The following is a 57,671-nucleotide window of genomic DNA, read 5'->3' as shown; positions in this document are numbered from 1 at the left end:
GCGAAGGTCGTCAAGACCAAGCCGGCTCACACCAAATCCCTGCCGCCTCGCCGTTTATTCGAAAGGATCGAACCATGATGTACGGGCAACGTTTCAAAGGTTGGCTTGCCGACTTCACGTTTATCGCCGGGCCGCTCGTTGTCGTCGGCCTTGTCGTGCTGGCGATATTTGTGAGGTGCGTATCGTGACCGACCACAACGAACTCATTGGAGAGAAGCAGGGATGACAGAAAAACTCCGCTTCACCCGAGCCCAAATTCGCAATGCTGCGATCATCGCCAAAGACGAGGGTGTTCAGATCGAACTCAAGCCCGACGGTTCCTTATCGATTGTGCCCACTATCCCCGTTGTCCACAGAGAGGAGCCGGTTGCTAAACGACCGGCCTTTCGCCTGTAATGGAGGATATGCCCCGCAAGCTCCCGCTTCACGTCACCAAGGAACGGACCAGGCACGACAAGATCGTGTTCTATTTTCGCCTGTTCAAGGGACCGCGCATCCGCCTTCCCGGTGATCCGGACTCGATCGAGTTCAAGGAAGCCTACAAACTTGCATTGTCGGGCAGACCTTCTATCGCACCATCCAAGCCGGAAACGCACACCCAGAGCATTCGCTGGTTGATTGAGCGATACAAGGAAAGCCGCGCGTGGGGAAAACTCACCGAATCCACCCGAGGTGATCGTGACGGCATCTTCACCAAGGTGATCGAGCAGTCGAAGAATGTTCAATTCCAGTTTATTGACCGGGCCGCCATCAATCAGGCCATGGACGATCGGCAGGAAACGCCCTTCGCTGCCAACAATTTCCTCAAAGCAATGCGCGGGCTGTTCGAGTGGGCAAAGGACAATAATCACGTCAAGGAAGATCCGACCATCGGAATTAAGTTCAACCGCGCGGACACCGAGGGGTTCAAGCCGTGGACGATCGAGGACTATGCGAAGTTCATCGGCCATTATCCTATCGGCACAAAGCCGCGCCTGGCGATCGAACTCCTGATCCATTCTGGCTTACGCCGGTCGGATATTGTTCTCGCCGGACGGCAGCATTTGCGCGGAAACGTGTTCGCCATGCAGACCAAAAAAACCAAGGCATGGATCACGGTCGAGTTTCCGCAATCGCTTCTCGCGATCATTCACGCCACCGAAACCGGCGACTTTCATTTCCTATCATGGGGAAAAGCCCGCAACCCATACAAAGCCAAGGGCTTCCAAAGCTGGTTTCGCAAGCAATGCGATGAAGCCGGCATCGACAAGGAACTGAGCGCCCATGGCGTGCGGAAGCTGGCAGCAACACTGTCGGCCGATGGCGGCGCCCAGGCTTGGGAGTTGATGGCTCAATTCGGCTGGACCAACGTAAAACAGGCTGAAATCTATACAAAAGGTGCGGACAGAAAAGCACTTGGCATTCGCTCATCACGCCGTATAGTAGACCAAATTGAGAACGCTATTCCCCGCACCGACAATCAGGTGCGGGAATTAGACGAAAAAGCCAAGTAAAATCAAAGGCGGTTTTCTCATCCGCCAGTCAAACAGGGAGTGACTTTTCCTTTTTGCCTGACGGTTAATTTGCCGGGCCTCTGCGTTCTGCGTTGCTTTGCTTTTTGACTTTGCTTTTGGCTCGTCCGCGCCTCTTCTCTTGTTGCGCCCTTTCTTCGGTTTTGCTGCACTTCCGCGGTTCTTTTTGTGGGGTTTTGTTGTCGTGCGTCTGGGTGTTCTTTCTCGGCGCTGCGCGTTGATCGTTTTGTTGGTTTGGTCTTTCCGTTTGCATGTCGTTGATGCTTGGGTGGATTGCTGCTTGCCGTGCGTGGATGGGATTCTTGTGGTTGATCGTGGTCTGGCTCGTTTTTTGCCTCGTGAGTCTGGTCTTCGTTGTGCTTCTTGCTGGCCGGGTGCTTGGGGATCAGCGCACTTGTGGTTGCTTTGTTGTCCTTTTGCTGGGGCTTATGCTGTGCTTGTTGCTGCTTTTCTCGATTTGCTGGTTGGTGGTGTTGGCGGGCCCGCTTTTCCGCGTGTCAGGCTTCGGATTTTGCGGTGGTGCCATGCTCCTCTTGTTGGTGGGGTTGTTTCTCCTGTTCACGGGGCGGGTGGTCTTGCCCGGGGGGCTTGCTGGGCTTGTTTCCGTGCCGGTTGGGAATGGCTTTCGGTGGTTGTTTTGGCTGGTCGTGGCGCGGTTGGTGGTTCTTGATTGTGTGTTTTGCCTTTGTAGTGTGCTTGCGGTTGTCGGTTTGGTGTCTTCTCTCGGAGTCCTGGTGGTGGGGGTTTTTATCGCCGTCGGCGTTGTGATGCTTGCGGCCGCTCCGCTGCTGTATTTCTTGAATCGTGCTCGGTGGTTCGTCTTGCTGTGTCTGGGTTTTCTGATGTTGATCTGTTTGTGTGTGCTCTTGGAAGGCTTCGGCTTCCGGTTTTGGCAGGGCTATTTCTAGTCTGGGTTCTGTTTCTGTGTGTTTGTCGTCGGGGGCCACTTTCTGGTAGGCCTCGGCGGTGTGCGCTTGGTGGCTTTGGTGGGTTTGTGCGCGGGGCTGGCCGGGGCGGTTCTTGGCCTTCTTTTCGGCGGACTTGTTTCGGAGGCGCGCCGTTCCTCTCTGCTCGCGGTCCTTGCCGATCGGGTCGCCTGCTGGGGCTTTTTGCCTCCTGGCGCGCCGGAGCTGATAGGCTGCTTGGTTGTTTTTTTCGCGCGCCCGGTTTTGTCGCTGTTGTCTTGCCGGGCTGTGGTCGCTTGTCTTGTTCTCGATTGTAGGTCGGCTGCGTTTTTTGTGTGGATGTGCAGGCTTTCTTGGTGGTGTGTGGTGCTGGGGGTTGGAGGCGTGTTTGATTTTGTTTGTGTTGCTCTTCGTCTGGCGCTGCTGTTTGGCCTTGTTTGGGGCGTCCCCCTCTCTTGGGCGCTCGTTCCTGGTTGGGCGCTGCTGTTGTTGGTCCCGGGCCCTGTTTTTCTCGTCCTGGCAGATTTTCTGTGGTGTTCGGTGCCGATGGGCGTGGTCCTGGACGCGCGTTGTTGGTTCGTGGGGTTGGTTCTTTGTGTGGGCGTTCTTGAGTTTGTCGTGTGTGGTTTCGGCGAGGCTGGTGCGGGTAGTCCGGTGCTCTATCGTGCTGCGGGGGGCCGGGTGGTCTTTTGCGGGTATTTCGATTTTCGTTGTCTTTGCGGGTTGATGGTTTGCGAGGTTGTCGGTTGTGGTGGTCTTTGTCCGCCTCTTTCGGGCTGTATCCTGTGTCGTATTTTTCTTGTTCCGGCAGGGTGCTGGGGGCTGCGCTTGGATTCGCTCGCTTTTTTGCTCGTTGCTCTGTCGGGCTTTGCTCTTTTGCGGGTGTGGCTTTGGCCGGGCCCGCCCGGCGCCTTCCTCTGAGGGTCTTCGCTTTCCGTAGGTTTTCTGGGCGCTTTTTGGCTGGACTTGCGTGGCTGGCTTTTTTTGCCGTTTGTCTGTTGTTGTTCTTCGTGTCGTTGTGTTTGCTTGCACGTTTTTGTTGGTTTTTGCTTGTTTTCGATTAGCGCGTGCCGCCGCCCTTGTTTTTTGTTTCGTTTGTGCTCTTTTGGCTGCGGGGCTGGTTGTTGGTGTTCTCTTTTAGCGTGGGTTTGGCCTTGTCTTGTTTTGTCTGTTTGTTCTGTTTGCTTCTATCGGTGTGCGTTGCCTCGTGTTGCGTGGCTATTCCCTCCGGGTTGCGGCTTGTCAGAGTATCTTTCTTTTGGCTTTGGGGGATGGTCTGTTGTGGTGTGTTGGCCAGGTTGTTGGTTTCTGGGCTGGTGGTTGTTGCCGTCTTGTGTTGGGTTTCGGTGGTGTCGTGTTTTGCCGTTTGGGGGGTCGCGTTGGTTTTTTTTGTTTGGGGCTTTGCCTCGTCGGGCTTGGCTGTGGGCTTTATGGTATTCTTCGGATAAGTGTTGGCATTGGTGGTCGCTTGCGTCGCATGTGGCTGGAATGCCTCCTGTTCTTCGTGCTGGGTGCCGCTGGCCTCTTCCTGGTTTTGTTGGTCTTGGGTTCTTTTGGTCGGCTTGCCGGCTTTGCTCGGCTCTCTTCTCGGCGTCTTTGTTGCGCTGGCGTCCCCTGGCCTTGTCAGGAATGCTTCGGGTTGCCGGGTCTTGGCCTTCAGCACATCTTCGTTTGTCGGCGCGTCTGCCTTCGCTGGCTTCGGTTCTTCTGTTTGTGCCTGGCTGTGGGGCCTGGCGAGGGTCGTCATGTTGCTCGTGTTGTCGGCGGTTTTCTTGGGGATGTCTGAGGTCCGCGTGTAGGTGGTGTCGGTCTTGAGGGTTTTGGGCTCTGCTGCTGGGTATGTCGTGCTCGGTCCTCTTGTGAGCTTCGCGGTTGCGGCGGGTTTTTGGGCTGTTTTGGTTGTTTCCATTCTCGTTTTGCTGGGTGTTTTTGTGGTGGTTTGGACGCATGGGGCTGTTGATGACTCCGGGTGTGTCGGTGGCGTTGTCACTCAGGTCGATCTCGCTGGCGGCTAGGTTGATGTCGTTGCCCGAGGGGGCTTCACCGTGGTAGGAGTTGGCGAGCCCGTCGTCGCCTGCAATGCCGTGGGTGGCGGTGGGTCGTCCGTGTATGGGTCCCTGGTTCGGGGTGGCGCTGCGGGGCGGGTCGGTGGGGGTCTTGGTGAGTCCGCGTGTTCGGGCGGTGTCGGGCTGGTGGTGGCGGCCGATTGGGTTGCTGAGGCCGGGGGGGAGGTCACTGTTGTTGGCCTGGGTGTCGATGTGGTTTTGGGGGCGGAGTCGGAGGGGCTGTCGGCATTCGTGTTCTATGTTGCGCCATACAATGGCTTGTGTGCCGCGGCTGATGGCTGCGATTCTCTGGATCATGTTTAGCGGTTGCTTGTTGCGTGGGTGCGTGGTTGGGTGGTTTGGTTTCATTACCTGGAGCTTTGAGTCGCGCTGTTCGGCGGTGAGGTCGCGGTGCTTTTGTGCTCTCAGCTCTGGGGCCGCTGTGGACGTGTCCTGGTTGTGGCTGGTGTTGCGCGGGAGGGCGCCGTGTTTGGTTTTGTGGATGACGCGGTCCTGCGGATGTCCAATCGTGGTCTGCCGGCTTTGGAGCTCGTCGAGGTGATTGGCGTGCGCGGGGCCCTGGCGGCTGGGTTGGGGTGTCGCATCTCTTGTGGGGCTGTTTCGCCTGATGCTGTTGCGCACTCCGATCTGGGTGTCGGCTTGTTCGAGGGCGTTCGGGCCACGCTTGGTGCGCTGCCTGCGGCTGTGGTCGGCGCACGGTGCGTTGACTTCATGGTCGGTGCTGGCGCTGTGCTTGGTGATGGTGCTGGTTCTTTTGATGCGGGTGATTGTGGTTGGGTTGGTGGTGTTGTTGCGCCGGTCGTTTTGGGTGGTGGTCCTCGTCTCGGGGCGCAGCCTCTTCTCGGGGCTCGTTATGTTGGGGTGGGTTCTGGGTCTTTTTCGGGCGCCTGGTGTCATTTGTTGCTGCCGGGGGGGTGGGTTTTTGGTGACGGTGTTGCGTCTCTGGCGACTGCTCTCGCGGCGGTTCGGGATCCTGTCCGGGGCCTGTCATTGTGGGTTTTTTTCGGTTTCTTGGTTTTGTGAGTTCGCTGCGGTCGCTGCTGGTTTTCGTGTCTCTCTCTTTGTATGGCTCTTCGGGCCGTCTACGATCGGTATGTTGTCGGCGTCCCCTGGGCCGTTGTTCACTCTTCAACTGTCCGGCGGCTGGCGTGTGGCTCTGTCGTCGTTGTCAGCCTTCGCGCGGGCCTGTCCTCTGTGCTTTTGGGCCTCTTTCCTTTTGTTCAGCCGTTGTTTGTCGGCGCGGTGCGCGTTTCGGGCGATGGCCAGGCGCTGTGGGATTTCGTCGGCGTGCTGGGTATGTTTGGTTTCTTTTTGACTGTTGTGGCGGGTTTGTCGTTCGCGTCGGGTTGTCGACCTTTGCGGCCTTTGCGCTTTGCTTTTCGAGTTTGCGGTTGCGCTTCCTCAGCGTGTTTTTGTTGGTGTTGTTCCGCGGGAGGCCATCGGTACTGGCGTCGTGGCGGGCGGTTGCGTTGAAATTCTGGACGTGCGGGTGTCGGTTCTTGCGGCGGTTGGGGTGGTGACAGGTCTGGCGGGGTGTGTGGATTGTTTCTTCTGGGTTCGCTGCCTTTGGGGCCTGTGCGCTTTCTTTTTCCTTTTGATTTGTGGTGTTATTTGGTTCTTTTTCCATGGGGCGTTTGGGGGCTTCTGTACATGGTGTATCCCCTTGCCCCCAGGGGTTGGTCTTGCTGTTTGCTGCTGTTGTTCTTGGATGTTTTTTGTTTCTGAGGTGGCCGCCCGAGCTGTTGCCGAGGGGGGCGTTGGTTTTGTTTGGGCTTTGTCGGGCGGAGTGGCGTTTCTGGGTTTACCGGATCCTTTGGGCGGTGTGCTGCGGCGGTTTCTGGGCCCGGCTTCTGGTGTCTGGGGCTTTCGTCCGTTTGTTTGCCTGGGGGTTGCTTGAGGGGCTCGATGGGTTGTCTGTCTTCGTTGTTTTTTCGCCTCTTCATGTGGCCATGGTTATTGTTGGGATGTCCGTCTTTGCCATTTGGGTGCTTTGGGGTCGGTTTTTGGGCTTCTCTGTTTTTGTGGTTGGTGTTTGTGTGCTGGTGTGGCGGCGTTCAAGTGGCTTCAGGGAGTCGTTGATCTCGATTGAGCTTCGCGGCTTTTGCTGCCACTTCTTGGGGGTTTACTGGCGTTGTGCTGTCAGTGTTTGTCGGCCTTCTGGCACTTTTTCCCGCTGGGTTTGTGGGTCTTGTGGCTTCGGGGTGGCTCTTTCGGCTTCGGCTTGTCGCGGCATCTGGGTTTCTTGACCAGTTCCGAGGTGACACGGTGCTCCAGCTGATGGGTTGCTGGGTTGGTATCGTTGTTTTGGTGGTTCCTTGCGGGGATGTGGTTGTGATTCTGCGCGCGGATCTGGGTTTGGCGCCGCCGCTGGGGGCTTTGGTTGCGATCGCGGCTCATGGCCTGCTTCTTGTCGTTCAGACCGTTGGCGACGCGGTGGTGGCGGATGACGTCATCGGGGGTTATGACCGTCTCCAGGTCGTTGCGGAGCTCGATCATGTCGTTGTTGCGGTTGCCTTTGCGTTGCAGCTCTTGGTCGCTGTCTGTGAGCCGCAGTTGGTGTTTGTGGTTGGCTATCTTGCTGTGGCGCTCTTTTTTTCTGTCGAGGTTTATGTCGATTGTTCTTTTCGAACGGCCGGCTTTTTTGGTGGTGTGGTTCCTGGTGGCGTGTTCGGGGCCCTTGTGGGTTGGGATGGGTTTTGCGTCTTGGGGGGTCTGTTTGCTGTTGGCGGGATCGTTGTCGGTTGCGAGCCTTGTTTGACTGTTCTCGTCGGTCATGGCCTGGTCATCTTCAAGGGGGTGGGCTTTCACGATGTCTGTCTTGGTAGGCTCCATTTGGATGTCTTTTCGTTCTTTCCGATTGTTTTTCGCACTATTCGGTTTGGTCTCGTTGCTGTGGGTCTCCATTTGCTTTGTGTCAATGCTCGAGCCGTTTGGTTGCATGCGTTTTCGTTGTGTCTTTCGTAAGTGAGAGCGTTTGCCTTCCAGGGTGTCAGGGCGAGCATGATTGTGATTTGCGTCTTTTTCCGTCGCCGGGTCCTTCGGCCTAGGTCGCGGGTTCGGGGTGGGTCGGAGCTCCGTAAGCGGCTGTTGCCGCGGCCGGGGCGGCGGGGTCGTGGAAGTGTTCGACGCCGCGCTTTTTCTTGTGGGTTGTGGTTTTCGCTGCTGTGTGGGCAGGGGGCTGTTCGGGCCCCTCGTGGTTGCGGTCTTGGCGTTTTATGTTTTCGTGTTGCGGTGCCTCTGTTCTGGGCGCTTTGGGTGCGCTTGCTGGGTGGGTGGTGTGCTGTATGGGCGCTTTCCGTGTCGTTGGGCGGCGGCGGGTTACGGCTTGGTGGCGGTTGGTTCGGCTGGGGACCTGTGCGTATGCGGTTGGGGGGACGTCGGCCGTGGTGCAGCTTGCGGCGTTATGGCTTTGTCTCGGCCGTTTCGTGGCGCATTTGGCTTGCTCGCGGGCTTCTTTTTCGGCGTTCCGGTGTTGGCGGCTTGCTGCCCGGTTGGTGCTGACCACTGTGTCGTCCTCTTGGTTTCTTGGCAGGCGGCTTCTTGGTTTGAGTTTTGCGTTGCGGTGGTGTCTGGGTTCCGCGACGGGGTCTTTCGAGCGGGCCTCGGTAAGTTTGGGGTGGTCCTCTGCGTCGATTGGCATGGTCTCCGGCAATCTGGTCGTGTTGGAGGCCCGGTGTAGGGGATTTGGAAGGGCGTTGGGCTCGGTGTATCTCTGGACGGAGTTGGCGGCTGGCGCCTTGTGGTTGTCGGTGGTGTTCTGTGGCGTTTCTGGTTTCGTCTGGCATCTTTCGGCCGCGGGGGGTTCTCTTTTGATCTCGTGTTCGGGGTTGGCGGCCTTCTTTCTGGTGGCTTTGGTGTGTATGGATTTGAGCTCCTCGGAACCGTCGGTCATTGTTTTGGTGGTCGGGCGGAGTGTGTATGTGCGGGTCGCGGTGGTGTCGGTGTGGTCGTTTGCGGTCAGCGTTTCGTCCGTGGTGCTGGGATCGGGGGTGGTGTTTTCTGTGCTTCCGGCTGAGGTTTCGGCGGGCGTCTTGCGGCTGGTTTTCTCGCGTGTGTCCTTTTGTATCGGGTTGCGGGCCGAGGTTCTTTCGGGTGGCGTTCTCCGGTCTTGTTTGGGCGTTGTGGTCGCCTTGGCTGCGGGGCCGACGCCTAGGTCATCGCCGGCTAGGTGGTGGCTGGTTTCGCCCTTGTCGGCTGTCGGGTGGCCTGCGGCGCGTGCGGTTTGTGTCGGTTCTTTGTTTCCGGTGACGGGGTTGTCTTTCCTGGTGATGTTGTTGGGCCTGTTGATGGGGGTTCTCGCGGTTTGGATCGTTTCGGCCTGGGTGGTCGATGTCCGGTGCGTGCTGATTGCTTGTTCCGTTGCGATCTTTTGGGTGCAGTCGTCTTCCTTCGTCTCCGCCGTCTTTTTGCTTCGTCTGTGTGTGTTGCTCGGGCGGCTGTTTTCGATTTTGGTCTTCTTTTGGTGATCTGTTGCCTGCTTCGCTTTCGCCATTCTTCTTTTTGTTGCTTGTTGGCATATCTTCCCGCTTTTCCTCTGCTGGTCACTTGGGGTGTTTATTGGGGGCGGTCTGTTCTTCATCGTTTTTGCTGCTTCCTTTCTTGTGTTCCCTCGTTCCTCGTGCTTGGTGTTTTCGGTGGTTTTCGGTCTCGTCGCTTTGCTCGCGCGGCCGGTCGGGCCGCGTTTCGGCGGTTGTTTGTGTCGTGGTTTGTGTTGGTAGTGGTTTTTGCTGTTGGCGGTGATCCGGGTTTTTCTGGTTGCCGTGGCCCTCTTTCGGGTTCTGGACTTTTTGAATGGCGCTGGGTGGTTGCTCCGGGATTTCGTTTGGTGGGGGCTTGGGTGCCTGTCAGTGTTGCTTGTTTCGCTCGATTCCGTTCTGGCGTGTGGGTCGCGGGGTGCGTGGCTGGCGTTGTCGACGATCTTGTTTTGCTGCCTCGTGGTCTTTGTGGTCGCGGTCATGTTCTTTTTCCTCTTCTTTACCGCGGCTTGGTCGATGGTCGCCTTTTTCTCGTTGGTGTCGGTGCCCTTTTCGTTCTGGTCTGCGTTGTTGTTCGTGTTCGGTATGGGGTTCTGTGGCTTGGCTTATCTTTCTCCGGTGTCTTTTGTCCGGGTTTGTTGGTCGGCTGCATTGGTGTTGGGGGCGGCGCTGTTTGTTTGGGTCTTTTTGCTGTTGCTGTCTGCACCTCTTTCGGTCTTGGTTTCGGGCCGGATGGATTCGCGTGTCTTGTTGGTGATCTGTTTGCTTGTGTTTGGCTGGGGCGCGTTGACGATGTCGCCTCTTTCGGCTTTCTGGGTTTTGTGCGCGTTTCTGCTTGCACAGTTGTTGCGGGGGTGCTCGGTGATGCTGTTTTTGGTTGGGATCGCCCTTGTGGTGCTGGTGGTTTTGCCAGTGTCGCGATTGCTTCGTGTTTTGTTCCTTTTGAAGCTGTCGCTTTCTTTCGGCGGTGCGGTCTGGCTTTCGTTTATCCTCCTGGTTTTTTGGGGTTGTGGGGCTTTGCCCTCTGCGCGGGTTTGGTCTCGCTTTCTTTGGGGTGCTGGTTCGGCGCAGGAACTTCTTTCGGGTATGGCCTGGTGGTTTTCGGCGCGGGGCCTCTTGTGCCCGTGAACGGCGCTGGGCTCGTTGTCGTGGCTGGTGCTTCACCAGGCGTTGGTCGTTTGGTTCATGGTTGTTTTTTTCTTCCTGGCGCTTCTCTTTGCCTGGCTTGCGGTCTTTGGCTTTCTCCTTCGCTCGCCCGGGGTACCTGGGCGTGGGGTCGGTTGCTGCTCGTGAGGGGCCTTGGTATTTGGTCGGCTCATATTTTGTTTAGGTTTGTCTCGGGCTTTGGTGGTCTGCTCAGCTGCTCTGGCTTCTTGGTCATCTGTGGTGTTCGTGTTGGTTGCTCGGCGACGAATGCCTTGGTTCTTTGCGGTGTCGTCGCTGCTGGTGCGTTCGTTTATCTGCTTTTCCTCGGTGTGTTCTGCCACTGGCCTGATAGCGCTTTCTCGTGGTTTCTTCGGTCTACAATTTCCCCTGCCGTCTCTCCTCCGGGTTTTCCCCCTTGATCGCTTCTTCCACCTGCTTGCTCTCGGTGTGGGCGGCTGTGCTGTTCGCGGGTACGACGATTTCGTTCTCCTCCGCCGCGGGTGCCCTGGTCGCCGCGGCCAGGCCGGCCGGCACGTTGGCTACGGTCTGTTTGCCGTGCGGTTGGTGGGGATGTGGTTGCGTCGTTGGTTGCTTCACGGCTGGGTCTGGTGTCGATGTGGACGTTCTCTCCGCGTCTGGGTGTTCGGTGGCTGCTGTCGGGGGTTTGCGGTCTCGCCTGTTCCGGGCGGGTCGGCCGGGTTGTTGCGTGCTCGGCGTGGGTTTTTCGTTCGGCTGGGACGTGGGGCCGTGTGTTTTGCGGCTGTCGTGCTCTTTGTGGTGTTGGGATTCTCTGCGTTGCGGGCTGCGGGGTGGGGCCGGCCTTTGGTTGGGCGTCTTTTGTTGTGTCGTTTGGCTGCGGTTTGCTGGCGATCTCGTCTGGCACGTGCCGCATGGTTGGGTTGGGGTTCTTCTGCCGGCGTGTGGCAGCGTCGTTGGTTTTGCTTGTGATCGTTGTGGGTCGCGTGAGGCTCTCCTCGGGGTCTCTGGTGCTGTCGGGTGGCCGGGTGGCGGGCTCGTGGCCGCGGGTGGCGCAGCCGGGCTGGTGTATTTTGGTTATCTCAACATGTGTGTGGCTTTCGTTCCGGTGCTGGTCCAGTCGGGGCCTCTCGGGCGGGGTGGACGGCCGCTGCTTCTCCGCTTGGGTTGCGATGGTTTTGCTGTTCGTGATCGCGTCGGGTTGGACGCTCGGGTTGCAGTCGTCGTTGCTTTGTCCGGGTTTGTGGTTGGCTTTTACGTGCGGTGCGTTCTCTCCTATGCCCCGCGCGGGGTTGGTTTCCTTTTCTGGATGGGTTGGCTCTCTTCTGCCGTAGGCCCGGTTGGCTGCTTCTGGGGCTGTTGTGCTGCGGTTGTTTTCTGGGTTCTGGTCGGGCAGCACAGTGTCGTTCAGGACCTTCTCGTTGGTCTTCCAGCCGGAGGGGCCTTGGCTGGGGGCTTCTTTGGGGGGCTCTTTTGACTTGCTGGCGCGGCTGTCGTCTTTCGGGGGTGTTGGTTCCTGGTTTTCTGTGGCCGGGTTGGGTAAGCCGCTTTTTGGGGTCCCGGTGGGTTTGTGCGTGGGGTTTTCTGCGTTGCGCCAGGCGTTGTGGTTGGTTTTTCTCGCGTGCTTTTTTTGACGGGATTTTTGGTTGATGGTGTGGTTATCTCTTTCCGTCGGGCTTGGTTTGCGCGGGGCTGTCTGGACGGGTCGGTTCGTGGCTTTTCCTATCGGTGTCTTCCGCTTCCCGTTGCGGCTGCCGAGGGCTGGGGGCTTTTGTTTTCTTGGGTTTTCTTGGTGCTTTTGGTTGTCTTCGCTGTTCTGTTCGTGGTTTTTGTGACGGTCTTTGTTGTCGCCGGCTCTTTCCCGGCTCTGCGCGGTTTTGTGACCTTTGTCTTTATGTTCCATGTGTTGTGGTTGTTGCTCCTTGACGCTTGCTTGGTCTTGTTCGTGATTTGTCTGTTCTCTGCTCTGCTTGGCGCGGTCGTTGGCTTGTCTGTCGTCGTTGCCGTGGTTTTGTGCGGTTTGCCTTTCTGGATGCGTTGGCCGTTGATGCGTTTGTTTGGGGTGGTATCGTTTTTTGCTGGTGTTCCGTTCTGCTACGTTTTCCTGTTTGCGTTGGGGCGCCTGGGGGTTGTTGCCTCTCTTTTTTTGCCCATGTTGGGGTTTTCGGTGTTTGCCCGCGGCTTCCACTTGTTGTGCTTCTGGGGCCTTTCTTTTACGTCTCTGTTTTTTGAGCTCCCTTTGATGGTCGTTATGGTCACGTGGGCGCTTTCCTGTTTTCGGGGGGTTTGGCGGTCCGGTGCGTTCGTTCTGGGCGCTCCTCGGAGCCGGTTTTGGCTGCTGGTTTTCTTTCCGGTTTTGTGGCGGTCATTTTTGTTCATTTTGTTGCTTCTGTTTTCTGTTTCGTTTGTCGCGGTTGCTTTGGTCTATGCTTTGGGTTGGTGTTCTCTGCGCATTGTGGCTGTCTTGCTTTCTGTTGCTTTTGGTGGCGACGTTTTGCAGGCCCGGTGGCTCGGGTCCGCTGTTGCCTTCTGGATTGTCGTGATCACTGTCGTTTTCACGTTGTTTTCTATGTTGATGGGTGTCTGCCTCGTCCGGTTGCTCGAGTGGTTCTTTGTCGCTTTTGTTGTTGGGTCGCTTTTGGTTTCGGGATCGTCTATTTTCCTTTGCTGTTGGTTGGCGTTGTTGCTTTTTCGCTGCGGTTGTGGGTTGTTCTTTGTTGTCTTGATGCGTCCTGTGTCGTCTTGTTGGCTGCGGGCTTTCATTCCCTCTTCGGTTCTTTCGTCTTTGTTGTCTTCTCGTGGCTGATTGTTGGCGTGGTTCTGGTCGTTCTTGCGGGGTGTTGGGTTTGGCTTCGATTATCGGGGTTGCGTGGGTTCCTGGGGTTGCTGGTGCTTTTGCGGTTGGTCGTTCTCTCGCTTGTTGTGGTCTTGGGTTCTGTTCGCGTTTATCTTCGCTCTTCGCTGTTGCCTGTGCGGGGCTCTTTGTTTGGGCCTTCCGTCGTGCTTTGCCTCTGCTATGCTGCTTTGTTGCTGCGTTTTCTGTACGGTGCTTTGGACGTGGGGCTTGGTGGCATCGTTGTTCGTTCTCTGAGGTGGGTCTGCTGGGGTCTTGGCGCTGGCCGGTTGCCCGTTCTTTCGAGCGTTCTGCTCGGGCGTGTGTTTGTTGTTTTGTTTTCTGTTGGATTCCTGATCTTCTCTGTTTTCTTCGGCGCGTTTACCATGGCGGCGCTGTTGGCTCGGCCCTGCTTTGGCCCGTTCCTTCCGTTGCTCTTTGTTTTCCTTGTTTATTGACCGGCGTTGCTGTCTGTTGTTGTCTTCGCCCTTTCCTGGGTCTGTATGGGCGTGATTCGGGTCTTTTCGCGCCTTATCGACTCTCTTGCTGGTTTGCGGCGATCGTTGGGGGTTTTAATCGTCTGTCTTTCCTTACCGTCTGTGTTTTGTGCTTGCTGTTCGGTGTGCCCACGGTCGTTCCTTATTTCGATGTTTATGTGGTGTTGGGTGCCTTGTTTTTGTTGGTCGGGCTGCGTGTGTTGGGCACGACTTTTGTGTTGTTGATGGTTGGGTTGTTCGCCTTGCTATTTTGGGGTATCCTTCGTATCTGCGGTCGTGTTGTGGTCGCGTTTTCGGTGATCGGTGGGAATGTCGTTGTGGTTTTTGGTGCCTATGCGCTTTTTCCTGCTGTTACCGTTGTGCTGGCTGTTGCTTTCGTTCTGAGGGTGGCCCAGAGTTTGCTGGCTGAGATCTTGGGGGGGGTGCTGTGGTTTGTGTCCTTTATGGGACTCTCTGCGTTGGGCGGGCGTTTCCGCTATCAGTTTTTTGTTGGATGGCGGCAGGTTTTCTGGCTGGGGCTGTTGCTTGCTGCTCTGCCGCATGTGGTGTTTTTCGCTTCCGCTGTGTTTTGCCTGGTTGTCTGGATCGGCGTGTCGTTGCGTGGGGCTTTGCGCGCGATCCATCGTATGCTGGGCGTGCTGCGGGTTTTCGTCTGGTTTGGTCCGGAGGCGTCGGTGTTTGTTTGGTGGCTTCTTGTTGTTCTGTCTTTGGGCCGTGCCGCGCTTTTGGGTGGTTCCTTCGCGGTTTTTCCTCCGCTGGCGTCACGGTTTGTTGGGTGGTTCTTTGGTACTGTTCATCGGCTTGGGGGGGTGGTTCGCGGCGTGCATCCCGGGCTGGTTGGGGTTTGCGTTCTTGCTTTCTCTCTTGGTCTTCGGCTCTACTGTCTTCAGTCGGGTGGCCGGTTTTCGCTTGCGGTGGTTTGCGAGGGGGTTCGCCTTGGCGCTGCCGCGGTTGCACGTGGGCTTCGGTTTGTTGGCGATGTTTTTCGCGTGCAGTTCTTCGGTTGGGTGATGCGTCTGCGTTCGTCGTTTTGGGCAGGGGTTTTCTGGTTTTTTGTTTTGCGTAATCGGTGTGTTTCGGGGTTTGATGCCGGCGCGTTTGTCGGGTTTTGTCTTGCAGCGCGGTATCTCCTGTTTTTCGGTTACTGCGTGTTGCAGTCCCTTTCCGTGGCATCTCTCGCTTGGGTTGGCTGGGGGCTCCCGCTTCCCGTTGTTTCCTTTTAGTCTCTGCTTTTCTCCCGCACTTGCGTTATTGCTGCTTTTGATTTTTGTTTTCTTTGTGGGTTTTCCTGGATTGCCGCCTGTTGTCGGGTCGACCGTTGCCATCTGGGCGTTGTGTTCCTTCTTCTTCTTGTTTATGTTTTGCTCCTTTTTTGGGGTTTGCAGTTTGTGCGGGAGTTTTTGTTCCTTACGCAGTTTCATGGCGTCCTTGGCTGCGTCGTCGGAGCTGCCGTTGGTGTCGCTCTCGTTGGTCAGTCGGCCGCTTCGCTCCTTGGCGGCGTGCCGGTTGGCGGGGAGGCCGTCGTGTGTTTCGCCGGCATTTGTGATGCGGTTGTGGGTGTCTTCGCTCTTGCGGTTCGGATGCGGTTGGGCGTGTTTTGCAGGGGGCTCTTTCTGCTTGTCCGTTGTGCGCGTGGGCGGTGCGTTCCTCGTGTGTTCGGGCGCGGTCTCATCCTTGCCGTCGTCAAGGTTCTTGGGGGTGTTTTTGTTTCCGCGTTGGTTGTCTTGGAGCGCAATGCCGTCGGCCATCGGGTGATAGCCCGGCGCGCAATAGGCTTCGAGGCAGTGGGCGAGCGCATCCATGCCCGTGCCTGCGGTGATGAATGCCGGCATGCCGACCGAAAGTTCAGGATCGGCAATCACGATCGCCGGCAGCATCTTCGGGTGGAAGATTACCTTCTTGGTGTGGCTTTCCTCATGGGTGATCACGCCGGCGCGGCCGACCTCAGACCCGGTTCCGGCCGTTGTCGGGACGGCGATGACCGGCGCTATCGCATCGCCATTCGCCCGCGTCCACCAGTCGTCGATGTCCTCGAAATCCCAGAGCGGCCGTGTCTGCCCGGCTTGAAAGGCGATCAGCTTGCCGAGGTCGAGCGCCGAACCGCCGCCAAAAGCGATGACGCCATCATGCTTGCCCTTCGTGAAGGCGGCGATACCCGCCGTCAGGTTCGATTCCACCGGATTGGGTTTCACATCCGAGAATACCCCATGGGGCACTTTGGCGTCGTCGAGGATTTTCAGCGTGCTCGATACGACCGGCAGTCTGGCGAGCCCTGGATCGGTGACGAACAGCGGATTTTTGATCCCCGTCACTTCCAGCACTTCCGGCAGTTCCTTGATGCGCCCCGCGCCGAAACGAACCGTCGTCGGATAATTCCACTTGGAAATGAGTTTGCTCATGTGATTTTTCTTTCGGATGGATGGGATCAGTATGTGAGATTACCCCCTCTGTCCTGCCGGACATCTCCCCTGTCGGAAGATGGGCGGTAGCCCAGAGGAGGGTAGATCATCATCAAAAGGCTTCGCGCAAATGATACGATTTCGGCCGGGTGAGATTGCCATAGCCGATCGCGGACATGGCACCGCCCTTGCCCGTCTCTTTGACCCCGGTCCAGACCAGCGCCGGATCGATATAGTCGCAGCGATTCATGAACACGGTGCCGGTTTCAATCCGATCGCCGATCTTGGCGGCGTGGTCGGTGTCGGTCGTCCACAGCGATGCCGTAAGGCCGTACTGGCTGTCGTTCATCAGCGCGAGCGCCTCCTCGTCATTGCGCACCTTCATGATGCCGACGATCGGGCCGAAACTCTCTTCTCGCATCACGCTCATCTGATGATCGACCCCCGTCAATACCTCGGGAGCGAGGTAGGGCGAACCTGCAATGTCCTTGGCGACACGCAGGTTGACATGAGCCTTGGCGCCCTTGCGCAGCGCCTCCGCCTTTTGCTCGCGCACAAGATCGGCAAAGCGCGTCTGCGCCATCGGTCCCATTGTCGTCTCTGCATCCAGCGGATTGCCGACCACATACTGCTTGGTCAGGTCGATGAAACCATCGACGAAGCGGTCATAGACGTTCTCATGCACATATATGCGCTCGATGCCGCAGCAGCATTGGCCCGAATTGAAGAACGCGCCATCGACGAGGTTAGCGACGGCATGGTCGAGATTGACGTCAGGCAACACGTAAGCCGGGTCCTTGCCTCCAAGTTCAAGGCCAAGTGTCATGAACGTCCCCGCTGCCGCCTTCTCGATGGCACGACCACCCGCCACCGACCCGGTGAAATTCACATGGTCGATACGGCCGGAACCCAGCAGCTTTTCGGTCTGGGCGTGGCCGAGGACGATGTTCTGGAAGACACCCGTGGGCAGCCCCGCCTTCTCGAAAGCCTGCGCGAAGCGCTCCCCGACGAGCAGCGTTTGGGCCGCGTGCTTAAGGATCACGGCATTGCCGGCCATCAGCGCGGGAATGATCGTGTTGACTGCAGTGAGGTACGGATAGTTCCACGGCGCAATGACCATGACGACGCCGAGCGGCACATGTTTGATGTAGCGGCGAAAGCCCGGCCTGTCGTTTTCGACGACGGGCGCAAGCGCCTGCTCGGCGATGCGGACCATATAGCGGGTACGCTCCTCGACGCCGCCCTTTTCACCGCCATAGCGCACGGGACGGCCCATTTGCCAGGCGATCTCCGGCACGATCTCGTCATTCATGGCGAGCAGCGCGTCAAGCGCCGCAAGACAGAGCCGTCCGCGCTCTTCGATACTCGTCTGCGCCCAATCCGTCTGCGCAAGTTTCGCTGCTTCCACCGCTGCATCCACGGCCTTGTCGGTAGCGATGGGGCGTTCCGCATAGACGGAACCGTCGATGGGGGTAATCAGTTTGACCGTGTCGGCCATGGGTTCAACCTCTAGTCTGGTTCTGGTGTTCCGTCTTCAATACCGTTCGAAGCCGCGATGCAACTCCCAGTCGGTCACGCGCCGATCATATTCGAACTGTTCCCAGCGCGCGGTGTGGACATAGTGCTCCACAACATCGTCGCCCAGCGCGGTTTTGAGCATCTTGGAACGGGCAAGCGTTTCGGTGGCGTCACGCAGCGTCTTCGGAATTTCCTTGAGACGAGCGCCGCCGTAGGCGTCACCCTTGAAGGGCGCGGCAAGCTCCAGTTTCTCGTCGATTCCCGCCAGCCCCGAGGCAATCAGTCCGGCGAAGGCGAGGTATGGATTGAGGTCTGCGCCGCCGATGCGGCATTCGATGCGGATGCCCTTGGTGCCTTCGCCGCAAAGACGGAAACCTGCCGTGCGATTGTCTAGGCTCCATACATTCTTCGTCGGCGCGAAGGTACCGGCCTGAAAGCGTTTGTAGGAGTTGATGTAGGGCGCGAGAAAATAGGTGAAATCATCGGCATATTTCAATTGGCCGGCCACCCATTGACGCATCAGTGCCGACATCGTGTGTTCGGCGTTCTTGTCGTAGAAGAGCGGGGTCTTGCCGTCGGCGCTCCATAGCGAATTGTGGACATGGCTCGAACTGCCGGCGAGAGAATAATCGTACTTTGCCATGAAAGTGATCGCCTTGCCCATCTGGGTGGCGATCTCCTTGCAGCCATTTTTCATAACGACGTGGCGGTCGGCCATTTCCAGCGCCTCGGCATATCGTACATTGATCTCTTCCTGGCCCGGGCCCCACTCTCCCTTGGAATTCTCGACCGGAATGCCGGCGTCGAACAGGCCATTGCGGATCGCCCGCATGACCACATCTTCCTTGGTCGTCATCTGGATAATATAATCCTGGATATAGGGCGAAGCCGTCGCCATGCCTTTCCAGTTCTTGGCCCGCGCCGTCTCATAGGTCTCGTCGAACAGATAGAATTCGAGTTCCGATGCAAAATAGGCGAGATAGCCGCGGTCCTTCAGTCGCGCGAGTTGGCGTTTCAGGATGCTGCGCGGCGAATGCGGCAGATCCGCGTGATGGTGATGGTCAAGAATATCGCAGAGAACGAGGGCGCATTTTTCGAGCCAGGGAATATGGCGGATAGTCGAAAGATCAGGCTTGATGACGAAATCGCCATAGCCCTGCTGCCAGCTCGCGGCCTTGTAGCCTGGCACCGGCTCCATATCGATGTCGTTGGCCAGGAGATAGTTGCAGCCATGCGTTTCGTCATGCGCCGACTCGACGAAATAGGAAGCGTGGAACCGCTTGCCGACGAGGCGGCCCTGCATGTCGACGAAACAGGCCAGCACCGTATCGATCTCGCCATTGGTCACGTGGCGCTTTAGTTCGTCGAAACTCCAATGTCCGGGCATAGTCTTTCCTTGTACGAGATAAATTCATCACGGGCAAAATAAGGGCGGCGACCAGCAAGCCCGGTCGCCGCCTTTGCGGTGGGTCAGCTTCGTTCGCCGACGGCCTGCTCGGCCGCCTTGATCGCAGCCTGACGTGCGGCAATGATTTCGCCGAGTGGCGGGCCTTGGAACCGGCGCTTTTCGAAGGCGAACCAGACGATTGCCGTCAGGATGAAGAAGCCTACCGTGATGTAGAGCGCCCAGTCATTCGGCGGCTGAATGCCGATGATGAAGATCAGGATCATCGAAATAACCGACAGGATCGCGAACAGCGTGAAGATGCCGCGTCCCATGTTCCATGGTCCCATCTTGTCCCATTTCGGCGTGCCCCAGGCGAGGAGGCCGAGAACGATCGGAACGGTGAACGACAGGAACAGGAAGATGACCGTGCACGAAACGACGATCGTATAGGCGGAGGTACCTGCAACGGAGACGATCGACGAGCCCCAGACGAACAGAACCGAAAGCACTGCGGCCGTCCAGATAGCGGCAACGGGCGTGCGGTAGGTCGGGCTGACCTTGGCGAGTGCGGCGGAGCCCGGCAGGCCCCCGTCACGCGAGAATGCGAAGATCATGCGCGACGCCGATGTCACCGTGGCGAGACCGCAAAGCAGCTGCGCCAGGAAGACGACGATATAGACGAATTCCTTAAGGCCGGTGCCGACGCGCTGGTCGAAAGCCCAGAAGAAAACGTTCCAGCCCTGTGCTGCGGCCTCGTCCATGTTCGGAATCATCAACACGAAAGCGGCAAGGAACAGGTAGCCGAAGATCGCCGACCAGACGACCGACATGACCATCGCGCGCGGCACGGAACTTGCGGCCTTCAATGTTTCTTCGGATGTATGCGCGGAGGCATCGTAGCCGGTGATCGTATAGATCGGCAGCAAGAGCCCGAGTGCGAACACCCATGCGTTCGATACCGACGGCCAGACGTTGCCACCCGCTTCGCCGGAATAGTTGTGGAACGAGAAGAGACGGCTGAAGTCCCAGGTCTCGGCGGAGAGAAGGCACACGACCGCAATAAGGATCGACCCGAAGAAGATCAGGTAGCCGGAGAAGTCGGTGAGTTTCGCCGTGAGCTTAATGCCGAGGTGGTTGATGAGCGCTTGGGCGCCGGTGATGATCACGAGAAAGATCATCTGCGTCGTCAGCGTGTTCTCAATGCCGAGCGCCGGGCCGAAGGCGCCGACGAAGAACGTCCAGGTGCCGACATTGATGGCGCCAAGAACGGTGATGAGACCAAGCAGATTGAGCCAGGCCGTTACCCAGCCGGTACCGCGATTGCCGAGGATCGAACCCCAATGGTAGAGACCGCCCGCTGTCGGATAGGCGGAGCTGATCTGCGACATGGCGACGGCAAAGGTCAGCGAGACGAAGCAGCCGACCAGCCAGCCGATACCGATGCCGATGCCGCCCGCGCCCGACGTGGCCTGGGCCAGCGAGTTGATACCGCCGGAAAGGATGCAGATGATCGAAAAGGAGACGGCAAAGTTGGAAAAGCGGCTGAGCCGCCGCTCCAGTTCCTGGGCGTAGCCCATGCTGTGAAGGACCTTTATGTCCTCCGATTTATCTGTGTCAGTATAGTCCTGCTGTGTCATCACGTTCCCCTATTATTCTGGTAAGTTGCAACGTCAGATACTCGCGAGCGCTACTCCGTAAGCTTGTCTATGCCGTCCCGGTTTTTGGTGAGCTCGCCGCTTGCGCAAGCGGCCGCTCCACAATCTCCCTGAGCAGCCTTGAGAGCGTTTCGCCCCAAGCCATTTCTTTTTGAGCGGTGGTGATGAGATCGTTACGGATCTCGATCATCACTGCCGGAAACCCGAGAGCGGACGCGTGCCGCTCCAAAGTGTAATAGACGCGATCCGCCGGCGAATAGGGCTCGTTGACCCCGACGCAAAATTGCGTCAGCGCCTCAAGGCCGGCAATGAGCGGTGCGGCGATCCTGTCGTCGGCATCGTGGATGATGCCGATGTCCCAGGGCCGCGGAATGCCCCGGTAGACCGGCGTAAACGAATGCACGGCGACATAGATCGGGTCGGGCAGACCCTTGGCGGCACGTGCACGCGCCAGATCCTCGATCGCTGAGTGATAGGGTCGATGCGAAATGCCAATTCGCCTTTGTTTCTCTTCCTCGCTCAATTCGGCATTGGCCGGAATTGCCGTTGATTCGCTCAGCGAAGGAATAAGATCGGGCGCATCCAGCGGGCGATTGCAATCGATGATCAACCTAGACACGCAGGATTCGACCAGCGGCGCATCGAGAAGGCTGCTCATCACCATGCTTACGCCGATGGCGCCGGGATCCCAGGCAATATGCCGCTTCAGGTCGATCGGCTTGAGTCCAAGCGTACCATAGCCTTCGGGAATGTGATTGGACGCGTGATCGCATAAAATGATGAACGGGCCGGCGCCATCCGTGTTAGACACGCGGACCACATCCTCGCTTTTTACCGTTGCCTGCGACATTCCCATTGCGGCTCTCTGGCAAGCTGTAATTTACGTTACATTTTGTATTTTTATTTCCACTCGCGTATGATTTGATACACAACGATAAAATTTGTCAAATCCGAATTTACGTTCCAGCGGATATTGGCGGCGAAGATGGGGAAGCACCGATGCAGACCAGCATTTCCGAGCTGATCGCCGAAAGAATCGACAATATGTCGACCTCGGAGCGCAAGGCAGCACAGACCCTTGTCGCCAACTATCCGTTGATCGGACTGCGAACGGTCGCAGAATTTTCGACTCAGGCGGGCGTGAGTTCACCCACAATACTTCGATTTGTCTCGCGCCTTGGCTTCCAGAGCTACCCGGAATTCCAGGGCGCGCTCCAGGAGGAGCTTGCTGCGCAGTTGCAGTCGCCCTGGAACCGCGCGGCAACCATCCAGGCGAGCAATAACAGCGCCGAATTTCCGTTGATGGAAGCCGCGATCGACAATATCCGCGAAACGTTCCAGCATCTTTCCGTGCAGCAGCTCGGCGATGTCGTCGAGGCGATCAGCCGCGCACGCGCCCGCGTCTACCTGCTTGGCGGGCGCTTTACCGATCCCATTGCCCGCTACATGGCGGCACACCTCAAAATAACGCGCCCGGGCGTAACGCATCTTACCGGCCAGGAAAGCCATTGGCGCGATCAGCTGATCGATATGGGCAAGAAGGACGTCCTCGTCATTTTTGACATTCGGCGCTATCAGGACAGCCTCATCCGCTTTGCTGAGAAGGCGCAGGCCCGGGGCGTGGAAATCGTGCTGATCACCGACCAGTGGCTTTCGCCGATTGCGCGCTTCGCACGGTACGTGATCGCCGGCCGCACCGCGGTCCCATCGCCATGGGATTCGTCCGCAACACTGTTTCTCGTCGCCGAGACCTTGATCGCCGAGGTGACGCGCAAGCTCGAAAAAAGCAGTGCCAACCGCATACGCGACATGGAGCAACTGCGCGACAAATGACAGGCGGGGCATTGCCCCCTCGCCCGATTGATATACAAATGCGGTTCCCGGCCAGGCAGGCCCGCCAGGCGCGTGCCTGCGCTGAAAAACATTATCGGATTGATCAAGGACAAATATCATGCAGCAAGCTGACATCGGATTGATCGGCCTTGGCGTCATGGGCGCCAACCTGGCGCTCAATATTGCCGAGAACGGTTATCGCGTCGCGGTCTTCAACCGGACGGTTGCAAAGACCCACCAGTTCTACGAGGACGCCGGCGACCTGAAGGACAAGATAGTTCCTTGCGAAACGCTCGAAGACCTTGCGAAGAACATCAGGGCGCCGCGTCCTATCATCCTGATGGTCAAGGCTGGCGAGGCCGTCGACGAGCAGATCGCTGCCCTTAAGCCGTTCCTCGCCAAGGACGACATCATCATCGACGCCGGCAATGCCAATTTCCATGACACGGTGCGCCGCCTGGCCGCGCTCGGCCCCAATGATCCGACCTTCGTCGGTATGGGTGTTTCTGGCGGCGAGGAAGGCGCGCGCCATGGTCCCTCGATCATGGTGGGCGGCACGCCCGAATCCTATGCTCGCATCGAGCCGGTGCTCACGGCCATATCGGCGAAGTACAAGGGCGAGTCCTGCTCGGCGCTGCTCGGGCCCGATGGCGCCGGTCATTTCGTCAAGACCATCCATAACGGTATCGAATATGCCGATATGCAGATGATCGCCGAGGTCTACGGCATACTGCGCGACGGCCTTGGCCTTGCGCCGGATGCCATCGGCAGGATTTTCGAGAAATGGAACGAAGGCCCGCTCAACTCGTACCTCATCGAGATCACGGCCAAGGTTCTTGCGGCCACCGACAAAGATACCGGCAAGCCCGCAGTCGATGTCATCCTCGACAGCGCCGGCCAGAAGGGCACGGGCCGCTGGGCCGCCATCGAGGCGCAGATGCTGGGCATCCCGGCAACGGCGATCGAAGCGGCGGTCGCGGCGCGTTCGATCTCCTCGCTGGTCGGTGAGCGCAAGCTGGCCGCGGACGCCTATGGCGATCTGCTTGCCGGTAGAAAGCTCGTCCATGATGCCGCGTTTATCGACGCGCTTGAAGACGGACTGCTTGCCGGAAAGATTGCGGCCTATGCACAGGGCTTCGAAGTTATGGCAGGCGCTTCGAAAGAGAATGGCTGGAACGTCCCGCTGGCGATAACTGCCCGTATCTGGCGCGCAGGATGCATCATCCGCTCGCAATTTCTTGACGAGATCGCTGCCGCGTTCGAAGGCAGCGATGGCAAGAACCTGCTCCTGGCGCCAGCCTTCGTCGAGCGCATGAAGACCGGGTCGGCATCCCTGCGCAAGGTAGTCGCGGAAGCGGCCCTCGCCGGTCTCCCGACACCTGCTTTGTCCGCCGCGCTCAACTATTTCGACGGCTACCGGCAGCAACGTGGCACGGCCAATGTCATTCAGGCGCAACGCGATTTCTTCGGGGCGCATGGTTTCAAGCGGCTCGATCAGGACGGTGACTTCCACGGCCCCTGGTCGGATGTCGATTGATTTTTGGCGTCGTCGCGCCGCCATTGTCTACGGGACGGCGACAATCCATCAAGCGGGAGCCGGGTTTAAGCACGCCCGGTTCGGCGACATATAGCAGGCATGTAACGCAACAAGAGGGCCGGTAAATACCGCGCCGGAGTGACGGATCATGTCAGTCAGCAGCTATCACCATCGCATTCACAAGGCAGCGGAACCGGGCAAGCCGCTGTTTTTCGTTTTCCACGGTACGGGCGGCGACGAGAACCAGTTCTTCGATTTCGGCCGCAGGCTGCTTCCTGAAGCAGGTATCGTCTCGCCGCGCGGCGACGTCTCCGAACATGGCGCCGCCCGGTTCTTCCGCCGCACGGGCGAAGGCGTCTACGATATGGACGATCTCGCCCGGCGCACCACGGCTATGGCCGATTTCATCCGTGCTCACAAATCTGAAGCCCAGCCTTCGAAGCTGATTGGCCTTGGCTATTCCAATGGCGCCAATATTCTCGCCTCGGCCCTGTTGGCGCAGCCCGATCTCTTCGATGCAGCGGTGCTGCTGCATCCGCTCATCCCGTGGCAACCGGCGCCGCAGCCGGCGCTCAAGGGCAAGCATGTGCTTATCACGGCGGGACAGCGCGACCCGATCTGTCCGCCCGCGCTGACGCAGGCGTTTGCGGATTACCTGACGGCGCAGGGCGTTGATACCGAGCTCGTCTGGCATCCGGGCGGCCACGAGATTCAGCAGAGCGAAGTCACCGCCATCGAGCGTTTCGTTAGGGAATTTGCCTGACAATGCCTGGCCCCCTCTGATGGAGGGGGCTCTCGTGGCTACATCGAAAAACGCAGGGAAACCGGCGCGGCCTGTGTTGCACGTGACGGCTTGCGGCCGCGCGGCGACAAGAGGCCATGTGCACCGGCAAGGTGGCCGGGCTTGAGTTCCAGCGCCAGGAACCGGCGGCGCTCGACTGGGCCAGGCATGGCAAGCAGCGCCGTCTTCTCGCCTTCAAAGCCAAAACGCTCATAATATTCCGGATCGCCGACGAGGATGATCGCGCCGTGACCAAGGCGAGCAGCCTCGCTGATGCCATGGCGCATCAGGGCAACGCCGATGCCGTGACCCTTGAGTGTGGGCTCGACGGCAAGCGGTCCGAGCAGGAGCGCGCGCACCGGCTTGCCAGCGGCGTCATGACCTGCCTGAATATCCCAAAGCCGTACCGAACCGAGCAGCATTCCGTCATTGCCGCGTGCGACAAAGGCGAGGCCTTCGGAAGGCAGGCGCCCACGCCGCAGCTTTTCGGACGACTTGCGGCGACGTCCCTCGCCCATGGCGCGGTCGAGCAGCGCCTCGCGCGCCGCTTCGTCCTGCGCCGTCTCGTTGCGTATCGTATAGGCCTGTGCGCCTTGGACGTGCAGGTTCTGGTTGAAATCTACTGCGTTCATCTTCTTGACCAATCTTCAATCATGGGCGTCATCAAGGCCGGCAAATTGCCGGCCAAATTCCACGATCGGGCGATGCCCGATCAGATGACGTATGATCGGAGTGGTTCGAAGCCGTTGAAGGCAACCGCCGAGTAGGTCGTTGTGTAAGCGCCCGTTCCCTCGATCAGCACCTCGTCGCCAATGGTCAGCGAGATCGGCAGCGGATAGGGGTTCTTCTCGTACATCACGTCGGCGCTATCGCAGGTCGGGCCGGCGAGAACGCAAGGCGCATTGTGATCGCCATCACGCGGCGTAGTGATCTGATAACGGATCGCTTCGTCCATCGTCTCGGCGAGACCGCCGAACTTGCCGATGTCGAGATAGACCCAGCGCACGTTGTCATTGTCCGCCTTCTTCGAAACGAGAACGACCTCGGCCTTGATGACGCCGGCATTGCCGACCATGCCGCGGCCGGGCTCGATGATAGTCTCGGGCAGGCGATTGCCGAAGTGACGGCTCAGCGCCTGGAAGATCGCCTGGCCGTAGGCCTGTGCGGTCGGCACGTCCTTGAGGTAACGGGTCGGGAAACCGCCGCCCATGTTGACCATCTTCAGCGTGATGCCTTCCTTGGCAAGCGCATCGAAAACCTGCTTTGCATCGCCAAGCGCGCGATCCCAAGCGGAGAGATCCGTCTGCTGCGAGCCGACATGGAAAGAAACGCCATAGGAGTCGAGGCCGAGCTTCTGCGCAGCGCGCAGGACGTCGACAGCCATCGCCGGAACGCAGCCGAACTTGCGCGACAGCGGCCATTCAGCGCCGGCACCATCGGTCAGAACGCGGCAGAACACACGCGAACCTGGAGCAGCGCGGGCAACCTTTTCAACTTCCTCGACGCAATCGACGGCAAAGAGACGGATGCCGAGTTCGAAGGCGCGTGCGATGTCACGCTCCTTCTTGATCGTGTTGCCGAACGAAATGCGGTCCGCCGTTGCGCCGGCGTCGAGGGCCATTTCGACTTCGGCCACGGAAGCCGTATCGAAGCTCGAGCCAAGCGAGGCGAGCAGGCGCAGGATCTCAGGCGCGGGATTTGCCTTCACCGCATAGAAAATCTTCGACTCCGGCAGAGCCATTTCGAAATTGTGGAAATTTTCCCGAATGACTTCAAGATCGACGACGAGGCAGGGGCCATTCGGGCGTCGGGTGTTGATGAAGTCGAGGATGCGCTGCGTAGCCATCTTGGGTCTCCAATCCGTAGCGGCACTTGCGGCCGCCTTGTGCAAGTCGCGGTTTCATGGGACGCGCCCGATGTACCGCAGGGACAAAGTGCATGAGTCGGTCGTGCGTGAGGCCAGCCTTTGGAGATGCTGAAACCACGAGACTTTTCATGCGGCGATGGACCGACGCTGAAACCAGCGTAAATCCGCTTTGTCTGCCTTGGCTTGGATGTACCCATCCGCACTACAGGCAATGAAGGTGTGCCTCTTCAGTAATCCCGGCTTATGGACAGCCGGAAGACACCAGAAAGGCCCGCACCGTCGTTGCTTCAAGATGTCCTCAGTTCAGCAGTAGGCCGCTAAACTGACTGGAGGGGTTAGTTCCAGGTACCATACCGTTTCCTCACCATTATGAAGATCGGCGGACACCCACAGGCACGTGCGACTTTGGGCAAGCGCCATATAAGGTGAAAGATGTGTCCAATCAATGAAAATTCTGCGGCAACGCCAATTTTTTTATTCGTTGAACAAGGTGTCGAAAATGGCCTAGAATCATTGAACGATGCACACAATTCCGCCCCTGAATGCCCTGCTCGACGTTCCGTTACCCGCGCTTGCTTCGGGTCGCGGGCCTCTGACCGGCGAGACGCTCGCCGTAAAGGACATTTTTGATGTGGCCGGGATGGTAACGGGCGGTGGCAACCCGCAAAAAGCGGCCGAATCACCCCCTGCCATGCACACGGCGCCAGCTATCCAGATGCTGCTCGACAACGGGGCGAAACTCGCGGGAAAATCCCAGACGGACGAATTCGCCTTCTCGCTGCTTGGCCAGAACGCCCATTTCCCGCATCCGGTCAATCCGGCAGCGCCCGACCGCGTGACAGGAGGATCGTCGTCAGGTTCAGTCTCCGCCGTTGCCGGCGGTCTCGTCACCATCGCAGCGGGCTCCGATACGGGCGGTTCGATCCGCGCACCGGCAAGTTTTTGCGGGCTCCCGGGCTTGCGGACGACGCATGGGCGTATCACCCTCGAAGGTGCATTGCCGCTCGCGCCTTCGCTCGACGTCTTCGGCTGGTTCGCCAAGGATATTGCGCTTTACGAAAAAGTCGGAGCTGTCCTTCTTGACGCCGACGCCCAGGACTTCAAGCTGACGCGCCCGCTTTTCATCCCGTTGCTCGAACATTTTCTGATCGGCGAGGCAGAGGATGCCGCCTACAGAAAAATGTACGCCACCGTTTGCGCCCATCTGGGCCAAGCCCGTTCCGCACGCCAGCCGACTGCGTCGATGGACGATCTATATCTGTGTTTTCGCCAGATACAGGGTTTCGAGGTCTGGCAGGCGCATGGCGCATGGATCGCCGCCAAGGATCGCGGCCTTGGACCGGGCGTGCGTGAGCGTTTCGAATATAGCTCAAAGATCGACCGGACCACTTACGATACGCAGACGCGCCGCCGCGATCTCTTCCGTTCCGAACTCGGCGACCTGTTGCGCGACGATGGCGTCCTTATCCTGCCGACTGTGCCCGGCGCGGCGCCGCTGGCCGCCGCAGCCTTCGACGATCTACAGACCTATCGCGAGCGAATGCTGCATCTCCTTTGCCTGTCGCCCCTCTCCGGCTTCCCGCAGATCACCTTGCCGCTAGGCAAGGTGCACGGCGCACCTTTCGGCATATCGCTGCTTGGACCGAAGAACAGCGACCGCGCGCTTATCCGGCTCGGCCGGGCTATTCTCGACAAATCGGCAAGGGCGATCTGAGATGGATACGCTCACCCGTATGCGGGCTTTCATCGACGTGGTCGAGGCCGAAGGCTTTTCGGCGGCGGCGCGCAAGATCGGACGTTCCAAGGCCCTGCTTTCGAAGTATGTGCGGGAACTCGAAGATGAACTCGGAGCGCTGCTCCTCAATCGCACCACGCGGCAGTTCTCGCTGACCGAAGCCGGGCACACCTACTACCAGCGCGCCAGCGAAATTCTGCGCGAAGTCGAAAGCCTGCAGGAGGCGGTGCGCGAATCGAGCAGCGATATCAAGGGCCGCATCAAGATATCCGCGCCGCGCACCTTTGCCGATGCCGAGATCGGCCAGTGCCTCATCGACTTTTGCGCCGAGCAGCCGGATATCGTTCTCGACGTTCGGCTGGACGACCGCTTCGTGGACCTTGTGGAAGAAGGGTTCGACCTTGCCATTCGCATCACCCGCATGCAGGACTCCTCGCTTATAGCCAAGCGCCTTGCACCCTTCCATGTCATTGCCTGTGGTTCGCCGGACCTGATCGAGCGGCTGGGACGCCCTGAGCGCCCCGAGCTTCTCGCCTCCCTGCCCTGCCTTGTCGATACGAACAATCGCTCGCGCAATACCTGGCAATTCCTGAATGAAGACGGGGCGCCGTTATCCGTCCAGGTATCGGGGCCGATCGAAATCAACAGTCCGCTTTCAACGCGCCGGGCCGCCCTTGCCGGCCTCGGCTTTGCCCTGCTGCCGGATTTTGTGGCCCAGGCCGATATTAATAGCGGCAGACTGGTCAGCGTTCTCGAGCAATTCATTCCACGCGATGCCGGCATTCATGCGGTCTATCCGCACCGCCGCTACCTGCCTGCAAAGGTGCGCGTTCTCGTCGATTATCTCGCCAAGTGGTTCAAGGACAATCGCCGCTCTTAATTTTGTTAAATGTTATATTATATCGTCCCAATTTCGCCAATTTCGGCATATCCCTTAGCGCAACTCACGAAAGGCTTTTCATGCAGCAGAGATTCGCGGTTTTTATCGGCGCAATGGCGGCGGGACTGACCTTTGCCACCCCTGCCTATGTGCACCCGCATGTCTTTGCCGAAGCGCGCCTGGATGTGTCGATCAAGCCCGACGGGACCGTTGAAAAGCTCGGCCATGTCTGGCGCTTCGACGACATATTTTCAAGTACGGTGCTGGTCGAGTTCGACAAGAACGCGGACATGAAACTCGACGAAAAGGAACTGACCGAACTCGCCTCGACGATCAACGCGTCGATATCGGAATACGACTATTTCCAGTCCGTCACGCTCGATGGCAAGCAGATTGCCATGGGAGCGCCACAGCACCTCATCGCGGACTTTCAGAACAACCAGTTGCTAATCATCTTCGAGAGTGCGCCAAAGCAGCCGCTGAAGCTCGGCAAGAAGACCAGTTTCGGCGTCTATGACCCGACATTCTATACCGCAATCGACTATGTGAACGACACGGACATCCATGTCACAGGCGTGCCCTCCGGCTGCACGCATAAGGTGGTCCGTCCGGACCCCGACGAAGCGATCGCCGCCAACCAGGCGACGCTGACCGATGCCTTTTTCAACGATCCAACCGGGACCAACATGTCGAAGATCTTTGCGACCCGGCTGGAAATCGAATGCCCAAAGGGCTGAGTGAAGGATAGACCATGCGCAAACGCACCCTTGTGGGTACCCTGGCAGTCCTCGTTCTTGTCGGCGGGCACGCCCTCGCCCAGACCTCCTCACTCGGGATCGGGTCCAACGAGGTTGCCATGCAGCCAACAGGGCCGTTCGCTGAGCTCATCCTCTGGATAAACATCCAGCAGCGCAATTTCTATCTCGCCATGACCCACGCCCTGAAAGGCATGCGCGAGGATCCCTGGCAAGTTTCGATCCTCGTCGGCCTGTCATTCCTCTACGGCATTCTCCATGCCGTCGGCCCGGGACATGGCAAGGCTGTCATCTCCTCCTACATGTTGGCCAATGAGACGACCTTGCGGCGTGGCGTGCTCCTCTCTTTTGCTTCATCCATGCTGCAGGCGTTCACCGCGCTCTTCATCATCGGCCTGACATTTCTGGCGCTACGCGGCACCACGGTTTCGATGAACGACGCGGCGCGCTACATGGAGATCGCGAGCTTCGTGCTGATTATCGCCTTCGGCCTTTCATTGCTCTGGCGCAAGGTTCCGCAGCTGTTTCGCCCGCGCGTAGCTCAACTCGTGGCACACGGCGACGGCACTGCCGTACTCGCCCCCGATCATCATCACCACCATCACGACCATGGTCATCACGCCCATCACCAGCATGATCACGTGCACCATGCCCATGCCGGACACGATCATGAACATCATCATGCTCATGGTCACCATCACCATGCCGAAGGCAACGTGTGCGAGACCTGTGGGCATTCGCACGCGCCGGACCCTGCCATGCTTGCGGGGGAGTTCAACTGGAAGACAGCCTGGGCGGCGATCGTAGCCGTCGGTTTGCGTCCCTGTTCGGGCGCGCTGATCGTCCTTACCTTCTCGCTGCTCAACGGGCTTGTTCTCGGCGGTGTGCTTTCGGTGTTCGCAATGGCGCTCGGAACGTTCATCACCGTCGCGGTCCTCGCCACACTGGCAGTGACGGCAAAGAATGTAGCGCTGAGGGTTTCGGGCGCCTCCGCGCTTTCCGGGCGGGTCCAGAACATTATCGAAGTTGCCGGAGCACTCTTCATCGTGCTCTTTGGCATCCTGCTCCTGACCGCATCGCTGCGGTTCTAGAGCTTGCTCGAGATCAGTCGTCCTTGTGCTGTCGCCTGGCACGCAGCCAGAACACCACGAAGAAACCGGCAACGAAGACGACGGCAAGGATTCCGGCGGCCGGTGCCGATCGCTCGCCAAGCGCCAGCATCAGTGTCGGCATGAAATAGGCGACGATGCCAAAACCAAACATGATGCAGGCAGCCGCGATGGCGGCACTACGGGTTTTCGGATCCATCACGCTTCAAACGCCTCGATTGCTGTTGGCAGGTTTGTAGCGGCAGCACGTATTTATGCAAGGGGCGCTTTCACGCAGCGCGAAACTCTTCGAGCCGCTTGATCTGCTTGCCCGCGGCATCGAAATTCTCCGGTGAAAGCCATTTCTGGTAGGCGGCCTTCAGCGCCGGCCATTCGCTGTCGATGATCGAGAACCACGCCGTATCGCGGTTCTTGCCCTTTTGCACCATATGCTGGCGGAAAATGCCTTCGAACTTGAAGCCAAAGCGTTCTGCCGATCGTTTGGAGGGCTCATTGGCATTGTTGCACTTCCACTCATAGCGCCGGTAGCCGAGTTCGTCGAAAATGTAGGCCATGAAAAGATATTGCGCTTCGGTGGCCGCGGGCTTGCGCGAGATCAGCGGGCCCCAATAGATATTGCCGATTTCGATCACGCCGAAGGCCGGATCGATGCGCATCAGCGTCTGGCGCCCGGCAACCTTGCCGCTCGCCTTGTCGATGACGGCAAAGAAAAGGGGGTCCTTGCTCGCGGCAACCTTCTCCAGCCATTCATTGAAAGCCGCGCGGTTCTGGGGCGGAGCCTCAAACAGATAGCGGAAACGGTCGTTGGCGTCAGTGACGCTCGATGCCTCGAAGAGGCCGTCGCCGTGTTTTGCCGGATCCAGCGGTTCGAGGCGGGCGAAACGCCCTTCGAGGGGTTCGCGCGCAGGCAGGGGCCGGGGTGTCCAGGTCGTCAGGTCGGTCATGGTGAAATTTGCTCGCTCAGCGTCATCCAGAATGTTTGACTTGTTACTGTACTCAAAGCACAAAGCAGAAGTTGAAAATTGTATGTGGGACAAGAATATGCTGCGCACTATTCCGGGGTTTGACCGCATCGGTGAAGAGAATGCATTTGCCGTGCTGGCACGCGCGACTGCTCTGGGCGCCCAGGGCAAGGACATCATCAATCTAGGCATTGGCCAGCCGGACTTCAAAACGCCCGCCCACATCGTGGACGCCGCCATTAAGGCGCTGCGCGATGGTCACCATGGCTATACGCCCGCCACGGGCCTTGTCGCAGCGCGCGAGGCCGTGGCACGGCGCACGCTGACAACGACCGGCATGGAAGTCTCTCCGGACAACATCATCATCGTACCTGGCGGCAAGGTGACGATGTTTGCGGCGATCATGATCTTTGGCGAACCTGCCGCCGAGATCCTCTATCCCGATCCGGGTTTTCCGATCTATCGCTCCATGATCGAGTTCACCGGCGCCAAGCCTGTTCCCGTCCCGATACGGGAAGAGAACGGCTTTGCCTTTTCGGCCGATGAAACGCTGGCGCTGATCACGCCGAAGACGCGTCTCCTTATCCTCAACTCGCCCGCCAATCCGACTGGCGGCGTGACGCCCCGCGCGGAAATCGAAAAGCTGGTGAAAGGCCTTGAAGCCCACCCTCATGTTGCGATCATGTCGGACGAAATCTATGACGTCATGACCTATGATGGCGAGGAGCATCTCTCGCTCTTGACCTTCCCATCCATCCGCGACCGCCTGATCGTGCTCAACGGCTGGTCCAAGACATGGGCGATGACCGGCTGGCGCATGGGCTGGTCGATCTGGCCGGACCAGCTTTACGACAAGGTGCGCAAGCTCGCGGTCAATTGCTGGTCCTGTGTGAACGCGCCGAGCCAATATGCCGGCATCGCCGCCATCGACGGACCGCAGGACGATGTCGAAAAGATGTGCCGGGCCTTCGACAATCGCCGGCGCATTGTCGTCGACGGGCTGAACAGCCTGCCGGGCATCAGTTGCGCGACGCCGAAGGGCGCCTTCTATGCCTTTCCAAATGTCAAGGAAACGGGCTGGCCGGCCAAACAGCTGGCCTCAGCCCTGCTCGAGGAGGCAGGCGTTGCACTGATCGGAGGGCCGGATTTCGGCATTCTCGGCGAAGGATATGTGCGCCTTTCCTATGCCAACTCCGAAGAGAACATCCTACGCGCTATTGAGCGGATCGAGAAGTTCCTGGCGAAGTAGGGCAGAGATTTGTCAGCGTCCATCAACGGGCGCGGGAGGGTGGGATTCTTTTGATATCCCGCCGTGATCTCGCTTCGCCCCTGCACTGCCGTCATCCTCGGGCCCCCACACTGCCGTCATCCTCGGGCTCTTGTCCCGAGGATCCACTTCTATGACAAGTGATGCGTCGATGGCTTGAACTGCATGGACATGGACCGGGACAAGAACCCGAGGATCCAAATACAGGGCACCGAATCCCTCTACGCAGAAACGCGCCTTAAGCGGCCGTATTCGCCTTGGCGTTTGCGACCGTCGCCTCGATGTGGTCGATCAGGCTGTCCGGCAGTTTCAGCCGGCCTGCAAGCAGGTCGAGATAGCCGCGTTCGGCTCGGGTCTTCGGATCGATCGCAAGGCGGGAAGCCGTATAGAGCTCAACTTTCTGCGCGTCGGTGACGGCCGCGGCAACGATCGCGTCGAGGTCGACGGGCGCATTGAGTTCGTTCGTGAGAAACGCCTGCGTATCGCTGTTGAGGCCGGAAAGGGCGAGCTTGTCGGCAATGCGCTTGCGCTCCTCATCATCCACATGGCCATCGGCACGGGCGGCCGCAATCATCGCGCGCACCAGCACCAGCGCAAATTCATGCTCGCCCTGCGGCGCGGTTTCGGGATGGAAGCTCGAGTCATTCGGCGGCGGCAAGAGCTCGCCATCGAGCGCCGTCGGCTGCTCGGCCTCGGCAGGCGTCTTGCCCGACTGGTAATTCTGATAGGCCTTGTAGGCGAGGCCCGCCACGGCAGCGAGACCGCCAAGCTTCAGGGCGCCGCCCGCCACGTCCCGGCCAGTTCCGGTGCCCAGCAGGATAGCCGCGATCGCGCCGGCCGCCAGCGGATTGTCCTTTGCCATCTGAGTCGCCTTGCCCGCAGTGTCCCGCACGGACGTGCCGACGCCGGGGATATTGCTTCCAAGGAAATCATCGAGAATCTTCTTCGGATCAAGCATGCTAATCTCCTCTTTGGCTGCATGAACTGGCCTGGCTTAGTTAGGACCGGGTTCATGGCATTGCAATGACAGGAAGGAGATTTGTCGTCCAGGCTTCAGCGGCGCGGGCCTACGAGCCTATGTGCTCTTTGGCTCCACGCGCACGGGCAAGACGCACCTGCTTCTGCCGCTCGGCAAATCGGGCACGGTCAGCCTCGGTTCGCTCATGATAGCAATGGGGGCAGGAAACGCCTTCTTCGAACAGCTGCGAAAGCTTGTCCTCGGGCGCGATCGGATTGCGGCAGGCGTGGCAAAGCTCCGCCTCACCCTCGACAAGACCGTGACCTACCGAGACCCGCTCGTCAAAGACGAAGCATTCGCCTTCCCAGCGGCTTTCCTCGGCCGGCACATCCTCGAGATATTTCAGGATGCCGCCTTTGAGGTGATAGACGTCCTCGAAACCGAGGCCCTTGACGAAAGCCGTCGCCTTTTCGCAGCGAATGCCCCCCGTGCAGAACATGGCAATCTTCTTGCCTTCCAGTTCGTCGCGGTGGTCTTCGACCCATTGCGGAAATTCGCGGAAGGTCTTTGTCTGCGGATCGACTGCCCCGGCAAAGGTGCCGATCGCCGTCTCGTAATCGTTGCGCGTGTCTATGAGGATCGTATCCGGGGCCGCGATGAGCGCGTTCCAGTTCTCGGGCTCCACATAGGTGCCGACGCTTTGCAGGGGATCGATATCAGCGACCCCCATCGTGACGATCTCCTTCTTCAGCCGCACCTTCATCCGCTTGAAGGGCATTTCGCTGGCATAGGAATATTTCAACTCCATGCCGGCGATAGCAGGCTCGGCATTAAGGAAATCGACAAGCTGCTGGATGGCTGCGGCCGATCCCGCGACAGTGCCGTTGACACCTTCGGCGGCAAGCAACAGGGTTCCCTTGATGCCGAGACCGCAGCAAAGCTTCGCCAGCGGCTCCTGCAGCGACTGGTAGTGATCCAGTCGCGCAAAGCGATAGAGCGCGGCCACTTTGAAGGGCAGGTTTGAAGAATGGTCTGTCATGATCGCCTCCAACTACTGTGCCCGCAGCCGGATTTCAAGCATTTTGGCAAATCGGACGTGGTCGCCTCACACTCTCGTCGCACTTGTTTGCCAGTATTCCCGGGTTTCGATGGACAAAACCGCCCCGCGCTACTAAATCGATTGAACCCAAGGCTAGTGGAGAGAATGACATGACCCAGAAGACCGATTTGCTGTTACCCGTCCTCAAGGGCCAACCGGTCATTCCGGTCATTCTCGTGCACGATGTTGCGCACGCCGTGCCGCTCGCGCGGGCGCTTGCCAAGGGCGGCCTGCCGGCGATCGAGATCACCCTGCGCACGCCCGCCGCTCTTGACGCCATCCGCGCCGTCGCCGCGGAAGTGCCCGAAGCGATTGTCGGCGCGGGCACGATCCTCAATGCGCGCCAGTATGAAGAGGCCAGCGCTGCGGGCTCGCGCTTCATCGTCAGCCCCGGGGCAACGCCGCAGCTGATCGAGGCTGCGAGGGACAGCAACGTGCCGCTTTTGCCCGGCGCGATAACGCCCGGCGAGATCATGGCGCTGCGCGAGGAAGGCTATACGATGCTGAAGTTTTTTCCGGCCGAACAGGCAGGCGGAGCGACTTTCCTGAAATCGCTGGCTTCCCCGCTTGCGGGCACCATGTTCTGTCCCACGGGTGGGGTCAGCGCCGCCAACGCCAGAACCTATCTGAGCCTGCCGAACGTCGTCTGCGTCGGCGGATCGTGGGTTGCGCCGGAAGAGCATGTCAAAGCCGGCAATTGGGACGAGATCACCAGGCTCGCGGCAGATGCCGCAAAGCTGGCGGGCTGACGTTCCACATCAGCTACTCGCCTCCACCGCCATCCTCGGATCGACCGTCTCCCGGGCGCCATCCGCCTCTGTTCCGTCTTACCCTCCTCTCCGCCGTCATCCTCGGGCGTTGTCCCGAGGATCCACCTTCGATTCGGAGGCGCATGCGGCTCGGCTACGTGGTTATGGGTCCTCGGGTCAGGCCCAAGGATGACGGCGGTAGTGGTGGATAATGGTGGTGCTGGATGAAGGCCGGGATGGATGGATCGATGTATGCATGGCGCCAGTCTTACCGGATAAGGTGATACATCCACACTCACCAGGAGGGGTCACGTAACCGCGATGTCATCCACGGTTCAATAGCATCCCCGTACTATCCCGCGGCGACTACCGCGACGCGCTAATTCCACACTGGATTTGAACGGGCAATAACGGGTTCGGAGGGGTGTCTTCTCTAGTCCCTACCCCTCCGCCGTCATCCTCGGGCTCTTGTCCCGAGGATCCACCTTCAATTCGGATGCGTGTGTGGCTCGGCAACGTAGTTTGGGTCCTCGGGTCAGGCCCGAGGATGACGGCGGTGGTGGTGAATAAGGGTGGGGGTGGACGAAGGTCATGATCGACGGATGACGCCAGTAGTGGCGGATAAGGGTGATACCTATCCACACGCACTGGGAGGTGGTCACGTGACCGCGATGTTATCCACGGGCATCCCCGCACTATCCCCATGGCGGTCAACGTGCCAACATTGCCCTTCTCTCTGTCGCAGGAGGGGAACCTACGAACCGCTGGTCGGGCTGAACTTGGCGATCTGCAGGAACGTCACGGCCTTGCCGGTGAACTTGTTGGCGTCGACCGGCGCATCATGCTGGAAGCCCGTGACATAGACCGTCGTCGGCGCGGTGCGCAGCAAGGCGTTGCGGATCACTGCCGGTTCGACGTGCGGCGCCACCGCTGCTACCTGCCGGGTCGAGAGTGCGCGATCGGGCACCTCGTTGCCAACCTGGATTGCCCGCGGCGCCTGTTCCTCCGCCGCCTTCCGGTGCGGTTTGGCGCCCTTCGTCGTCGTCACGACGCCGCTGTTGAGCATTGCGGCAGGATCGCCCTTGGCATGCAACATCGTCTCGCGCAGCGTCGCCATCGGCTCAGCTGAAGCCAGTTGCAGGTTTTGCTGGGCTGCCGGCTGCGGGTGGGCCACGCGGCCCCCTGTCGAGCCTTGAACGGTTGGCAGAACCTTGGGCTGCGACGCCGCTACCGACTGGCGCAACAGCGCCTCCGGTGTCGGGTCCTCGTCCGGTATGGTGATAACATCCTGTTCGGCCGAAGCGTTCTCAGCAGTTGGAGTGCTTGCCACGGCTGCAGCACTCGCCGGCGCGGGCCGCTGATCGGGAACGATCGACGCCATCAGCATGTCATTGTGCTTCGGCTTTTCGAACGGCACGGGCACGAGCGCATTGACCATCTCGGCCTGCGCCTTGCCGGCATCGCTGTCGGAATCGTCAGGGTTGGCCGCGATCAGCTCGCGGATGGCGCTCGCGCTATCCTGCGGACGCGGCTGGGGCAAAGCAGCGATAACCGTCGACTTGTCAGACGCTAGCGCGTTGAGCGTTGCCGGAGCCTCCGGCGCGGGTGTCGGCGTATAATCGGGGCGGCGCAGCGGCACCGGCACGTTCAAGGCCAATGTCTGGCTGTCGTCCGGCGTACCGGCCTGGTCCTGTTCGGCCGGCTGCGGCGCCTTGGCCGTCGTTGCGACCGGAGCGGCCGTACCCTCGGCCTCGTCCGCGACGGATGCGGGCTTGGTCACGGCGCTTTTCGCCGGCTTTGCCGCCGACGCTACAGCAACTGAACCTTCGCTGTTGTCTTCATCTTCGTCGGCACCGCCGCCAAAGAGCATGCCGAACAACGTCTTGCTGCGGCCAGAGCGCGAAGCGCTGGCGATCTGGATGGAGCTGCCATTGCGGCGGCGCGCTTCATAGGCGGCAACGGCCTGTTCATAGCCAGGCAGCGGCTTGCCATCCGACGGAATGTGCAAAGTCTTGCCATCCGGGAATACGGTGAGGAGTTCCTTGCGGCTCATGCGCGGCCAATAGCGCACATTACCGACATCGGTATGAACGAAGGGCGAGCCGGATGTCGGGTAGTAACCGACGCCGCCGGCCTGGAACTTCAGGGCAGTGTAGCGAAGCGTTTGCAGCTTCACGCCCGGCAGGTACCAGTCCATGGCCTTGCCCAGAATATGCTGGCTTTTTTCAGCAACGCCACGCGAGCGCGAGCGCAACATGGAATTGGTCGATGGCGAACGATAGCCGCAGACGACATAAATATAGTCGCGACCGCCGACCGTCTGGTAAATCTGCCAGACCAGATCGAACAGGCGCGGATCCATCTTGGTGGGTTCGTTGCGGCGCCAGTCGCGCAGGAACTGGTTGAGCTTGTTCAGACCATCCTGCTGGAAGCGGCCATCTTTCTTGAACGTGACTTCGATGCGCTCATTCGTGTGGACCGCGTAGAGCTTGAGGGTGCGGGTTTCTGCATTTGCCTGGGTGGAGGCAAAGAGCATCGACGCGAAGATCATTGTGACGGCAAACCACGCAGTACGCGCGAGCGAGGCAACCGTCAAACCGCCGTTCTTTGCATGCTTCATATATGCCAATTTCGTCCCAACCCTGACCGCGATACACAACCCCCGGATGGCTGAATTATCGGATTTAATGGTTAATGGTCGCTTTACTGAAGAACAAATACGTTGAGAGCATGGCAAAAACGCACGAAGAATCCATCGTTTTGTGACATGGTCAACGGGTTGTTAACAGCACAATTAAGGCGTTTTAACGAATGAATCCATCCTGCAAAAGTCTAAAAAGTGCTTCAATGTAAAATAAGCTAGATGCTACTAGGACCATTGCAAACTCGTTTTTAAGGTTTAGCAATTTCCGACTGATTACTCCGATTCGATCCTTCACGGATTGTTTCGCTGCTTTAACATGGTGCTGAAATGACTTTGGAAACAGATAGATACAGAGGCGAAGATGCTGTGCGAGCTGCTCCTGCAAAGGGCGCTGGCAATCCGGCTAAGGCCGACCAGGCCGCACTCGGCGCGCTTCCAGTATGGAACCTCGGCGACCTTTATCCTTCCGCGGACAGCAGTGAACTCAAGGCCGATCTCGTCCGCGCCAACGCGCTTGCGGTGGCATTCGAAGACCGCTGGAAGGGCAAACTTGCCGTTGAAGCCGGAAAGCCGAATGGGGGCGACTTCGTTCAGTCCATCACCGAGTTCGAGACGCTTGAAGAGCTGATCGGCAAGATCGTCTCGTTTGCCGGCCTCGTTTATGCCGGTGACACGTCGGACCCCAAGCATGCCAAGCTTTATGGCGACATCCAGCAGAAGATGACGGATGCCAGCACCCACCTCATCTTCTACAGCCTCGAATTGAACCGCATCGATGACGCCATTCTCGACAAGGCGATGAATGACAATCCCGCAATCGGTCACTATCGCCCCTGGCTGATGGATCTGCGCAAGGACAAGCCCTACCAGCTCGAAGACCGACTGGAGCAGTTGTTCCACGAAAAATCGATAACCGGGCGCGGTGCCTGGAACCGGCTGTTCGACGAGACGATGACGGCGTTGCGGTTTACGGTGAACGGTGAGGAAATGGCGCTGGAGCCCACTCTGAACCTGCTGCAGGATGCAGATCCGGCTCTCCGCAAGGCTGGCTTCGAAGCACTCGCTGCAACATTCAAGGATAATTTGCGCACCTTCACCCTCATCACCAACACGCTCGCCAAGGACAAGGAAATCTCCGATCGCTGGCGCGGCTTTGAGGATATCGCCGATAGCCGGCACCTCGCAAACCGGGTCGAGCGGGAGGTGGTCGATGCGCTGGCGGCGGCGGTTCAGGCTGCCTATCCGAAACTGTCGCACCGCTACTATGCGATGAAGGCGAAGTGGCTCGGCCTTGAATTTCTCAACAACTGGGATCGCAACGCCCCGCTGCCGGAAACGCCGCAGGCGGTCATCTCCTGGAACGATGCGCGTGAAATCGTGCTTTCGGCCTATAGCGGCTTTGCCCCCGAAATGGCCGATATTGCGCGCCGGTTCTTCGACAGGAACTGGATTGACGCACCCACTCGGCCTGGCAAGTCACCCGGAGCCTTCGCACACCCCACCGTTCCCTCCGCCCATCCCTATGTGCTTCTCAACTATATGGGCAAGCCGCGCGATGTGATGACGCTTGCCCATGAACTCGGCCACGGCGTGCACCAGGTGCTTGCGGGCGGTCAGGGCGCCTTGATGGCCTCGACACCGCTGACGCTTGCAGAGACGGCATCCGTCTTCGGCGAAATGCTGACGTTCCGATCGCTCCTCGAACAGACGCGCGACAAGCGCGAGCGCAAGGCGATGCTGGCACAAAAGGCCGAGGACATGATCAACACCGTCGCGCGCCAGATCGCCTTCTACCAGTTCGAGCGCCGTGTTCACACCGAACGCATGGAGGGGGAACTTACCTCCGACCGTATCGGCGAAATCTGGCTCGACGTGCAGAAGGAGAGCCTTGGGCCGGCGGTGCATTTCGCCCCGGGCTACGAGACCTTCTGGACCTACATCCCGCATTTCATCCATTCGCCGTTCTATGTCTATGCCTATGCCTTTGGCGACTGCCTGGTGAACTCGCTCTATGCGGTTTACCAGAATGCCGAAGCGGGCTTTCAGCAGAAGTATTTCGACATGCTCAAGGCCGGCGGCACCAAGCACCACTCCGAGCTGCTGGCGCCATTCGGCCTCGATGCCACCGATCCCGCTTTCTGGCAGAAGGGCCTTTCGGTCATCGAAGGCATCATCGACGAACTGGAAGCCATGGACGCCGACTGATGGATGCAGAGTCACCCTGGCAAGCCCCGACGCACACGCCCTATGACGGTTCGGCGCAACCTTTCACCATCGGCTTGCAACAACTCGACCACAGGGACTGGATCGAAATTGACGATCATCTGCTTAGCTATCTTGCCGAAAAGCAGCGGCTTTTTGCACGCCACGGCGAGAAGATTTTCGTAGAGGAGTCAGGCAGCGAACCGGGCCAGAAGGAGGTTTTCGACCTGCTGACCGCCCACCTCATCGAACATTATCCGGAACGATATGTTCGCAAGGGCAATGCTGTCATTGTCTCTGGCAGGGACGATGCCATTGCGATCGGCGAAGCCGCGACGCCCTACCTGCACCGGGCGGCAAACCTCGTGCAGGAGGACCTTGTGCTCATGCGCAAGGACGAAAGGCGCGGCTGGCACCTCGGTGCCGCCTCGTTATCCTTCCCATCATCATGGACCCTTCTCGAAAAATTCGGCCGTTCCATGGAAGAGATTCATGCGCCCGTCCCGGATTTCGGCGCAGGCACCCGCAATGCGGGCCTCATCGCGCGCATGTTCGACAATCTGCGCCCGGACCGCTCGGTTTTCCGCATGAACTGGTCGCTTCAGCCGGATGGCGAGCTCTACCACCCCTTGGCAAGCCATGAGAAAGGCGCGCTCTATACGGACGACGACATTGCGGCGCAGAGTTTCGTTCGGGTCGAGCGTCAGACATTGCGCAAGCTTCCCGCCTCCGGCGACATTCTCTTCACCATCCGCATCCATCTTGACCCGATAAAGGCGCTCAAGAAACACCCGGAGTGCCGGGCCGTCGCTGAAGCTTTTTGCCGGCAACTCGAGGCATTGAACCCGGCGCAATTGCACTACAAAGGTATTATGACGATCCGCGATCGGCTTTTAACCGCGCTGAGAACCCTATAATCGCGCCTCGATTAACAGTAGATTGAAATTTTCAACATGCAGCGCAAAGGGTTGTTTGCTCTTTGTCACATCTATGCTCTATGGTTTCTTTGATGCCGATCTATAGCGGCTGCCTCAATGATGGAGATCAAAATTAGGAGCACGAAAAAAATGGCGAAGGCTGAATGGCCTATACATGGAGAAATTACTGGTCCGATCGTGATGATCGGTTTTGGATCCATCGGTCGGGGTACCCTGCCCCTCATCGAACGCCACTTCAAATATGACAAATCCCGCCTGGTCGTTATTGACCCCAGCGATGCCAATAAGAAGCTGCTCGACGAGCGCGGCATCCGGTTTATCCAGCAGGCGATCACCAAGGACAATTACAAGACCATCTTGAAGCCGCTTCTTACCGAAGGCGGCGGGCAGGGCTTCTGTATCAATCTTTCCGTCGACACCTCTTCCGTCGATATCATGCATTTGTGCCGCAAGAACAACGCACTCTATATCGACACCGTGATCGAGCCGTGGATCGGCTTCTACTACGACAACGACATGGATAATGCCGACCGCACCAATTATGCGCTGCGCCAGACATTGCTGGCCGAGCGCAGGAAGCATCCGGGCGGACCGACCGCTGTTTCGTGCTGCGGCGCGAATCCCGGCATGGTGTCGTGGTTCGTCAAGCAGGGCCTGCTTGAACTCGCCCGCGATCTCGGCATCGACCATAGCGAACCGGCACGCGACGACCGAAAGGGCTGGGCCAAGCTGATGAGCAAGGTCGGCGTCAAGGGCATCCATATTGCCGAGCGCGATACGCAGCGCGCTGGCGACCCGAAGCCCTTCGGCGCATTCTGGAATACGTGGTCGGTCGAAGGGTTCATTTCCGAAGGCCTGCAGCCGGCCGAACTCGGCTGGGGCACCCACGAAAAGTGGATGCCGAAAAATGCGCGCAAGCAAAAGAAGGGCAACAAGGCCGCGATTTTCCTTGAGCAGCCTGGCGCCGACACGCGCATTCGCACCTGGTGCCCCACCGAAGGCGCGCAGTTCGGACTGCTGGTGACCCATAACGAATCGATCTCGATCGCGGATTTCTTCACCGTGCATGACAAGAAGGGCAATGTTTCCTACCGCCCGACCTGCCATTATGCCTACCATCCCGCGAACGTCGCGACGTTGTCGCTCGACGAGATGTTCGGTGCCGCCGGCCAGCCACAAGCGATCCAGCACGTGCTCGACGAATCTGAAATCGTCGATGGCGCCGATGAACTCGGCGTTCTGCTCTACGGCCATGAGAAGAACGCCTACTGGTATGGCTCGCAACTGACGATCGAGGAAGCGCGCAAGCTTGCCCCTTACCAGAATGCGACCGGGCTCCAGGTTTCGTCGGCCGTCATGGCGGGGATGGTATGGGCGCTGGAAAACCCAGACGCCGGCATTGTCGAAGCCGACGAGATGGATTTCCGCCGCTGCCTCGAGGTGCAGACACCCTATCTCGGACCGCTCAAGGGCCACTATACGGACTGGACGCCGCTCCACAACCGACCGGGTCTGTTCAAGGAAAATCTCGACATGGATGATCCCTGGCAGTTCCGCAACATCCTCGTCCGCTCGTGACGCAAACGGCAGCTTCCGGGCTGCCGTTTTCATCCGCCCCCGAGCGTCATTCCCTACCCCCCGCCGTCATCCTCGGGCCCAGTCCCGAGGATCCATCTTGCAAAAGAACGACCCAGCGAAGCCACCGGAAGACGAGCAGTAGAACCGCCGAGCGTGCGGCACCCAAGCTTCAAAGGGATTCTCCTGACCGCATGACCGCCTAAGCCCATGATTGCGGACATTCGCTTCGGTCTTGTTGGCTAGCCATGCCGAAAGCCGTTGCGAGTCGCTCGCGTGATCGTCATCACACAACTCTATTATGGATCGGCGAAGGACGCGGCAGGCATTGATCGCATCCTTGTGTGTCGCGGGTCGAACGATCATCTGGTCCTGCGCCTGGAAGCGTGTTTAGCCGGATGCATCTTGGAGTTGAATGTCTGGATGGAACAAATGGTAGCCTCAAACACTTCCAATCTGCAATTAAACTTAGGTCTTGTTTCTGCTTGATTTTCACGGCATCTAGATATCCAGAACCATGGGAGAATATTGGATGAGACGTTTTTCGCTGCCCGTCGCCGTTACGCTTAGCCTTTCCCTTGCCGGCTGCATGAGCGGGTCCATGCAGGATGGCGCAGGCGTGCAGGTCGCCAAGCCGACGGACGCCGTCCAGGGCCAATGGTTCGACACGTCGGGCGTCGCCTTCTCGAATTTCAACGGCGGCGTCTTCGAGACCCGCGCCAACGATACCAAGGAAAAACTCGCTGAAGGCAATTATCGCTTCGCCTCGGCCAATCTCATCGAGATCAACATGCGCTCGCTCGCGCGCGGCACACAGTCCAAGGTGAATTGCGCTCTCGTCAGCACCGGCCAGCTCAACTGCACCTCGTCCAGCGGCCAGCAATTCTCGCTGACGCGGCGCGGCCCGCAAACAGGCTAAACTCGAAACATTCGACCAATTGCTCGATTGCATGGCGGTCAAAGGAATGAAACCATTGCTCGTCAACCGATGCTCCACGCACCGATCTGGAGCCAGTCAACCGGGAGCAGATCATGTCCGGAATTATTGCCCGACTTCTCGTTGCAACTTCAGTGGTTGGCCTGTCGGAAGGTGCGGCGATGGCCGACTATACGCTCAACATCCTGCATATCAACGACCAGCATTCGCGCATTGAGCCGATAAACAAGTACGATTCGACCTGCTCGGCTGAGGAAACAGCCAAGAACGAGTGCTTCGGCGGCATAGCCCGGGTCAAGGCCAAGATCGACGAGCGCCGCGCCGCGCTGTCCAAGGATGGCGGCAATGTCATCGTCCTCGATGCCGGCGACGAGTTCCAGGGTTCACTGTTCTACACGACCTACAAGGGCGACGACACCGCCGAATTCATGAACCAGATGGGCTTCGACGCGATGGCCCTCGGCAATCACGAATTCGACGACAAGCCGGAAAGCCTCGCGAAGTTCCTCGAAAAGGTAAAGTTTCCGGTCATTTCCAGCAATACGGAAGCCGCGCCGGATTCGCCGATCGCCGGCAAGTTCAAGCCCTATCTCATCAAGGAGATTGGCGGCCAGAAAATCGGCATCATCTCTGCCTTGACAACCGATACGGCGGAAATATCCAGCCCTGGCCAGAGCGTGAAATTCGCGAATGAAGCCGAGACGCTGCGGAAGGTTGTCGACACCCTCAACGGCGAAGGCGTCAACAAGATCATCGCGCTCAATCACGATGGCTATCTCAGGGACAAGGAATTGGCGGCGCAGGTCGACGGCATCGACGTCATCGTCGGCGGCCACAGCCACACGCTGCTCTCCAATACCGATCCCGAAGCAATCGGCCCCTATCCGACGCTGGTCAAGAGCCCTTCCGGCCGCGATGTACCGATCGTCCAGGCCAAATCCTATTCGAAATATCTCGGCGAACTCAAGGTGACCTTCGACGACGAGGGCAATGTCATCAAGAGCGAGGGCGCGCCCATCCTCCTCGATTCGACCGTGACGCCTGACCCGGCCTTCGCCGCTCGCATCAAGGAACTTGCCCAGCCAATCGAGGAATTGAAATCGCGCAAGGTCGGCGAATCGACCGGCGTGATCGAAGCCGCCCGCGAGGTGTGCCGCGCCCGCGAATGCAGCATGGGTAATCTCGTTGCCGATGCCATGCTGGACCGGGTCAAGAGCCAGGGCGTGACGATCGCCATCATCAATGGCGGCGGCCTGCGTGCCTCGATCGATGCGGGCGACGTGACCATGGGCGAAGTGCTGACCGTGCTGCCGTTCCAGAATACGTTGGCGACATTCCAGTTGCGCGGATCGGATGTCGTTGCCGCACTCGAAAATGGTGTCAGCCAGATCGACCAGGGCGCGGGGCGCTTCCCGCAGGTAGCCGGTCTGAAATACACATTCGACATATCAAAGCCGGTCGGTAGCCGCATCTCCGATATAGCGGTGATGCAGGGCGACAGCTTTCGGCCGCTCGATCCTGGCGCAACCTATGGCGTGGTTTCGAACAATTACATGCGCGCCGGCGGCGACGGCTATAAAATCTTTTCGACGAATGCCGTCAACGCCTATGACTACGGTCCGGGACTGGAACTCGTTCTTGCCGATTATCTCGGTCAGCACGTCCCCTACAAACCCTATACGGATGGGCGCATAACGATGGCGGCGGCCGCGCCGGGCGTCGATCCGGTGCCAGCGGCCCCAGCGCCGCCCGAAACGCCGAAGGCGCCCGAACCGGCAAAGCCGGCGGCGCAAACCACCGCCAACCATCATCCGGACAGCTATACGATCAAGCGCGGCGACAATTTCTGGGAGATTGCCGAGGAGATTTACGGCAAGGGCATCGAATGGAAAAAGCTTGCCGGAGCCAATCCCGGGATGAAACCGCTGAAGCTGCCGATCGGCGCGCAAATGAAGGTGCCCGGCCTTTAGCCTGATTGTACATGACCGCATATGAGGTGGATCCTCGGGCCTTTGTCCCGAGGATTCATGACCACGTGTGCAGAACCACGCGCATCCGCCTTGAAGGTTGATCATCGCAAAGTCCAAGGACGAGCATGCGGCCTTTCGCACTCTTGCAATAAAGACTGCCCGCTCTACGTTCCACCGCGCAAGCGTGGAGTGTGGATATGGCAATTTCAGACGAGGCCCGGGTGGCGGTGCGCAAGCCCGACGATCATCCGGCAATCGAAACGTCGAAGGTCGGCGTTCTTCTCGTCAACCTTGGGACGCCCGATGGCACCGACAAGGTTTCCATGCGGCGATACCTTGCCGAATTTCTTTCGGACAAGCGCGTCATCGAGTGGCCGCGGGCCATCTGGCTGCCCGTGCTCTACGGGATCGTGCTCAACACGCGCCCGAAGAAATCCGGCGCGCTCTACGACAAGATCTGGAACCGGGAGCGCAATGAGTCGCCCTTGCGCACCTATACGCGTTCGCAAAGCGAAAAACTCGCCGCAGCGCTTTCCGCCCATCCCAATGTCGTCGTCGACTGGGGCATGCGCTATGGCCAGCCCTCTATCGAGGAAGCGTTGCAGCGGCTCGACCGGCAGGGCTGCAAGCGTATCGTTATGTTCCCGCTCTACCCGCAATATTCGGCAACGACCACGGCGACGGTGAACGACAAGTTCTTCGAGGCGCTGGTCAAAATGCGGTTCATGCCGGCGACCCGCACCGTTCCCTCCTATCAGGACGAGCCGGCCTATATCGATGCCCTGGCGACGTCGATCGAAAAGCACTACGCGTCGCTGGGCTATGAGCCCGAATTGCTCATCGCTTCCTATCACGGCATCCCGCAGAGCTACTTCAAGCGCGGCGATCCCTATCCATGCCACTGCTGGAAGACGACGCGTCTGCTGCGCGAACGGCTCGGCTGGGGCGAAGACAGGCTTATCACCACATTCCAGTCGCGCTTCGGCCCGGAAGAATGGATGCAACCCTATACCGACAAGACGTTGGAGCAGCTGGCCAAGGACGGCGTGAAGTCCGTCGCCGTCTTCAATCCGGGCTTCGTTGCCGATTGCCTCGAAACGCTCGAGGAAATTGCCGGCGAAGGCGCGGAAATCTTCCATCACAATGGCGGGGTGAATTTCACGCATGTCCCCTGCCTGAATGATTCTGACGAAGGCATGAAGGTCATCGAGACCTTGGTGCGCCGCGAATTGCAGGGCTGGATTTAGAAGGTCCCGGCGGGCTCGCTCGAATCGCTGCTTTGGTCTATCTTGCGCTTGCCGGCTCACGGGCGGTAACGTTTCGTAACGCCGCTTGAGCGGCTGTCGGCCAGGGAGAGCAGCATGCCGTTGAGCGGATTCGACTTCACCATACCGGTTCTGGTCATCCTCGTGCTCGTGGTCCTGTTTGCCGGCGTCAAGACGGTGCCCCAGGGCTATAATTACACCGTCGAGCGCTTCGGCCGCTATACGCGCACGCTCGCGCCGGGTCTCAACCTGATCGTGCCCTTCTTCGACCGCATCGGCGCCAAGCTCAACATGATGGAGCAGGTGCTGGACGTTCCGACCCAGGAAGTCATTACCAAGGACAATGCCAACATTGCCGTCGACGGCATCGCCTTCTACCAGATCCTCAACGCGCCGCAGGCTGCCTATCAGGTGAGCGGCCTGCAGAACGCCATTCTCAACCTGACGATGACGAATATCCGCACGGTTATGGGCTCGATGGTGCTCGACGAACTTCTCTCCAATCGCGATGCAATCAATGACCGGCTGCTGCGCGTCGTCGACGAGGCGGCGCATTCGTGGGGGATCAAGATGACGCGCGTCGAGATCAAGGATATCAACCCGCCAAAGGATCTGCTCGATTCTATGGCAAGGCAGATGAAGGCCGAGCGCGACAAGCGTGCGGTCGTTCTTGAAGCCGAAGGCACGAGGGCGGCGCAGATCCTGCGTGCCGAGGGTCTGAAACAGTCGCAGATTCTCGAGGCCGAAGGGCGGCGCGAAGCCGCCTTCCGCGAGGCGGAAGCGCGCGAGCGCCTGGCGGAAGCCGAGGCCAAGGCGACGGAAATCGTCTCGGCCGCCATTGCCGGCGGAAACGTCCAGGCGCTCAACTATTTCGTCGCCCAGAAATACACCGAAGCGTTCGGCAAGTTTGCCGGAAGCCCCAACCAGAAGATCATCTTCATGCCGATGGAAGCGTCTTCACTCGTCAGCACGCTCGGAGGCATTGGCGCGCTTGCACGCGATGTCTTCGGCGACGGCGCGCAACCGGCGTCGCCGTCACCCTCGACGCCACCGGTGCGCGGCCGAACGGTACCCGGCACCGGCGGAACGAATAGCTGACGCCCGGCGAAGGAGCACAGCCATGCTTGAGCGCCTTTTTACCGAACTTGGGCCATGGAATTGGGTGGTGCTCGGTCTCGTGCTGATGATCTTCGAAGTGGCGGCGCCCGGCATCTTTTTCCTGTGGTTCGGCATCGCAGCCATCATTGTCGGCGGGCTCGCGATTCTATTTGCCGAGGCGCTTGGGCTTACCTGGCAAGTACAAGTCATCATCTTCCTTGTACTCTCCGTAATTGCCGTCTTCATCGGCCGCAAGCTTATCGGCGCGACAGATGCCGTCTCCGACGAGCCATTGCTGAACCGCCGCGCCGAACAGATGGTCGGTCTTGTCGTCACGCTGGAGGAAGCAACCGTCAACGGACGCGGCAGAGCCCGCGTCGGCGATAGTCTGTGGCGGGTTAACGGGCCGGATCTCGCCGCCGGCACGCGCGTGCGCATAACCGCCGTCGATCATGGGATCCTGGTCGTTGAAGCAGCCTAGGCCGCTCCAATACGCAACAGGTCGTGGAAGTGCACGATCCCGACCGGATAGTTCTTCTCGGTCACGATCAGCGCGCCAATATTGTGCTGGTTGAGTAGCGCAAGGGCGGCGCTCGCCAGCATGGTCGGCGGCACGGTCTTCGGATCGCGCGTCATGATGTCTTCGACATTCATGGCGATGAGATTGCGATGCAGGTTACGCGACAGATCGCCGTCGGTGATAATGCCGGCGAGCGTGCCTTCCTCGTTCTGCACTGCAATGCAGCCGAAGCGCTTGGCCGCGAAAACCTTCATCGCGTCGGGAATGGGTGTTCCGAGCGGAACAAGCGGTATCTGGTCGCCGCTATGCATGATCTCGCGAACATGGGTCAGGCTGGCGCCGAGCGACCCGCCCGGATGAAACGTCTTGAAATCCCCGGCGGTGAAGCCGCGTGCTTCCAGCAATGCGATGGCAATCGCATCGCCCATGGCAAGCTGCATCAGCGTCGATGTCGTCGGCGCAAGACCATGCGGACAGGCTTCCGTCACGCGGGGCAACAGCAACACAACATCGGCGGCATTCGCCAAGGCCGACGTCTCGCCGGCCGTCACCGCAATGAGCGGAATGCGGAAGCGCATCGCATAACTGACGATGCCCTTGAGTTCCGCCGTCTCGCCCGACCATGATAGCGCAATGATCGCATCGTCGACGGCAATCATGCCGAGATCGCCGTGATTTGCCTCCGAGGGATGCACGAAGAACGCGGGCGTGCCGGTCGAGGCGAATGTCGCCGCAAGTTTCGAACCGATATGGCCGCTCTTGCCGACCCCGGTCACGATGATCCGCCCGCGGATCGAGGCGATCTTTTCGATGGCGCGGCAGAACGGTTCGGCCAACGGGCCGCCGAGCGCTTCGCTCAGCGCAACGAGACCGTCGGTTTCGGTTGAGATGGTCCGTTTGGCGGATTCGACCGCTGCGGATTTGTCGAGATCGGTGTGATTGATAGCCTGCATGGCGAGAACCGTTAGCGCTTTGCATCCCGGCTGTCCAATTTTTGTTCAAGGCAATGCCCGGGAATGGCATCGAACGACCGCGAATTAGCAGGTCATTAACCATGCCTCTTTACCATCCCTCAACGTTCGAACTCATTGGCAAACCTGCATATGCATCCTCGGCACCCACGTTTGGAAGCCCCGCCCGGCGGCAGCTTCAGACCTGCCAGCATCGTCTGTCTCCTGACAGCGCTGCTCGGCACGACCGTGCTTGCCCCCCACGCACTCGCCCAGCAACAGGCCCCCCTGCGCGGTCCGGTCGGCGAAAATGTGCTGCAGGCACAGAGCAATGGCAGGCGCATTCTCGCCCAGAATACCGTTCCGCCGACGGGAACCCCACCGCCCGACAGCGGTATCCCCTCGCGACCCTACGAACCCTTGAGCCCTGGCGCCCTACCGCCTGTGACGGGCGATGAAGGTCTTGGCCTACGCGGCGTCCCGCCGGACAGCGATCTCCTGCCTTCCGGCCCCGCCGATGACAGCAACAATCTTGGCGCCCAGTCACCGCCAGTCGACCAGTTCGGACCGATTCCCGAGGACAGGGCGGCACGCACCGTGGCGTCGCGTCGCGTCCGCGCGGCTGTTGACGAGGAGACGACCAATTCGATCCCAAACCCGCCGATCGAGCAGAACCGGGAGGCGAACCCGCCGGCGGGCCCGGCCGAGCGCGACAATCTACCGGAACCTGCCATCGAACGGCGCGCCATTCGCCCCGATCCAGAACCTTTTGCGCCTTTTGGCATTAGAGCCGGCACGGTGACCCTGCGCCCGTCAATCAGCACGGGCCTCCGCGCCACGACCAATGCCGACGGCAGTTCCGATGGGTCCGGCGCGCTTTTGTCGGAAACGCGCCTGCGCGCCCGCGCCACAACCGATTGGTCGCGTCATTCCGCCTGGCTGGATTTTGATGGCCTCTACGACAAATCCCTCGTCGGTGAGGACTATTCGGCGCCCAACATCGCCCTGCGCAGCGGATTTCAACTCGACCTCGGCGCGCGCACCACGGTGAAGGGCGAGGCCGGCTATCGCTACCGGCAGGAAGACCCAAGCGCGCCCACGACGATCGTCGGCACGTCGAATCGCCCGGCCGTGCAGGATGTCGACGCCAATCTTGGGGTGCGCCGGGAATTCGGCCAATTCTTCGCCGACGTCAAAGGCAACGTCGACCACACCACCTACGGCAATGCCGAATTCTCCGACGGCACCACAACGAGCCAGAAGGACCGGAACAATACCTTTGCGAGTGTCGCGCTGCGCGGCGGCTTTGAAATGTCGCCGGCGATCAAGCCGTTCGCCGAGGTAGAAATCGGCAAACTGATGTATGACGAAGCCGTCGATTCTAATGGTTTCCGCCGCTCCGGCATGCGCACGGGGCTGCGCGGCGGCGTCGAGCTCGATATCCGTGAAAAGCTGACGGGAGAACTCGCGCTCGGCTACCTGCGCCAGGACATCGAGGACGATCGCCTTAATGCTGTTGAAGGTCTTAGCGTTGATGGGGCGATCAAATGGTCGCCGCAGCGAGGGACCGACGTCGATATCGGCCTTCTCACCCGCATCGAAGGAGCGACGGCACCCGGCGATAGCGGCTCTGTTTTCTATGAAGGCACGGTCGGCATCAAGCGGCAGGCGCGCGCCAATCTCGATCTCAAGGCTAATCTCTTCGTTTCGCTGCGCGACAACAAGGACGATACCGGCTGGGACAAGGGTTTCGGTGCCGAGATCGGCGCTACCTATTGGTTCAACCGCTTCTTCGGTCTTGATATCAGCGCCCGTCACGAACTGACGCGCAGCGAGGTGGACACCCGCAATACGAACGAGACCAGCATATTCGTGGGGGTCACGCTGCAACGCTAGGCGGCCATGGCGAGGCCGGCCCTGCTGCGTCCGGAAGTTCAGCGGCACTCCGCGACTGACACGGCGTTCGTACACCCCACTGCTATCTACCCACCACCGCCGTCATCCTCGGGCTGTTGTCCCGAGGATAAATCACCACGTGGTCGAGCCATCAACGCAGCAGCCGTCATAACAGTGGATCCTCGGGACAAGGGCCCGAGGATGACGGCGAAGAGGGTAAGGGTCCGGAGGATGATGGAGAGGTCGGGAATAAACCATTTGGTGCGGCCGTTATGCCAATTGAGAAGAGCGCGACGACGCGTTTGACAGGAACGGCGGCGACGGCATCGTCTCGTACGTGAGAGCCACAAAGAGCCCCCCACACTACCCGTCATCCATCCACCACTGCCGTCATCCTCTGGCCCTTGTCCCGAGGATCCACGATTACGGCAGATAGGGCGAATTTCCGCGACCTAGCGGACCACGTACAAGGATAACGGTGGAGGGGTAGACTAGGAGCGGGAAGCCGCCAGTCGAGGCTACCCGCCAAACGCCCACTCAGTCCTTCGGCTGGATCGTCTTCAGCATATTGCCGATATTGTCGATAACGCCGCCACGGATATCGTTGCGCCACAGGGCGAAGGCGACATTGGCTTCGACGAAGCCTTCCTTCGAACCGGTGTCATAGGTTCGTCCGCGGAAGTGGTAGCCGAAGAAGTCCTGTTCCTTCGTCAGCTTCAGCATGGCGTCGGTCAACTGAATTTCATTGCCTGCGCCCCGCTCCTGATGCTCGAGAATGTCGAAGATTTCCGGCTGGAGGATGTAACGGCCATTGATGTAAAGATTGGACGGCGCCGTGCCCTTGGCCGGCTTCTCGACCATCTCGGTCAATTCGAAACCCTTGCCAACCGGCCTGCCCTGACCGACAATGCCGTATTTATGCGTTTCGGCCGGATCGCATTCCTGCACTGCGATGACATTGCCGCCTGACTGGTTATAGAGCTCGACCATATCGGCCATGCAACCGGTCGATTCGGGCTGCATGATCATGTCGGGGAGCAACAGCGCGAATGGCTCATCGCCGACGATGTCGCGTGCGCACCAGACCGCATGGCCAAGCCCCATCGGCACCTGCTGACGGGTGAAGCTCGTCGTTCCGGGTCCTGGCTGGATGCCTTGGAGTTCCTCGAGAAGTCCGGTCTTGCCGCGTTCAGCGAGCGTGGCATAGAGCTCGTACTGCGCGTCGAAATAATCCTCGATGACCGCTTTGTTGCGTCCGGTCACGAAGATGAAATGCTCGATGCCCGCCTCGCGCGCCTCATCCACCACATATTGGATGACCGGCTTGTCGACAACGGTCAGCATTTCCTTGGGAATTGATTTTGTCGCCGGGAGCACGCGGGTACCAAAACCCGCAACTGGAAAGACGGCCTTACGGATTTGCTTTCTCGTCGTCATCGTTACCTCGTCAGTGTTGCACGCTTCGATTACTGACGATGCATTCTGCACAAGATGCAAGCGAACAGTATCATTTCAAATTTACGCATAAACTTGTACAAAACCGCCGCCGGCTCTGGGTTTATGCGCTAGACAATTCGGTCTCAAAGACCCAAAATACATAACGCTGTAAAATAAATATTCGTTGCCGTTGTTAATGTAGCCTGGCAGCGCGCGTTTGCCGATGCATGGTAAACCAATTCCTAACTTTGCCATGTCTATTTTATCGTTTGACCCAAAAATGTGGAAACACAGTTCGAGGAGAAAACATAATGGTGAGTTCAACGGGGTTCGCACGGCGCCTCATGATCGCTGCAGCGGTTGCATGCCTTGGATTGGCAGGATCGACGGGGATCGCGGCAGCTGACGCGAAGTTCCAAAGCTGGATACAGGATTTTCGTGCAACCGCGTTGAGCAGCGGCATTTCCGCTGCCACCTACCAACGTGCCTTCGCCGGCGTGACGGAAATCGATCCGGAAGTCCTGCAAAAGGCTCAATTTCAGCCAGAGTTTACCGAACCGGTCTGGGGCTATCTCGACAACCGTGTGAATGAGCATTCGGTACAAACGGGCCGCGAAATGGCGCGCAAGTATAGCCGCTGGCTCGGAGCGATCGAAAAATCCTTCGGGGTCGATCGCAACATCCTGCTTGCTATCTGGTCGATGGAAACCAACTTCGGCGAGATCATGAAACGCGACGATGTGATGCGCGACGCGGTCCGCTCGCTTGCGACGCTCGCTTATGCCGACCCTCGCCGGGCAAAATATGCGCGCACGCAACTTATTGCAGCGATGAAAATTCTGCAGACCGGTGACATCGACCGCAGCCATCTGACGGGTTCGTGGGCGGGCGCGCTCGGTCACACCCAGTTCATTCCGACCAGCTATCTTGCATACGCGGTGGACATGGACGGCAATGGCAAACGCGACATCTGGAATTCCGTACCCGATGCACTCGCTACGGCCGCAAACCTCTTGCGCAAGAATGGCTGGGAGAGCGGCCGCACCTGGGGCTATGAAGTCGTCCTGCCAGCCGGCCGCAAACTGCCTGGCGGCTCGCACACCATCGCCGAATGGCAGCAGCTCGGCGTCGTGCGCGCCAATGGCAAGCCCTTCCCCCGCGGCAGCGAGAAGGCGACGCTAAAGGTGCCGGACGGCCGTGCCGGCCCTTCGTTCCTGATGACACGCAACTTCTTCGTCTTGAAGAACTATAATAATGCCGACAAATATGCGCTTGCCGTGGGTTTGCTCGCCGACCAGATCGCCGGGGCCCCGGGCCTGCGCCAGGACTGGAACCGCCCCTTCACGCCGATCACCATGAAGGAACGCGAAGAATTGCAGAGCCATTTACGCGAACTCGGCTATTATGACGGCAAGGTCGATGGCAAGATCGGTACGAGCTCGCGGGATGCCATCCAGGCGTTCCAGAAGCAGATGGGACTTGATCCGGACGGTCATCCCAGCAAGGAAGTGTTGACCGTCATCCGGAAAAAATAGCTAAGTGACGCAGATGATTGGGTTTGGCAGGTACAGATTACGTTCGCGGGTTGGTTCACGTCCCGCTCTCCTGCCGGCCTGCCTTGTTGCCGCGCCAACCGTCCTTCGGTCGCCGTCGCTGCTTGCAATCGCCATTGCCCTCGCCGGCACCTTCCTGTTCATCGAACATGCAACTGCGCGCACGCTGCTTGACATGTTGTTCGGTCCGCGCATTTACCGCGAAAATACAGACCGCCTGATCGATGACGGCAGGCGCGCCCGCCCGCCAAGCAAGAGCAGGCCGCCGCTAAAGCGCGCGCGCCCGCGGCCGGACACGGTAAGGACATCGCCGGTTCCAAACAGCGAGGCCCCCATCCAGGCAAAATTGCCCGACGCAAAGCCGGTGCTGGTCGTCGGCGACTTCATGGCCGGCAGCCTCGCGGAAGGGCTGGATGCCGCGTTCATCGATGCACCGGGTGTGCGCGTCATCGACAAGGCCGATGGGTCTTCGGGTTTCGTGCGCAGCGATCATCGCGATTGGCCGGCTTCCATCGGTGAAATGATCGCCAAGGAAAAACCGGCCGTGGTGGTCATCATGATTGGGGCCAATGATCGCCAACAATTCTCCGACGGCAAGGTACTTCTGACCGACGACTGGACCAAGGAATACCAGGTGCGGATGAACGGCTTTCTCGATGCGGTGAAGAAGGCGGGCCAACCTGTCGTATGGGTGGGCCAGCCTGCCTTCAAATCGAAAAGCATCACCAACGACGTCCTCGCCTTCAACGAGTTCTATCGCAATGCCACCGAAAAGGCGGGGGGCACTTTTGTCGATGTCTGGGACGGTTTTGTCGATCAGAGCGGCAACTTCACCCTGTCCGGCTTCGATGTTTCCGGCCAGACGGCGCGTCTGCGCAACAATGACGGTATTGGCATGACTGCCGCCGGTAAACGCAAACTGGCATTCTACGTGGAAAAGCCGCTGCGGCAGATGCTCGGCAATGCAACGTCGCCGGACATTGCCGCGATCAAACCGGGGGCTCCGGTACAGGCGCTGACGGGCGCGCCGGGGGTGCCCGCCAAGATCGACCGGCTTGCGCCGGTCAGCCTCAACGATCCGGAACTGGACGGTGGCACGGATTTGCTCGGCGCTGCTCCCCGTCCGGCAGTTGGCGGCGACAAATCTGCGCGCGACCGGCTGGTCATAGACGGCGTACCGCCCGAGGGGCAGCCCGGCCGGGTCAACGATTTTTCATGGCCGAAACAGTGAGGCCACTATCGCCATTTCTTCTTAAGACGGAGTCTTCGCTTCGGCCTCGGATGGTGCCTTGACCGGAACATAGATGACCGGCATCGGCTGAGGCTGATCGCTGGCGCTGGTGGCGACGGAAGCCGTTGCGGGTGCATTGCCCTGGACGGCAGCGTCCGTGGGTTGGTTGCATGAGGCAAGTCCAAGCAGGGCGGCGGTAAGCAGAATTCTCAAATACATTGGTAAAATACTCCACGACAACAGGTCTATGAACGGTCTGGCGACCTAAATCAATTAATCAAAAGTCTAATATTGATGGGTCTCGGGCTCGGTAAATGAGCGTCGACAGGATATGCCACCGGCACGCGATTTAATACGTGCCGGCCCTTTGCGTCAGCGGGGGAGGACCGATGACCCCATGATCGCTGCGTCTATGGCATGGGCAGCCTGGCGACCTTCCCGAATAGCCCATACGACCAGCGACTGACCGCGGCGCACGTCACCGGCGACGTATAGCTTGTCGACACTGGTCCGATAGTTCTTGTCGTCGGCGGAGACGGATCGATTGCCGCGCCGGTCGGCGCGCATGTCGAGCGAGCCCGAGAGCTCCTTGACGATATTGTTCTCGAATGGGCCGGAGAAGCCGATGGCGATGAACGCAAGATCGGCCCTGATGAAGAAGTCCGTTCCCGGGATAGGCTTGCGCGCCTCATCGACTTCGCAGCACTTCACATGGGTCAAGCTGCCGTTTTCGCCGATGAATTCAAGCGTCGCAACCTGGAATTCGCGATCCGCGCCTTCAGCCTGTGAGGATGATGTGCGCATCTTGGTCGCCCAGTAGGGCCAGACGCTGAGCTTGTCTTCCCTTTCCGGCGGCTGCGGGCGAATATCGAGCTGCGTAACCTTTACAGCGCCTTGGCGGAATGCTGTTCCGACGCAGTCGGACGCCGTGTCGCCGCCACCGACCACGACTACATGCTTGCCCGACGCGACGATTGGATCGCTCGGCCAGGCGACCGACTCGATGTTCTCGCGGCCTATGCGCCGGTTCTGCTGGACGAGATAATGCATGGCGTCGTGGACGCCCTCGAACTCCGCGCCGGGAATGCCGGCGGGACGGGGGGTTTCGGCGCCACCGCAGTAAAGCACCGCATCATAGGTATCGATAAGCTCCTGGACCGGCTTGTCCACGCCAACGTTCACGCCGCAGAAGAAAGTTACGCCCTCGCCTTCCATCTGCGCGATGCGCCGGTCGATGAAATGCTTCTCCATCTTGAAATCGGGGATACCATAGCGCAGCAGACCACCCGGCCGGCTTTCCCGCTCGTAGACATGAACCTCGTGGCCGGCGCGGCCAAGCTGCTGGGCGGCGGCAAGGCCTGCCGGACCCGAGCCGATGACCGCGACATTCTTGCCGGTCTTGGCAAGAGCCGGCTGGGGAATGATGAAGCCCTTTTCATAGGCCTTGTCGGCAATCGCCTGCTCCACCGTCTTGATCGAGACCGGTACGTCCTCGAGGTTGAGCGTGCAGGCTTCCTCACAAGGCGCGGGGCAAATACGGCCGGTAAACTCCGGA

At 59.2% G+C, this 57,671-nt stretch carries 50 protein-coding genes and 1 pseudogene (2 of these 51 running past the window's edge); 29 read left to right on the top strand and 22 right to left on the bottom strand.

Annotation, left to right across the window (positions count from 1 at the left end):
• The 5 genes from BM074_RS22120 to BM074_RS22870 form a co-directional block, all read left to right on the top strand.
• On the top strand, positions 1–78 hold the 3' end of the coding sequence (locus tag BM074_RS22120; protein ID WP_091925532.1) for an HNH endonuclease. 327 nt of this gene lie to the left of the window's left edge; only the last 78 of its 405 coding nucleotides appear in the window; its start codon lies beyond the left edge, outside the window; its stop codon occupies positions 76–78.
• A 144-nt stretch (positions 79–222) separates the two neighbouring features.
• Positions 223–396, top strand: coding sequence for a hypothetical protein (locus tag BM074_RS23135; protein ID WP_175499101.1), 174 nt, complete (start codon positions 223–225; stop codon positions 394–396).
• A gap of 65 nt (positions 397–461) precedes the next feature.
• Positions 462–1,493: a tyrosine-type recombinase/integrase gene (locus BM074_RS22115; RefSeq protein ID WP_175499100.1), complete on the top strand. Its 1,032-nt coding sequence runs from the start codon at positions 462–464 to the stop codon at positions 1,491–1,493.
• Between the two features lie 320 nt (positions 1,494–1,813).
• Positions 1,814–2,419 (top strand): TerC family protein, encoded by a 606-nt coding sequence (locus tag BM074_RS22110; protein ID WP_175499099.1) that lies wholly within the window; start codon positions 1,814–1,816, stop codon positions 2,417–2,419.
• 381 nt (positions 2,420–2,800) lie between these two features.
• Entirely contained in the window at positions 2,801–3,337 is a 537-nt protein-coding gene (locus tag BM074_RS22870; RefSeq protein ID WP_139217707.1) for a hypothetical protein, read from the top strand.
• Between the two features lie 139 nt (positions 3,338–3,476).
• Here BM074_RS22870 and BM074_RS22100 read toward each other — a convergent pair whose 3' ends face one another.
• Positions 3,477–4,325 (bottom strand): hypothetical protein, encoded by an 849-nt coding sequence (locus BM074_RS22100; protein WP_091925521.1) that lies wholly within the window; start codon positions 4,323–4,325, stop codon positions 3,477–3,479.
• A 622-nt stretch (positions 4,326–4,947) separates the two neighbouring features.
• On the opposite strand from BM074_RS22100, the gene BM074_RS22090 reads away from it, so the two are divergent.
• Positions 4,948–5,505 (top strand): hypothetical protein, encoded by a 558-nt coding sequence (locus BM074_RS22090; protein WP_091925515.1) that lies wholly within the window; start codon positions 4,948–4,950, stop codon positions 5,503–5,505.
• A gap of 145 nt (positions 5,506–5,650) precedes the next feature.
• On the opposite strand, the gene BM074_RS22865 is transcribed toward BM074_RS22090, so the two are convergent.
• From BM074_RS22865 to BM074_RS22080, 3 genes are all read right to left on the bottom strand, one after another.
• Entirely contained in the window at positions 5,651–6,109 is a 459-nt protein-coding gene (locus BM074_RS22865; protein ID WP_139217706.1) for a hypothetical protein, read from the bottom strand.
• A gap of 512 nt (positions 6,110–6,621) precedes the next feature.
• A complete protein-coding gene (locus BM074_RS22085) occupies positions 6,622–7,422 on the bottom strand; it encodes a hypothetical protein (protein WP_091925513.1) in 801 nt (266 codons plus the stop codon).
• A 103-nt stretch (positions 7,423–7,525) separates the two neighbouring features.
• Positions 7,526–8,974, bottom strand: coding sequence for a hypothetical protein (locus BM074_RS22080; protein WP_091925510.1), 1,449 nt, complete (start codon positions 8,972–8,974; stop codon positions 7,526–7,528).
• A 238-nt stretch (positions 8,975–9,212) separates the two neighbouring features.
• Between BM074_RS22080 and BM074_RS22075 the strand changes: the two genes are divergently transcribed.
• Entirely contained in the window at positions 9,213–10,085 is an 873-nt protein-coding gene (locus BM074_RS22075) for an MFS transporter (RefSeq protein WP_139217705.1), read from the top strand.
• A 32-nt stretch (positions 10,086–10,117) separates the two neighbouring features.
• On the opposite strand, the gene BM074_RS22860 is transcribed toward BM074_RS22075, so the two are convergent.
• Entirely contained in the window at positions 10,118–10,444 is a 327-nt protein-coding gene (locus BM074_RS22860) for a hypothetical protein (protein WP_139217704.1), read from the bottom strand.
• A gap of 1,256 nt (positions 10,445–11,700) precedes the next feature.
• On the opposite strand from BM074_RS22860, the gene BM074_RS22060 reads away from it, so the two are divergent.
• Positions 11,701–12,885 (top strand): DUF6065 family protein, encoded by a 1,185-nt coding sequence (locus BM074_RS22060; protein WP_175499098.1) that lies wholly within the window; start codon positions 11,701–11,703, stop codon positions 12,883–12,885.
• An 83-nt stretch (positions 12,886–12,968) separates the two neighbouring features.
• The gene (locus tag BM074_RS22855; protein WP_175499097.1) at positions 12,969–13,370 is read left to right on the top strand and encodes a hypothetical protein; all 402 of its coding nucleotides are present in this window, start codon (positions 12,969–12,971) and stop codon (positions 13,368–13,370) included.
• A 284-nt stretch (positions 13,371–13,654) separates the two neighbouring features.
• Here BM074_RS22855 and BM074_RS22050 read toward each other — a convergent pair whose 3' ends face one another.
• The 6 genes and pseudogenes from BM074_RS22050 to BM074_RS22025 form a co-directional block, all read right to left on the bottom strand.
• A complete protein-coding gene (locus BM074_RS22050; RefSeq protein ID WP_139217701.1) occupies positions 13,655–14,032 on the bottom strand; it encodes a hypothetical protein in 378 nt (125 codons plus the stop codon).
• A 651-nt stretch (positions 14,033–14,683) separates the two neighbouring features.
• Positions 14,684–15,808: pseudogene (locus BM074_RS22045) on the bottom strand (iron-containing alcohol dehydrogenase); the annotation flags it as partial.
• A 112-nt stretch (positions 15,809–15,920) separates the two neighbouring features.
• Positions 15,921–17,306: an aldehyde dehydrogenase family protein gene (locus BM074_RS22040; RefSeq protein ID WP_091925486.1), complete on the bottom strand. Its 1,386-nt coding sequence runs from the start codon at positions 17,304–17,306 to the stop codon at positions 15,921–15,923.
• A 36-nt stretch (positions 17,307–17,342) separates the two neighbouring features.
• Positions 17,343–18,713 carry a glutamine synthetase family protein gene (locus BM074_RS22035; RefSeq protein WP_091925483.1) on the bottom strand — a complete coding sequence of 457 codons (1,371 nt, stop codon included), beginning with the start codon at positions 18,711–18,713 and terminating at the stop codon, positions 17,343–17,345.
• Positions 18,714–18,796: 83 nt separating this feature from the next.
• The gene (locus BM074_RS22030; RefSeq protein ID WP_027229528.1) at positions 18,797–20,350 is read right to left on the bottom strand and encodes an amino acid permease; all 1,554 of its coding nucleotides are present in this window, start codon (positions 20,348–20,350) and stop codon (positions 18,797–18,799) included.
• A 67-nt stretch (positions 20,351–20,417) separates the two neighbouring features.
• Positions 20,418–21,179, bottom strand: coding sequence for an N-formylglutamate amidohydrolase (locus BM074_RS22025; protein ID WP_244533061.1), 762 nt, complete (start codon positions 21,177–21,179; stop codon positions 20,418–20,420).
• 188 nt (positions 21,180–21,367) lie between these two features.
• Here BM074_RS22025 and BM074_RS22020 point away from each other — a divergent pair, with 188 nt between their 5' ends.
• The 3 genes from BM074_RS22020 (at position 21,368) to BM074_RS22010 (ending at position 24,501) form a co-directional block, all read left to right on the top strand.
• Entirely contained in the window at positions 21,368–22,201 is an 834-nt protein-coding gene (locus BM074_RS22020) for a MurR/RpiR family transcriptional regulator (RefSeq protein WP_091925477.1), read from the top strand.
• Between the two features lie 118 nt (positions 22,202–22,319).
• Complete coding sequence (gndA, locus tag BM074_RS22015; RefSeq protein WP_091925476.1) at positions 22,320–23,738, top strand: NADP-dependent phosphogluconate dehydrogenase; 1,419 nt, start codon at positions 22,320–22,322, stop codon at positions 23,736–23,738.
• A 148-nt stretch (positions 23,739–23,886) separates the two neighbouring features.
• Positions 23,887–24,501 carry an alpha/beta hydrolase gene (locus BM074_RS22010; RefSeq protein WP_091925474.1) on the top strand — a complete coding sequence of 205 codons (615 nt, stop codon included), beginning with the start codon at positions 23,887–23,889 and terminating at the stop codon, positions 24,499–24,501.
• 38 nt (positions 24,502–24,539) lie between these two features.
• Here the strand turns inward: BM074_RS22010 and BM074_RS22005 are convergent, their stop codons facing one another.
• Together BM074_RS22005 and odc2 are read right to left on the bottom strand one after the other, a co-directional pair.
• The gene (locus BM074_RS22005; RefSeq protein WP_091925793.1) at positions 24,540–25,151 is read right to left on the bottom strand and encodes a GNAT family N-acetyltransferase; all 612 of its coding nucleotides are present in this window, start codon (positions 25,149–25,151) and stop codon (positions 24,540–24,542) included.
• An 80-nt stretch (positions 25,152–25,231) separates the two neighbouring features.
• Positions 25,232–26,365, bottom strand: a complete 1,134-nt coding sequence (odc2, locus tag BM074_RS22000) for an ornithine/lysine decarboxylase (protein WP_027229522.1) — start codon at positions 26,363–26,365, stop codon at positions 25,232–25,234.
• A gap of 541 nt (positions 26,366–26,906) precedes the next feature.
• Here odc2 and BM074_RS21995 point away from each other — a divergent pair.
• From BM074_RS21995 to BM074_RS21980, 4 genes are all read left to right on the top strand, one after another.
• On the top strand, positions 26,907–28,100 hold the full coding sequence (locus BM074_RS21995; protein ID WP_091925471.1) for an amidase: 1,194 nt from the start codon (positions 26,907–26,909) through the stop codon (positions 28,098–28,100).
• Position 28,101: 1 nt separating this feature from the next.
• Positions 28,102–29,001 carry a LysR family transcriptional regulator gene (locus BM074_RS21990; protein ID WP_027229520.1) on the top strand — a complete coding sequence of 300 codons (900 nt, stop codon included), beginning with the start codon at positions 28,102–28,104 and terminating at the stop codon, positions 28,999–29,001.
• Between the two features lie 113 nt (positions 29,002–29,114).
• Positions 29,115–29,738, top strand: a complete 624-nt coding sequence (locus BM074_RS21985) for a DUF1007 family protein (protein ID WP_228019362.1) — start codon at positions 29,115–29,117, stop codon at positions 29,736–29,738.
• 14 nt (positions 29,739–29,752) lie between these two features.
• Positions 29,753–30,847, top strand: coding sequence for a nickel/cobalt transporter (locus BM074_RS21980; RefSeq protein WP_091925468.1), 1,095 nt, complete (start codon positions 29,753–29,755; stop codon positions 30,845–30,847).
• A 13-nt stretch (positions 30,848–30,860) separates the two neighbouring features.
• Here the strand turns inward: BM074_RS21980 and BM074_RS21975 are convergent, their stop codons facing one another.
• A complete protein-coding gene (locus BM074_RS21975; RefSeq protein WP_036812866.1) occupies positions 30,861–31,064 on the bottom strand; it encodes a hypothetical protein in 204 nt (67 codons plus the stop codon).
• Between the two features lie 70 nt (positions 31,065–31,134).
• A complete protein-coding gene (locus BM074_RS21970; RefSeq protein WP_091925465.1) occupies positions 31,135–31,809 on the bottom strand; it encodes a GNAT family N-acetyltransferase in 675 nt (224 codons plus the stop codon).
• Positions 31,810–31,906: 97 nt separating this feature from the next.
• On the opposite strand from BM074_RS21970, the gene BM074_RS21965 reads away from it, so the two are divergent.
• The gene (locus BM074_RS21965) at positions 31,907–33,076 is read left to right on the top strand and encodes a pyridoxal phosphate-dependent aminotransferase (protein WP_091925789.1); all 1,170 of its coding nucleotides are present in this window, start codon (positions 31,907–31,909) and stop codon (positions 33,074–33,076) included.
• 256 nt (positions 33,077–33,332) lie between these two features.
• Here the strand turns inward: BM074_RS21965 and BM074_RS21960 are convergent, their stop codons facing one another.
• Together BM074_RS21960 and BM074_RS21955 are read right to left on the bottom strand one after the other, a co-directional pair.
• A complete protein-coding gene (locus BM074_RS21960; RefSeq protein WP_091925464.1) occupies positions 33,333–34,052 on the bottom strand; it encodes a tellurite resistance TerB family protein in 720 nt (239 codons plus the stop codon).
• 109 nt (positions 34,053–34,161) lie between these two features.
• Positions 34,162–35,091: an oxygen-dependent tRNA uridine(34) hydroxylase TrhO gene (locus BM074_RS21955; RefSeq protein ID WP_091925461.1), complete on the bottom strand. Its 930-nt coding sequence runs from the start codon at positions 35,089–35,091 to the stop codon at positions 34,162–34,164.
• A gap of 170 nt (positions 35,092–35,261) precedes the next feature.
• Here BM074_RS21955 and BM074_RS21950 point away from each other — a divergent pair, with 170 nt between their 5' ends.
• Positions 35,262–35,900 (top strand): 2-dehydro-3-deoxy-phosphogluconate aldolase, encoded by a 639-nt coding sequence (locus BM074_RS21950; protein ID WP_091925459.1) that lies wholly within the window; start codon positions 35,262–35,264, stop codon positions 35,898–35,900.
• Between the two features lie 754 nt (positions 35,901–36,654).
• On the opposite strand, the gene BM074_RS23195 is transcribed toward BM074_RS21950, so the two are convergent.
• Complete coding sequence (locus BM074_RS23195) at positions 36,655–38,520, bottom strand: peptidoglycan L,D-endopeptidase MepK (protein WP_091925456.1); 1,866 nt, start codon at positions 38,518–38,520, stop codon at positions 36,655–36,657.
• Positions 38,521–38,871: 351 nt separating this feature from the next.
• Between BM074_RS23195 and BM074_RS21940 the strand changes: the two genes are divergently transcribed.
• From BM074_RS21940 to BM074_RS21905, 8 genes are all read left to right on the top strand, one after another.
• The gene (locus BM074_RS21940; protein WP_091925453.1) at positions 38,872–40,749 is read left to right on the top strand and encodes a M3 family oligoendopeptidase; all 1,878 of its coding nucleotides are present in this window, start codon (positions 38,872–38,874) and stop codon (positions 40,747–40,749) included.
• Positions 40,749–41,663 carry a heme-dependent oxidative N-demethylase family protein gene (locus BM074_RS21935; protein ID WP_091925451.1) on the top strand — a complete coding sequence of 305 codons (915 nt, stop codon included), beginning with the start codon at positions 40,749–40,751 and terminating at the stop codon, positions 41,661–41,663. Before BM074_RS21940 ends, BM074_RS21935 begins: the two co-directional genes overlap by 1 nt.
• 150 nt (positions 41,664–41,813) lie before the next feature.
• Entirely contained in the window at positions 41,814–43,262 is a 1,449-nt protein-coding gene (locus BM074_RS21930) for a homospermidine synthase (protein ID WP_091925448.1), read from the top strand.
• A 529-nt stretch (positions 43,263–43,791) separates the two neighbouring features.
• A complete protein-coding gene (locus BM074_RS21925) occupies positions 43,792–44,178 on the top strand; it encodes an outer membrane lipoprotein Omp10 (RefSeq protein WP_027229507.1) in 387 nt (128 codons plus the stop codon).
• 113 nt (positions 44,179–44,291) lie between these two features.
• On the top strand, positions 44,292–46,166 hold the full coding sequence (locus tag BM074_RS21920) for a 5'-nucleotidase C-terminal domain-containing protein (RefSeq protein WP_091925445.1): 1,875 nt from the start codon (positions 44,292–44,294) through the stop codon (positions 46,164–46,166).
• Between the two features lie 197 nt (positions 46,167–46,363).
• Complete coding sequence (gene hemH, locus BM074_RS21915) at positions 46,364–47,413, top strand: ferrochelatase (RefSeq protein ID WP_091925442.1); 1,050 nt, start codon at positions 46,364–46,366, stop codon at positions 47,411–47,413.
• 120 nt (positions 47,414–47,533) lie between these two features.
• The gene (locus tag BM074_RS21910; RefSeq protein WP_172982664.1) at positions 47,534–48,529 is read left to right on the top strand and encodes an SPFH domain-containing protein; all 996 of its coding nucleotides are present in this window, start codon (positions 47,534–47,536) and stop codon (positions 48,527–48,529) included.
• A 22-nt stretch (positions 48,530–48,551) separates the two neighbouring features.
• Positions 48,552–49,010 (top strand): NfeD family protein, encoded by a 459-nt coding sequence (locus tag BM074_RS21905; RefSeq protein ID WP_091925436.1) that lies wholly within the window; start codon positions 48,552–48,554, stop codon positions 49,008–49,010.
• On the opposite strand, the gene BM074_RS21900 is transcribed toward BM074_RS21905, so the two are convergent.
• Positions 49,007–50,002: a KpsF/GutQ family sugar-phosphate isomerase gene (locus BM074_RS21900; protein WP_027229502.1), complete on the bottom strand. Its 996-nt coding sequence runs from the start codon at positions 50,000–50,002 to the stop codon at positions 49,007–49,009. The genes BM074_RS21905 and BM074_RS21900 overlap by 4 nt on opposite strands.
• Positions 50,003–50,173: 171 nt before the next feature.
• On the opposite strand from BM074_RS21900, the gene BM074_RS21895 reads away from it, so the two are divergent.
• Positions 50,174–51,895 (top strand): outer membrane beta-barrel protein, encoded by a 1,722-nt coding sequence (locus tag BM074_RS21895; RefSeq protein WP_175499096.1) that lies wholly within the window; start codon positions 50,174–50,176, stop codon positions 51,893–51,895.
• A 537-nt stretch (positions 51,896–52,432) separates the two neighbouring features.
• On the opposite strand, the gene galU is transcribed toward BM074_RS21895, so the two are convergent.
• Complete coding sequence (galU, locus tag BM074_RS21890; RefSeq protein ID WP_091925786.1) at positions 52,433–53,332, bottom strand: UTP--glucose-1-phosphate uridylyltransferase GalU; 900 nt, start codon at positions 53,330–53,332, stop codon at positions 52,433–52,435.
• A gap of 311 nt (positions 53,333–53,643) precedes the next feature.
• Between galU and BM074_RS21885 the strand changes: the two genes are divergently transcribed.
• Positions 53,644–54,867: a lytic murein transglycosylase gene (locus BM074_RS21885; RefSeq protein WP_091925431.1), complete on the top strand. Its 1,224-nt coding sequence runs from the start codon at positions 53,644–53,646 to the stop codon at positions 54,865–54,867.
• A gap of 13 nt (positions 54,868–54,880) precedes the next feature.
• Complete coding sequence (locus BM074_RS21880; protein WP_091925428.1) at positions 54,881–56,116, top strand: SGNH/GDSL hydrolase family protein; 1,236 nt, start codon at positions 54,881–54,883, stop codon at positions 56,114–56,116.
• Between the two features lie 21 nt (positions 56,117–56,137).
• Here BM074_RS21880 and BM074_RS21875 read toward each other — a convergent pair whose 3' ends face one another.
• A complete protein-coding gene (locus tag BM074_RS21875) occupies positions 56,138–56,335 on the bottom strand; it encodes a hypothetical protein (RefSeq protein WP_091925425.1) in 198 nt (65 codons plus the stop codon).
• Between the two features lie 153 nt (positions 56,336–56,488).
• Positions 56,489–57,671, bottom strand: partial view of a glutamate synthase subunit beta gene (locus BM074_RS21870; protein ID WP_091925422.1) — the 3' portion only. It continues 272 nt past the right edge of the window; the window shows 1,183 of its 1,455 coding nt (coding positions 273–1,455); the start codon falls outside the window, past its right edge; it ends in the stop codon at positions 56,489–56,491.

It is taken from the genome of Phyllobacterium sp. CL33Tsu (assembly GCF_900113985.1).
GTDB classification, from domain to species: domain Bacteria; phylum Pseudomonadota; class Alphaproteobacteria; order Rhizobiales; family Rhizobiaceae; genus Phyllobacterium; species Phyllobacterium pellucidum.
Note: the sequence above shows the minus strand (reverse complement) of the source record. Positions and strands in the feature narration are given on the sequence as shown.

Coding starts and splice junctions, on each gene's coding strand:
- BM074_RS21975 (WP_036812866.1), bottom strand. CDS start 31,064: ATGGATCCGAAAACCCGTAGTGCCGCCATCGCGGCTGCCTGCATCATG.
- BM074_RS21925 (WP_027229507.1), top strand. CDS start 43,792: ATGAGACGTTTTTCGCTGCCCGTCGCCGTTACGCTTAGCCTTTCCCTT.
- BM074_RS21880 (WP_091925428.1), top strand. CDS start 54,881: ATGATTGGGTTTGGCAGGTACAGATTACGTTCGCGGGTTGGTTCACGT.
- BM074_RS21950 (WP_091925459.1), top strand. CDS start 35,262: ATGACCCAGAAGACCGATTTGCTGTTACCCGTCCTCAAGGGCCAACCG.
- hemH (WP_091925442.1), top strand. CDS start 46,364: ATGGCAATTTCAGACGAGGCCCGGGTGGCGGTGCGCAAGCCCGACGAT.
- BM074_RS21940 (WP_091925453.1), top strand. CDS start 38,872: ATGACTTTGGAAACAGATAGATACAGAGGCGAAGATGCTGTGCGAGCT.
- BM074_RS21905 (WP_091925436.1), top strand. CDS start 48,552: ATGCTTGAGCGCCTTTTTACCGAACTTGGGCCATGGAATTGGGTGGTG.
- BM074_RS22050 (WP_139217701.1), bottom strand. CDS start 14,032: ATGGATCGCGCGCAAAGCCCCACGCAACGACACGCCGATCCAGACAAC.
- BM074_RS22080 (WP_091925510.1), bottom strand. CDS start 8,974: ATGGCGAAAGCGAAGCAGGCAACAGATCACCAAAAGAAGACCAAAATC.
- BM074_RS21930 (WP_091925448.1), top strand. CDS start 41,814: ATGGCGAAGGCTGAATGGCCTATACATGGAGAAATTACTGGTCCGATC.
- BM074_RS23135 (WP_175499101.1), top strand. CDS start 223: ATGACAGAAAAACTCCGCTTCACCCGAGCCCAAATTCGCAATGCTGCG.
- BM074_RS22865 (WP_139217706.1), bottom strand. CDS start 6,109: ATGGAAAAAGAACCAAATAACACCACAAATCAAAAGGAAAAAGAAAGC.
- BM074_RS22085 (WP_091925513.1), bottom strand. CDS start 7,422: ATGCAACCAAACGGCTCGAGCATTGACACAAAGCAAATGGAGACCCAC.
- BM074_RS22040 (WP_091925486.1), bottom strand. CDS start 17,306: ATGGCCGACACGGTCAAACTGATTACCCCCATCGACGGTTCCGTCTAT.
- BM074_RS22005 (WP_091925793.1), bottom strand. CDS start 25,151: ATGAACGCAGTAGATTTCAACCAGAACCTGCACGTCCAAGGCGCACAG.
- BM074_RS21885 (WP_091925431.1), top strand. CDS start 53,644: ATGGTGAGTTCAACGGGGTTCGCACGGCGCCTCATGATCGCTGCAGCG.
- BM074_RS21955 (WP_091925461.1), bottom strand. CDS start 35,091: ATGACAGACCATTCTTCAAACCTGCCCTTCAAAGTGGCCGCGCTCTAT.
- BM074_RS22020 (WP_091925477.1), top strand. CDS start 21,368: ATGCAGACCAGCATTTCCGAGCTGATCGCCGAAAGAATCGACAATATG.
- BM074_RS21920 (WP_091925445.1), top strand. CDS start 44,292: ATGTCCGGAATTATTGCCCGACTTCTCGTTGCAACTTCAGTGGTTGGC.
- BM074_RS21875 (WP_091925425.1), bottom strand. CDS start 56,335: ATGTATTTGAGAATTCTGCTTACCGCCGCCCTGCTTGGACTTGCCTCA.
- BM074_RS22030 (WP_027229528.1), bottom strand. CDS start 20,350: ATGACACAGCAGGACTATACTGACACAGATAAATCGGAGGACATAAAG.
- BM074_RS22035 (WP_091925483.1), bottom strand. CDS start 18,713: ATGCCCGGACATTGGAGTTTCGACGAACTAAAGCGCCACGTGACCAAT.
- BM074_RS21965 (WP_091925789.1), top strand. CDS start 31,907: ATGCTGCGCACTATTCCGGGGTTTGACCGCATCGGTGAAGAGAATGCA.
- BM074_RS21970 (WP_091925465.1), bottom strand. CDS start 31,809: ATGACCGACCTGACGACCTGGACACCCCGGCCCCTGCCTGCGCGCGAA.
- BM074_RS21900 (WP_027229502.1), bottom strand. CDS start 50,002: ATGCAGGCTATCAATCACACCGATCTCGACAAATCCGCAGCGGTCGAA.
- BM074_RS21985 (WP_228019362.1), top strand. CDS start 29,115: ATGGCGGCGGGACTGACCTTTGCCACCCCTGCCTATGTGCACCCGCAT.
- BM074_RS21995 (WP_091925471.1), top strand. CDS start 26,907: ATGCACACAATTCCGCCCCTGAATGCCCTGCTCGACGTTCCGTTACCC.
- BM074_RS21980 (WP_091925468.1), top strand. CDS start 29,753: ATGCGCAAACGCACCCTTGTGGGTACCCTGGCAGTCCTCGTTCTTGTC.
- BM074_RS21935 (WP_091925451.1), top strand. CDS start 40,749: ATGGATGCAGAGTCACCCTGGCAAGCCCCGACGCACACGCCCTATGAC.
- BM074_RS23195 (WP_091925456.1), bottom strand. CDS start 38,520: ATGAAGCATGCAAAGAACGGCGGTTTGACGGTTGCCTCGCTCGCGCGT.
- BM074_RS22100 (WP_091925521.1), bottom strand. CDS start 4,325: ATGGAAACAACCAAAACAGCCCAAAAACCCGCCGCAACCGCGAAGCTC.
- BM074_RS22010 (WP_091925474.1), top strand. CDS start 23,887: ATGTCAGTCAGCAGCTATCACCATCGCATTCACAAGGCAGCGGAACCG.
- galU (WP_091925786.1), bottom strand. CDS start 53,332: ATGACGACGAGAAAGCAAATCCGTAAGGCCGTCTTTCCAGTTGCGGGT.
- BM074_RS21960 (WP_091925464.1), bottom strand. CDS start 34,052: ATGCTTGATCCGAAGAAGATTCTCGATGATTTCCTTGGAAGCAATATC.
- BM074_RS21990 (WP_027229520.1), top strand. CDS start 28,102: ATGGATACGCTCACCCGTATGCGGGCTTTCATCGACGTGGTCGAGGCC.
- odc2 (WP_027229522.1), bottom strand. CDS start 26,365: ATGGCTACGCAGCGCATCCTCGACTTCATCAACACCCGACGCCCGAAT.
- gndA (WP_091925476.1), top strand. CDS start 22,320: ATGCAGCAAGCTGACATCGGATTGATCGGCCTTGGCGTCATGGGCGCC.